Genomic DNA, 57,671 nt, shown 5'->3' on the forward strand with positions numbered 1-57,671 from the left:
GCTGGCCGAACGCAGCCAGGTGGCGGCACAAGAGATTGGCCAGCTGGCCAGCAACTCGGTGGGCATGGCCGAACGGGCGGGCAAGCTGCTCGACGAGATCGTGCCCGCCACCCGCCGCACGGCTGAGTTGGTGCAGGAGATCACCGCGGCCTCACAGGAGCAAAGCGCCGGGGTGGGCCAGGTCAATGCGGCCATGGGCCAGTTGAACCAGATCACCCAGCAAAACGCCAGCGCCTCGGAAGAGCTGGCCGCCACCGCCGAGGAAATGAGCAGCCAGGCCGACAACCTGCAGCAGCTCATGGCCTTCTTCAATTTGGGGCATGGGACCCAACGGGGCATCAGCAACACCAACCAACGCCCTGCCCCGGTACAGCGCACCGCCAAGGCCCTGGCCATCGCCAGCAAACCCGTCAACCGCAAGCTGCTGACCGCAGGCCCGGTGGACGAAAGCAGCTTTGCCCGGTTCTGACCTTCCTGACTCTAAAAACAGGAGCACAAACCCATGACAGAAAAAGCGCTAGAGGCCAAAAAAGCTTCAAACCCGGGTGCCACCCTATCCCAGGCGGATGCCGACCAACAGCAGCAGTACCTCACCTTCAGCCTGGGTGAGGAGATGTTTGCCATCGGCATCCTGGCCATCCGGGAGATTCTGGAATACGGCCAGTTGACCGAGGTGCCCATGACGCCGCCCTTCATCCGCGGCGTCATCAACCTGCGCGGTGCGGTGGTACCGGTCATTGACCTGTCGGTGCGCTTTGGGCGCCAGGCCCGGGCGGTGAGCAAGCGCACCTGCATCGTGATCATCGAAACCGAGGTGATGGGCAGCCACGACGCCGACGGCCCCCGCCAGACCCAGCAAATGGGGGTGGTGGTGGATGCGGTGTCGGAGGTGCTGGAAATCCCGACCGCCGAGATCGAACCGCCACCGGCCTTTGGCGCGCGCATCCGCACGGACTTCATCCGCGGCATGGGCAAGGTGGCGGGCAAGTTTGTCGTCATTCTGGATGTGGCTCGTGTCTTGTCGCTCGACGAGGTCGCCGTGCTCGCCGCTGTGCAGGCCGAAGCGGCCTGAGCGATTTCCGTTTCCCCGTTGTTCAACCCATTGTCGATCCCAGGACCTTCACCATGACCCTCACGATGAAACCGCCCACCACCTTGGCTGACGGTGGACCGCGGCAGGCCAGCATGAAGCTCAAACTCACCTACGCCTTTGGTGCGGTGCTGGCCATGTTCAGCGTGGGGCTGGTGTTGCTGGGCTGGAGCGTGCAACAGGTGGTGGGCAGTGCCCAGCAGGTTCACGACGTGACCTTGCCCCAGGTGCTGCGCGTGGACGACATGAACGTGCAACGGGTGGACGTGCAGCAGTACCTGACCGATGTGGCTGCCACACGGGAACGCGATGGTTACGAAGGAGCTCGGCGCGCCACCGACGGTTTCTTGGCCAACGTGGCCGAGTTCCGCAAGAGCCTGGAGGCCGGTGGCCAATCGGGCGCGTTGGAGCGGTTGGCCTTGCTGGACAACGACTTCCGGCGCTTTGAAGCCGCGGGCCGCGACATGGCCGAAACCTACATCCTGGAGGGGACGGAAGCGGGCAATGCCAAGATGCGCCAGTTCGATGCCGCCAGCACCGCCCTCGCCCGCAGCCTGGACCACTTTCGCTCCGACCAACTGAGCGAGGCCCAAACCCACACCCAGCAGACCCTGGCAAAAGCCCATTCAACCATGGTGTTGTTGCTGGTGTGCGCTGTGTGCTCCATGGTGTTGGGCGTGGTTGCCGCGTGGAAACTGTGTGGCTCGCTGCTGAAACAGTTGGGCGACGACCCCCATGTGGCCCATGGCGTGGCCCATGCCATGGCCAACGGCAATTTGTCGATCAACATCCCCACCAAGGACAACGACCACTGGAGCCTGTTGGCCGCTCTCAAACGCATGGCGGAGACACTGTCGGCCAGCGAGCGTGCAGCCCAGGAGGCGTTGCGCATCAAGACGGCACTGGATTGCACCCCGGTCAACCTGATGATGGCCGACAACGACGGGCGCATTTTTTACGCCAACCAGGCCACCCTGGCACTGTTGACCCGGGCCACCCCGAACCTGCGCCGGGTGATCCCCGACTTCGACGCCACCCGGGTGGTGGGCGAAAACATCGACCGTTTTCACCGCAATCCAGCCCACCAGCGGGCCTTGCTGCGCGACTTGAACACCGTGCTTCAGTCCAACGTGCCCCTGGGTGACATGACCTTGCAGATCACGGCCAACCCCATTCACGATGCCCAGCACCGCCGCATGGGCATTGTGGTGGAGTGGGTGGACCGCACCGCCGAGGTGGCGGCCGAGCGTGAACTGGCCGCCATGGTGGCCGCAGCCGCCGATGGGGATTTTTCCAAGCGCGTAGACCCCGCGGGCAAAAAAGGCTTCTTCCTGCAGGTGGCTGAAGGATTGAACCGCATTGCATCCACCAGCGACCAGGGCCTGAAAGACACCCTGGTGGTGTTGCGCCAGATGGAACGCGGCGACATGACGGCCCAGATGCGAGGCGAGTACCACGGCGCTTTCGCCGCCTTGAGCGACACGGTGAACAACACGGTGTTCAAGCTGGCCCAGACCGTCGCGGAAGTGAGCAACACCGCACACACCATTGCCAGCGCCACCCAACAGGTGTCCACCACCGCCCAGAACCTGTCGCAGACCTCCAGCGAACAGGCGGCCAGTGTGGAGCAGACCTCGGCATCGGTGGAGGAAATGGGCATGGCCATCATCCGCAACACCGACAACGCCAAGGTGGCCGAGCGCATGAGCGCCAACGGTTCGCAAATGGCCACCGAAGGTGGGCAGGCTGTCAATGCCACGGTGCGGGCCATGAAGCAGATCGCCCAGAAGATCAGCATCATCGACGACATCGCCTACCAGACCAACCTGCTGGCCCTCAACGCCACCATCGAGGCGGCACGGGCCGGCGAACACGGCAAGGGTTTTGCCGTGGTGGCCGCCGAGGTGCGCAAGCTGGCCGAACGCAGTCAGGTGGCCGCGCATGACATCGGGGAGCTGGCCCTGGAAAGCGTGGGACTGGCCGAGCGCGCAGGCCAACTGTTGGACGACATTGTTCCCGCCACGCAGAAAACCGCCCAGCTGGTGCAAGAAATCGCCACGGCCTCTGGCCGCCAGAGCGCTGGCGTGGGCCAGATCAACGTGGTCATGACCCAGCTCAATGAGATCACCCAGCAAAACGCCAGCGCATCGGAAGAGCTGGCGGCCACGGCTGAAGAGATGTCGTCCCAGGCACACAGCCTTCAGGAGTTGACGGCGTTTTTCAAAATCCGCACCGGAGAACGCACATGATGGCCAACCTCCAAACCCCAAGGGTTGACGCACCTCGTCCCCTGATCTCCCTGGAGTCGATGCAGCACGAGTTGGCGGCCACAACCTCTGAAGTGTGGTCGATGGTGGCGATGGCTTCCCTTCGGGGCGAGGCCTCCCTCATCATCGCCCCCTGGGAGCACACCCCATCGGGTCATCCATTGCATGCCCGGTTCGAGCGCCTGTCCCAAACGGTGGAAGCCGCATTCAACAGTGCAGTGCCCTCCCTGACGCACGCCGCTTGCGACGACCCGTGTTACGACGAAGTGCGCCTGCTGGTCAACACCACGGCCGACGCCTTGACGGCATTGCTGAGGGAAATCCGTGTCATGGCACAAGCGGCCCGCAGCGGGGAACTGCGCATCTCGTCCAGCGACACGGTGTCCGACTTGCTGGAACACCTGATGAGTTTGGTGGACCGGGCATTTCAGAGCACCGTGGAGGTGGCTGATGCACTGGAACGCAGCAGCGTTGCGTTGAACTGAACCTGCTCATGCGCATGATGACCTGCATGCCCATGGCACTTGCGTTGGTTCCTTCACACATGACCGACGCGTTTTGTGCCTTGGCGGCGCGTGCCCGCGATGTGGTGGCGCGGTTCGATGCACAAGGCCAAAAGACCTACGCCAATGCAGCCTACGAGCGGGTGTTTGGAGCCGTGGCTCCCGACTTTACCGAGATGCGGCAACGGGCCATGACCGAGGATGGAACCTCGTCGGTGCCCTGGCTGTGGAAGGATTTGCAGGGCAATCAGCGCCAATTGGGCCTCCAGTTCCCCCCCGAGTTGCAGGACGATGGCGTGGTGACCGGATGGTGGATGGTGGGCCGAGACACCACGGACGAACTCCGATTGCGCCAGCGCTTGGAACAACTCCAGGAAGATCGGGACGAACAGGCGCGCACGTTTCAAACGTTGATGGCCCACTTCCCCGACACCGTGGTGCGCTACGACCTGACGGGCTGCTGCACCTACGCCAACCCGACGTTCCTGCGTCTGTGGGGTTTGAGCCCCAAGGCCATTCTGGGTCGGCGTCTGACCGAGTTCTGGACATGCGGCAACGCCGAGCGACTGGAGCAAGCCATTCAAGGCGTCGTCCAAAGCGGTGAGGCACGGGACGTGGAGTACGTCTGGGCCCCGGACAATGGGCAGAGAAAGTACATCCACATCCGCTTGATCCCCGAACAGGACAACCGGGGTCAGTTGGTCAGCGTGTTGACCATCGGACGAGACATCACCGAGCACAAGGAAAACCAGCGGGTCCTGGCCCGAGCCGAAAGCATGGCCCGCATTGGCCATTGGGAATGGGATTTTGTGCATCAGCGGTCTTTGGTGTCGGAAGAGTTGTGTCGGCTCTTTGGGCAACCCCTGGGCTGGCATCCAACCCCTGAACAAGCCTTGGAGCGCTCGCCCAAGGAGGACCGGAAGCGCATTTGGACCCTGTTCCAGAATGCCTATGCGCAGCGGCTGCCGGAAGTGGCGTACACCTACCGAATCACCAGTGCGTTGGGCGAAGTCCTGAGCATGTACACCCATGTACAGATCGATTACGGACCCAAGGGGCCGGTGCGGCTGAGGGGCACCACGCGCGACATCACTGAAATCAAGCAGTACGAAACACGCCTGACCGAGATGACCTTGCAGGACCCGTTGACGGGCCTGCCCAACCGAACCCTGTTGAACGACCGGTTGCAGACCGCCATGGCCAACGCAGTGGATGGCGGGCACATTGGTGGCTTGCTGTTGCTCAACCTTGATCGTTTCAAAGAGGTGAACGACATCCTGGGCCACGGCCACGGCGATCACCTCCTGATGCACTGTGGTCAACGCCTGCAGCAGCTGGTGCGGGCATATGACACGGTGGCCCGGCTGGGGGCTGACGAGTTTGCGGTGCTGCTGCCCAAGATTCGGGACGTGGCTGACTTGGTGGCCATTGCCAAGAAGATCAATGTCGCCATGGCTCAGCCCTTCCAGATTGGGGACCAGCCGTTGTTTGTCACGTGCAGCATTGGCATGGCGTTGTTTCCATCGGATGGCGTGCGTGCCCATGAACTGTTGCATCATGCCGACTCCGCATTGACCGAAGCCAAGACACAGGGGCCTTCGGGTTATCACCTGTACTCGGCCGAGCTGACCGAACGGGCACGCGAGCGCGCCCAACTGGGCATTGCCCTTCGACGCGCCGAGCCCGACGGGCAGCTGGAGGTCCACTACCAACCCAAGGTGAATCTGGTCAATGGGGCCTGGGTGGGGGCCGAGGCGCTGCTGCGCTGGAACCACCCCACGCAGGGCCTCCTGTCGCCGGATCGTTTCATCGGCTTGGCCGAGGAGAACGGCCTGATTGTGGGCATGGGCACATGGGTGCTGACCAAAGCCTGCCTGGCAGCACACGAATGGAATGCGGGCCTGTCTGAGCCATTCAAGGTGGCGGTCAACCTTTCCCCCGTCCAGTTTCGCCAAGACGACTTGGTGAGCACGGTGCACAGCGTGTTGTTGACCACGGGCTGCGAGCCCGGGTGGCTGGAGCTTGAAATCACCGAGAACCTGCTGCTGGACGCCAACGAACGGGTGCGCGACACGCTGTGCGCCCTCCGTGCCATGGGCATCACCGTGGCCATTGACGACTTTGGAACGGGGTATTCCTCGCTGGCCTACCTCAAGCGATTCCCCATTGATGTGCTCAAGATCGATCGCACGTTTGTCCGCGACATTGATGTCGAAAGCAACAGCACGGAATTGACCAAGGCCATTGTGAGCATGGGGCGCAGCTTGAACATGCAATTGGTGGCCGAAGGTGTGGAGTCCGAAGCTCAGGCCCGATTCCTGGCAGACCAAGGCTGTCTCCTGGCCCAGGGATTTTTATACGGCAAGCCCATGGCCAAAGGCGTATTCGAATCGAATCTGCAAAAGAACAGCAGCCCAAAGGCCTCGTTGACCGCATGAGTTTTGATGCCATCTACAACCAGGGCAGTGCGTCCATCACCGCGAAGGAATTTGCACAGTTTCGCGCCCTGATTCACCAAGTGGCAGGCATACACCTGTCGGATGCCAAGCGGGTCTTGCTGGTGGGACGGCTGTCCAAGCGGCTGAAAGAACTGAACCTGCAGAGCTTTGGCCAGTACTTTCAGTACGTGACCAGCCCGGGGGCGGCAGAAGAACTTCAGGTGATGGTTGACTTGCTGACCACCAACGAAACCTACTTTTTCAGAGAGCCCAAACACTTTGAATTTCTCCACAAGGAGGCGTTGCAACACCGCACCCATGCGGAGGGCAGTTTTCGCGTGTGGAGCGCGGCATCATCCACGGGCGAGGAGGCTTACTCCATCGCCATGGTGCTGGCCGACACCCTGGGCAGTGCCCCATGGGAAGTGGTAGGCACCGACATCAGCACCCAAGTCCTGGCCAAGGCGGAGCGAGGCCACTACACCACGGACCGAATTTCAGGCATTCCTCAGCCACACCTGAAAAAATACTGCCTCAAAGGTTTGCGGGAGCAAAGTGGCACCATGCTGATTTGCAGGGAACTGCGGGAGCGTGTGCGGTTTTTGCAGAGCAACTTGCTCAGCCCGGAACAGGGCATTGGCCAGTTCGATGTGATCTTCCTGCGCAATGTGATGATTTACTTTGACAACCCAACGAAATCGAAGGTGGTGTCCAACTTGCTCCCCTTCCTGAAGCAGCATGGGCATTTCATTGTGGGGCATTCGGAAACCCTCAGCGGCCTGACCCAAGCCTTGACCGCCATCCAACCGACGGTCTACCGCCGAATCCATCGATAGCAACTGAACCATGCCCCATTCAGCCCCTCGGTCAGCAGAACGACCTTCTTCCACGGGGGTTTTCATTCACCCGGGTGAGCATCACTTTGGTCAGGCCCCGGGCTACATCAAGACCTTGTTGGGCTCCTGTGTGTCGGTGACCGTGTGGGACCCTGCCAAGCGCGTGGGCGGCATGTGCCATGCACTGCTGCCCAAACGCCAACGCCCCTGCGGTGCTCCGCTGGATGGGCGATTCACCGACGAGGCCATTGAAATCCTCTGGGGCCATTTGAAAACCCGCGGCATCGCCGCCCAGTCCTGTCAGGTGCAACTGTTTGGGGGGGGGAGAATGTTTTCCCTGCCCGAACTGGCCGGTCTGGACGTCGGACAGCGCAACATCGAGGTTGCTCACCACATGCTGGCGCAACTGGGCTTGCCATTGCGGCATGTGGATGTGGGCGGTGTCCTGCCCCGACGGCTCCATTTCGACCTGGCCTCCGGGCTGGTCAGCTGCACCCAAGGGCCTCAATCCACCAAGGAACGTTTGTGAAGGAAAAAATCAAGGTGATGATCGTGGATGACTCGGCGGTTGTCCGCCAAGTCGTGGCCCACGCCATCCAGCGAGAACCTGGCATTGAAGTGATGGCCACGGCGCAAGACCCGGTGTTTGCCATGGAAAAGATGAAAACCCATTGGCCCGACGTGCTGATCGTGGACATCGAAATGCCTCGCATGGACGGCCTGACCTTTCTGAAAAAGGTCATGGCCGATCGCCCCACCCCCACCATCATCTGCTCCACGTTGGCCGAACGCGGTGCGCAGGTCACCATGGATGCCCTCGCTTCGGGCGCGGTGAGCATCATCACCAAACCCAAAGCCGGCTTGAAATCGTTTCTGGAAGACTCCGCCAACGACATCATCCACGCCATCAAGGCTGCGGCCTGTGCCAACGTGGGCCGCCTGCGCCCCGCCCTGCCCCGCGCGGTGACGGCCATGCCCTCCCCCATCCATACCCCGCCTCCAGCGGCGTCACTCGCGTACGCAACCACCGACAAGTTGGTGGCCTTTGGCACGTCCACGGGAGGAACGTTGGCATTGGAATCGGTGCTGACCCAGCTGCCCCCCCATTGCTCCGGCATGGTCATCGTTCAGCACATGCCAGAAAAGTTCACCGCGCTGTTTGCGCAGCGCCTGGACAGCCTGTGCCAGATTGAGGTTCGAGAGGCTCGGGATGGTGACCGCGTTCGCACGGGACTGGCGCTGATTGCCCCCGGGGGACGGCACATGACCGTCAAGCGCAGCGGTGCCCAGTATCTGGTGGAGGTGCGAGATGGGCCGCTGGTGAACCGGCACAAACCGTCGGTGGACGTGCTGTTCCGCTCGGTAGCCCATGCCGCAGGCAAAAATGCCATGGGCATCATCATGACGGGCATGGGTGACGACGGTGCACGCGGCTTGAAGGACATGCACGACGCCGGCGCACGAACGGTGGCTGAAGATGAATCCACCTGCGTGGTCTTTGGCATGCCCAAGGAAGCCATCAAGCATGGCGGGGTCAACAAGACGGTGCCGCTGGATCGAATACCCTATGAGGTCATGAACTACGTGGGCTGACGCCCATTGCCATGCAGGCCATCACCGACCCGTCGTTTTACCTCGTTGCCGTTCCCGCGGTGGTCTTGCTCGGCTTGAGCAAAAGTGGTTTCGGTGCTGGCTTTGGTTCCTTGGCCGTGCCCATGATGGCCTTGGCGGTGCCCGTTCCGCAAGCCGCCGCCATCCTCATGCCACTGCTGTTTGTCATGGATGTGCTGACCCTCAAGGCGTTCCACCGGGACTTGGACCGCCGACTGTTGCTGTTCATGCTGCCCTGGGGTTTGTTGGGCATTGGTGTGGGGACTGTGCTGTTCCGGTGGCTGGATGCACACACGGTCGCCGGGATCGTGGGCATTTTTGCCTGGGTGTTCCTGGCCCAGCGAAAGCTGTTTCCGCCACATGCCGACGCACCGCCCCCCGGACGGCTGTGGGGCGCGTTGATGACCACCACATCGGGCTTCACCAGCTTTGTGTCCCATTCGGGCGGCCCGCCCATCAACGCCTATGTGATCCCGTTGAAGCTGGCCCCCACTGTGTTCACGGGTACTTTGGCGGCGTTCTTTTTCATCATCAACCTCAGCAAATGGCTGCCGTATGCCTGGCTGGGCCTGCTGGACTGGAACAATCTGGGCACCTCGCTGGTGCTGATGCCGCTGGCACCGTTGGGGGTGTGGACGGGCGTGAAAATCGCCCGCCGCATCAGCCCCCTGTGGTTTTACCGGCTGGTGGAATGGGGCATGTTCCTCACCGGGGCCAAGTTGATCTGGGACGGATTCCTGGCCTGACGGGAACTCACTCCCACTCGATTGTTTCAGAGGCCTTAAAACCCGCACGGGGACTAGCTTTCGTTGTTCTTGCCATCACACTTTACCGTCACTTATACCGTCAAAAAATAAGCGCTTTTGCTGGCGCGGGAGATGGACTCCGTTTGCGCGACTGCTATTCCACCAGCCCATCAATCGTCAACTATCACTACCACCTGCGAAGGCGTTTGCTTTGAAAAAACTCATCGAATCGTAGCCCAACTACGACGAACTGAATCAAATTCAAGCCAGACCATACGCACGCGCGATACGAGCAGCCAAGTCTGCAACAGTAACATCCCCAAGCTTGAGCGTCCTTGGGTCGATGGAGTCATCGGCCCTGAGTGCTTCGAGAAAACGCGAGAGGTCATCGGCGATCCGAGCGGTCACTTCGATGCGCGTATCTTGCGCAAGCAGTTGCGACAGGCGAAGCACATCGTTGAGGTGCTTCCGCACGTCTTTCGAGTCCACGGCCTCCCCCTCCTCTTTCCTTGCGGAAAGCTCCAGCCAGGCGACGGCTTTCAACGGGATCAGGCGATCCTCTCCAACCCATGGCAAACCGGCCACGATGCGCCGCCCTGCCATGATGAAGTCGTAGTAATCGGTATCCAACAGGATCGCGGACAGACTGGACACCGCCTCATCCAGAGGGATGGGCGTCAACTGGCTACCCTCGGCGATTTCCAGTCCATCAGGTGTTCGCGCAAACAGTTCCACCATAAAAGGAAAGCTCGGGTCAGCCGGCTTCTGGAATCGATAGAAAACTGGCTTGCCTGTATCGCTCGCCTGACGGATGCCGTACCCACCCGCCTCAACAAAGCGCCAGAAAGTCTGCCCAAACTGAGGTGTCAGCGCCTCCACGTGCAACACAATGTCGAGATCCTTGGTCGCGCGAAAATCCAGCCCCGCGTCCTCCATGGTGAGACTCGCCGCGGTCCCTCCGATCAGCACGTACTGATCAGCGTGGTCCGCGAACCAGTTCTGGAACACGTCCAGTCCCTTCACCATGGCAATGTCTCCATCAATTCATCGAGCGCTGACTGAACCCGTTCATCGCTCGTGGTTTGCAAACTGAGCCATAGCGACAACGGGTCGACATAGGGGCTGCTTTCCAGAATGCCTGGGTTGTACGCCCATATTTGTACCTCACTTGCGCCAGTATCAGGCCCCGGGAGCTCCTTCCATCCGCCGTGAAGCGCGGCTTTCCACCCTGCTAGGTCTAAGGCGTAGCTGGTGGTTCGAGGTGCAGTTAACATAGATTGTGCGGCCAACGCGCTCAGCCCCGCCTGCCTGGCCAAGGGAGTTTGCCCAGGCGCAGGGGGCAACGCCCATACCGTCCGCTTGACCGGCGACCGGAGCCTGGGACGAATGCGCTCCCAAGTTTCCCGTGGTCCTTGAACGAACTTCAATTGCCGCGAACGACCCGCGACCTGAACATCTGCAATACCAGTTCCGGCGATCTCTCTGGTGGCTCGCGACCAAGTCATCGCGGTGTAGCCCAGCGGCTCCGCCGACTCGATTGCTCCGAATCCATCACGCCACGAGCGCTGCACCAAGGCAGCTATCACGATGGCCTGCGCCGAAGGACTTAGGGCCTCTTCATCCGCCAGGTGCGGTTTTCGGAAGTGCTCCCGGAGATCAAGACCCAAGTCCGGCAAATAGAGCTGGTTACCCGGAACAAGAAAAGGCACGTGATGCTCGATCAAGCGTTTGCGCTCATATGAAGCCATCGCGAGAGCAACGTAGACCACTGGCAATCCAGTGATCGCCTCCATTTTTTGAAGCTGAGTTCGCACGTTCGCCAAAGAAGGCTTCTCACCAGCACGCTGAATTGCCATCACCAGGCGTGTGCCTCGCAGGCTGAGCTCTCGGACATCGTAGGCATCTCTGAGAAAGTAAGGCAGCGACTCCACTCCCGCGTAGGGGCGAATCTCAACCTCCCGGATGGGTAGGACCTCAGTCAGATACTCCTTAACGGCAATGTCGAGCGGTTCCATGTTTCCTTTATAACATACTTATGCACGATAACAAACGTAAAGTTATCGTGCGATGTAGAGTTACATATAGCAACGACGATCAAGTGCCGCATCTGATTCCGTTATTTTGGAACTTGACTTCACAATTCCGTTATTAGAGAATTTTACCAAGAAGAAACGGAGCAACCGAAATGGCACGACTAAGCATCCAGAGCGAACGGGTCAAACATTTGGTGGACACCCAAGTCCTGCCGTTGTTTTTGGCTGCCGGCAACGTCGCGGCACTGACCAAACTCCTGAATGACACCCTTCAGGGCTCGGGCACTGAAGGAAGGCTCCACCCTAACCGACTGCACGCCCTGCTATCGAACGACGTAACCAGATCGCTAAACGAAGCGACCGTGGACCTTACTGAACAGGCTGCCCGCGCGGCGCTCGAAGCCGATCGAACTGTTGCTGATCGGGCTTCTGTAGCACTGAAAACACTCCAAGCTGAAGCCATCAAGCTGCGCGCGTTCTCAGCCGACTCCTTGGACGAAATAGCAGAACGCCTATCCATTCCTCCAGCGCTTGCAGCTCGACTGCTTGACGAAGCGCCTGGCACTACTGGCACTGGAACGACTGGAGCATCGCGCCCCACTGGCGCGATCACCGTTCGGCATGAGCCACCCGACTGGAGCTACCAAGACACCGCCGTCGCAAGGTGCGTAGACGCCTTTAGTAGACGACCTGCTGGCCGAGTCGGTCTCGTATTGCCAACCGGCGCGGGCAAGACTCGTACGGCCTTGCGCATTGTCCTGACCATGCTAGGCAAGAGTCTCGACACCAAGGCGCCAGCGTATTGGGTGACACATCGACGCAATCTCCGCGAACAAGCTTACAGAGAACTGCAAAAGCTCATCGCTATGCAAGATGATCGCCAGGAAGGCGAGAAACTGGCTGAGCTTGCCAACCGAATCAAGTTCGTCATGGTCAGCGACCTAACACCGCTGCTCGAAGGCGCTGCAACCCGGCCGGCACTGATCATCGTCGATGAAGCGCACCACGCTGCCGCACCTTCATACCAGCCCGTTTTCGCCAACCCCTGGGCCGCCCCGGTGCTGCTGCTCACCGCCACACCTAACCGAAGCGACCGTCTGCCTATCGGCATCGATGAGATTGCCTTCACGATCACGTACCGTGAGCTTGCTGAACGCCGGGCCGTTCTCACACCGAAGTTCCTGGACTTCCCTGTCGAAAACTTCGACTGGTCCCCCGAGGCCATAGACGATCTAGCGGACTACATCGTCGATAGAACCTCAACGGATTTCACCAAGGTATTAGTGCTCGCGCCCCGTATCGATCGGGTCGAAGAGTTTTACATGGCGCTGCTTGACCGGTTGCCTGACGATCATCCGCTAGAGGTCGAAGATATCGGTTTTGTCCACGGGGCAGCCAACTCTCTTGGCATCGATAACGAGGACTTCCTTGCCCGCTTCGGCAACAAGCCACGCGCCGTACTGATTTCGGCTCAGTTGCTACTGGAGGGTTTTGACGATCCGAGCATCAACGCGGTCGTACTCACCTATCCGTCAACCAGTGTTATCCGCTTGATGCAAGCCGCAGGCCGATGCGTGCGATACGCTCCCGACAAGCGCGCGGCTTATGTGGTTCAAGCCAGAAACGACTCTATCGCCTATCACTTCGACCAGAGGTGGCTCTATCAGGAGATCGACGACTTCTTGCGGCCACAACTCGTCGATATTGAGTATGTGAGTCACGGCGATCTTTATGAGAAGGCCAAGCTCTTGCTAGAGCAGCACCGCGTCGAGGAAAAGCAAGCACAGCGTTCGCTCGCCCGCATCAAGACATTGATGCCAGGCGAAACCTGCCGGCTCTTCCTTTATGGACTCCCCTACTTCGGCTCCGCCGATCAGTTTGAGACGGAATCGAGTTGGGGCGTTTCTCTGGAAACCGCAGATACATCAGCGATGCTGCGCGGCGTATTCAACGCCTTCTGTTCGCTGGGCGCAGATCTGTCGGACCCCTCTGATTTCCTTCTACGAGACGGCACCGCTTACGGTCTAGCAAAAGACCTTAGTGCCGGCAGTCGCTGGTTGGAACTGACTGGGTTGCTGACTGCATCGTACTTTGCCAAGCGCGAAGTACACGGCCCCTCCCCGATCGACACCATGGGAAGCCGGCCCTTTAAGCCCCACGGAGCAACAACCTGGCTCAGGTATGTTTCCTTTACCTTCCGACCTGCCGTTCCTCCCGCCCTCAGCGAATTCCTTCGTGATTGCCACAACGCCGCACAAATCGAAGCCATCTATCTCGAAACGCCGCTGCAATATGCAACAGCGGTCAAGGTACCGTTGCCCCTGGCAGGATCGGAAGCATTTCTGCTCAACGCGAGCGCGACGAGCGAACTAACTGTCGGGCTAAACAACCTCAGGCAACAACTTGCCCAAGCCGCTCCAGCAGAACAGTTCGGCGCACTTGCTTCATACCTGGCCAGCTCAAGCCAACTGCAAATCCCGGCCCGACTGCTGCACCGAAGTGAATTTTTGGTCGACCCAACAGCGCGCGCAGCACGCGTCTTGGCGCTTACCGACAACCCCAATCTTGATACTACAAAGGAGCACAACAATGAATAACCATCACACCCCCATCAACGACTTGCAAGATGCCAAGTTGGTTCCCTTCGATAAGATTCACCTCGACCCCAATAATCCCCGCATCGCTCCCGAGAACCCTCCCGGCTATCTTGATGACAACGCCCTGTTCGCCGAAGACCTCCAGCAGACGCTCGAAGAGCGGGTTCGCGCTGTTTACGACGTCGCGAATCTGGAGGACTCAATCCTTGCGCATGGCTGGGTTCCCATCGACTCGATCATCGTATGGGAGCATTCGCATCGCCCAGGGCATTACATCGTAGTTGAAGGGAACACACGGACAGTGGCACTACGCACACTGCGTGGCAGCCGCCTAGAACGTGAGCGGAAGAAGCTAGAGAAGCTGAAGAAAACTCCAAGCCGCTTCGAAGAGGAATTGCGTGTTCAGCAGGACCTGGTTGATCGACTGGAGAACATTGCCAGCCAAACCGACCAGCTACGCGTCTTCCCAGTGGCCGCAAAATCCGTTGACGAACTCCAAGCAATTCTGCCTCGTTTGCTCGGCGTACGACACATCAGCCATGCTCGCGAATGGAAACCCTATGCGACGAACCTCTACATCCTGTCCTTGTATGAACGCCTGTTCCGCGCCCGGCATGGAGACAAGGTTGCATTGCGCCTTGAAGACGATTTGGTAAACGAGGTCGCATCCATGGTGTCGCTTGGTGGCACCAAGGCCAGGCGGAACATCCAAGCCGCCTCTGCGTTCACCCACTTCAAACGCGACTATGAAGATCGGTTGCCTGAGGGCGAAGCGCTGTCCGATGAGGATCACTATTTCTTCGAGCTGATTCTTCAGAATGCATACCCGAAGGAACAGTTCAACGTGAACAAAGATTCCCTGCGGCTCCCCAAGGAATCGGAAGAGGTTCTATTTCAGTGGGCATTTTCGAAGCCGCGTTCCGGCAAGGAAGAGGACAACGAGAACATCTTCTACAAGGCCGAAAGCGTGCGCCTCTGGAACCAGATGGCAACCTACGATGGCAAGTGCGGAACGAACTTCGCCAAGCAGCTCGACGTCAACTCGCCCGACGAAGCAAGACCCATCGGAGTGATCGAGGCTGAATTCCTCCAACACAAGACGCAGAGAACACCAATTGACGCCCTCACTTCTTTGCTGAAGGCCCTTCAAGACCTAAAGGTGGATACCCTTCTCTCGCAACAGGAACATCTCACTCCCATTCTTGATCGCATTGCGCATCAAGTCGCGCGGTATCAGAAAATGATGAAAGCCGTCGCAGACTAAGCACAGCGCAATTCGATCACAGGGAGGAGGAATTAGATGACCATCGTCGAAGCAATCAAAGCTGTCATGCAGGGTGCGAATCAGCCGCTGAGTGCTCGTGAAGCCTACTCGAAGATTATCGAACAAGGGCTTTATGTATTTCAGGCAAAAGACCCGCAGCATGTCGTGCTCATGCAGATTAGGCGGCACTGTTTGGACCTGGATTTTCCAAGCGCCGCCTCGACGAAACATTTCCGGATGGTCAGCGACAATCAGTACGAACCTATCGAGACTTCACCACCATCGGGGACGCAACGAACACGAAAGGCCAGGAAAAACTCCGCCTCGCAGACCAAATCAAGCCAGCCAGCCAAGGAAGCGCCCCTTCCGACAGTAGAAAAGCAACTCTGGCAACTGCACAAGCGCTATCTCGACATCTTCAAGAAGCACATGCTTCAAGAGCTCAAGCGGCTTCCTCCGTCAGGTTTTGAAGCATTTGCCAAGGAATTACTTGAAGCGTACGGTTTCGAGGATATGAAGGTAACGAGTGTTTCTCGTGACGGTGGCATAGACGGGCATGGAAAACTCAAGGTTGGACTTGCCTACCTAAATGTCGCATTCCAATGCAAACGCTGGACAAAGACTCACATCCACAGACCAGAAATAGATCGATTTCGTGGAGCGGCCCAGGGCAAATATGAACAAGGTATTTTTCTCACAACATCATCATTTTCACAAGGCGCAATTGATGTCACAACACAGCCAGGCGCCATCCCTATTGTGATGCTCGACGGTCAGGCGATCGTAAAGCTCATGATCGAACGAAAACTAAGAGTCGAATCAAGTCTTATGGAAATCCCGACTTTTGCCCTTTGAAGCGGCTGTGGAAAAATGGAAATAACCAGCTTTACCCCATCAACATCGGGTGAGCATCTATTTCATTTGCTCGTAAATGAAGTAATCGGTATTCGCTCGCCACACTCGCTTAAGAACTTACCAATCCTCGAATTTGGCGGTCGGTCAGATGACTTTTCGAGCTATTTTTTAGGTGTAACCGCCTTAAATATTTTAGCTCGTCTAGTTAAAAAGGCTGAACGCATCTCAAATGTAGACGACGCGAGTCTCCATCATGGCTTATTTGTGCACTATCTTCAGGAAACAATAGAGATGGCCAAACAAGGTGATGACCTGGTTGATCGTGTAGCTCGCTTATCGCTCGATGCGGCACGAAATTCCAAGCGCCCAATAAAAGATTCAATAAAGAAGAAAGTCAGGGCAAACAGAACAGAAGTTCCTTGTTATCTGTGCGGGACAATGTGCTCTCATCAATCCGATGATCCGCGTAGTGCAATCAAGTATGAGCATATCTGGCCGTCCAGCTACGGCGGAGATAGCATTGCTGAAAATCTACTGCCAGCCTGCTGGGGATGTAATGAGAAGAAAGACGATATGCTTCTATGGCATACCGGTGCCATATTCTCCGTCGTTCTCAAGCCCGAACCATCCGACGAGGAGATAAAGTCGATTGGCAGGAGAGAGAAAATCGCGCGACGAATTCAAGACATCATACGATTTGCCAATGAGAAAACACTTAGTTTAAAAGATGCGGCACTTGCACTGGGACCGGCGAATTTTTCGTCGATTAGTCCCATTAATTCGGCAGATTCCGTTGACTATTTCAACTTTTCATTTTCCTAAGGGCCGCCATGAGATATCCCTGCATTATTTTTCGTCAAAAGCCAGAGGAGCCCAATGCACCGAGCTTCTGCATGTTCAGGGCACCTGCTGGCGAAATCGAATCTTGGTCAACCGTACCAAGACTATCTCCAGACGACGTTAGTGGAATTCAGCGCGCGCGAAACGATTTCAAGGTAAAGTCGATTAGCAAATTTCTCCAAGAAGATTCGCGCAACACCATTCCTACCGCGATTGTCATTACTCTTGGAAAAGACGCATATAACCTTGAGAAAATGCCGGATAGCGAAGAGATGGGCTTTATCGAGCTGGACGAAAAAGACAAAGAAAGCATCTTTGTCGTTGATGGACAGCATCGATTGTACGGTCTTGGATTGTTTGACGAGAAAGCAGCCGTTCCAATTGTTGCGATTCTCGACGCAACAAACGAGGAGAAAGCCTTTCAATTCATTGTGATCAACAATAAGGTGTCAAAGGTCACTACGGATCACATTCGCGCGCTCTCGATCAACTTTACCGATCAGGCGGAAAATCAAGATCTTGAGCAAAGACTCCGAACCGCTCGCCTTTCCCTACATAGGCACGTTGGCTACGTGGGACTGGCTGACGAGCTTCAAGACAGTCCCTTCTGTGGCCTCGTGAATTTACCGGGCAAAGCTAATCCAGAACAACGAATGGTAGTGCCTGCGGCAATTGAAGCAAGCATCGCATTCATTCAGTCGAAGAAATTTAAGCAGTTATCGGATGATGATTCGGCTTTCGAGTTCTTCATTACGATGTGGGCATCAATCAAGAATTTATGGCCAGGAGCATTCTCCAAAGAGAGCAAACTATTGAATAAGGTGGGCTTAGTAACGATGACAAAATATGTCACTGAGGCCATTGACTCCTTAGCTACGTACAGCGGACAGCTAGTTAACTTTGGGAATGCAGAGGACGTTCACTCTGCAATCACAAGAATACTTTCATTCCAGACAATAGAATTCTGGCTGACCGACTGGACTATTTCTGTCTCCGATACGAAGGCGGTGCGCGATCAGGTGGAAGGCGCGCTAAAAGCAGTTCAACAGAATTTGCGCGATAAGGAGCCGTGGAGTTTGGATATTCCGCTCATCAAGACTACAACGGCCGCCTAGAAAGGGGGGGCGATCACTGCCCCTCAAGTGCGACAGCCAGCTCAGTAAGCAGATCTTCTTCACGCCGGGCGACAAGATAGGAGAGCCCACGATGCACGTGAAGGAGAAAAGCCTGCCGAATTGCGTCTTCAGAGATTCTCTTTCCCTCGGAGAGCAATCGAACGATCAGCAGATTGGTGTAGAGGTCTTCCTGGCCACCAGTTAGCGTGCGCCAGTCGATCTCCAATCCACCGGAAAATGAAAAGTTCTCGTTAGGTGGCACGGATGGGTTTGCCAACGAAATACATAGCGCATGTCGGCAAATGGCGTTGTTGTGTTCAATTCCGGTGCGGCGCTTAATCGTGGCAAGTTGGTTACGTGCGGCCGAGGTAAGTTTAACGCGCTCCATCAATGCGCCTCCGTGGCCAGAAAATTGACTGTTGTTCGCCCCTCGCCATCGTCGAAGTCCAGCGAGTACTCGGCATTAGTGAAAGGTTTGAGGGCATCGTAGGCGGAACCATCAACCTCTTGGTCAGTAGACAGCACAACGACCTGGTGCGAGACGGTTGCGAAGAATCGCTTGATCATTGCCGAGCGGTGCTGCTGATCCAACCTGGCCAGCGGTGTATCCACTACCACCGGGAAGCGTCCTTTGCGTTCCTTGATCAATGCGCTGAGGACCGAGATCGCCAACAGCTGCCGCTCTCCGGCCGACAAGCGATCCATGGGCAGCTCTTGTTTCTTGCTGTCCTTGATTGACACTTGATAACTCGTGGGGTCGACGACAACGCTCGCGATCAGATTCTTTTTCCGCATCAGATTCCGAAACTCACCGGTAATCACGTCGGAAAGCCACTGGGCCTTCGATGCCAACAGTCGATCTTTGAAGACGGTAAGCACCTTGCGAGTCCTGGCCGACGCTTCCAAGCTTTTCGCCTCCATGGATCGATCGCGGAACTCGGTACCCAAGCGCGCCTGAGCAGCATTCAGCCGTGTACGAACATGAGCGAGGTTGCTCTGTGCCTCCTCCAACTGCTGGGTCAATGCGATAAGTTGGGCTTCCGCTGCCGCAGTCACTTTGCTTCGCTCGCTGAGTGCAGACAGGATATCGCTAATTTGCTCCTCTGCTGGAATCTCCCCAATACGCTGCTCGGCCCTGTCCAACTGGACTTGCGCAGCCTTCAGAGCGTCCAACTCACGCCGAACCTGACTTCGACTCATCGTCAACTGACGTTCTACGTCTTTCGGGGGCGCATCGTGCAAACGCGCTCCGCCCTTGTCACGAGCCGCCGAGTACGCCTTGAGGTCCTGCGCCAGAGCATTCCTGAGCGCGTCGATAGCAGACTTGGAAAGATTGGCCGGCAACGCAGACAGCACCCGCTCATCGCGCTTCTTGAACTCCTGCCCAAGTAATTTTGAGTGTCGTGCGTGCTGATCCCGCTCCCAAGCATCAACGTAACTCGGCCAGAGATGCGTCAGCCAAGCGAGCGGCAATATCGGATCTGACATTGCGTCAGCCAGATTGGAACGCGCTGCGCCGACGGTCTTGCGGGCCACCTCGACGGAGTTCCGGATCGCCGCAGCTTGCTCATACGCTACAAGCCCCTTGCGCTGCGCCTCAAGCGTATAGCGATCCAACGCATTTTGAGCCTGGTCTGCTGTGTTTCGAGCAGAGGCCAGCTCCTGTGTCAGACGCTGAATACGCGCCTCCAAATCAATCGCCTGGCTGTGCCAGGTGCCCACATTGGCGCGAGCCGCTTCAAATTCCTCTGAGGTATTCTTGTTCTTTAAGGTCGCACGTCGCTCAAATGCCTTCAGATCGTTACCGAGCGCTTCGATTCCGCCGATGCCAAGAAACACCTCAGTGGCTCGCTTGAGCAAATCAGGCAGGCGTTCGGGATTGGCTAACGCCTCGATCTTCTCGCCATCGAACAAGAACAGTTGCACGAGTTCGGCGGGCAAGATGGAGCCGATAAATTCATCCCAAGTCTGAGAGAAGTCAATGTCGAGGCTGTTATCCTCGAACACGGAAATACTCTCTTGCAATCCATCTGCCTTTGCAGGCCACTCGCGCCTTACGTTTAACTGGCGGCGCGCGCCACTGACTTCGACCACGACGCCAATTTCCACAACGCTATGGCCTTGTGCGTCACGGCGCTGCAAGCCAAGTAGTAGTTGCTCGTACTCAGATCGTTTTAGCCCCGGTAACGCCTTCTGACCGTAGAGTCCGATCTGCAAAGCAGTTAGCAGCGTCGTTTTGCCACTGCCATTGAGTGCTTTGACGAGAATAACGGGCTTGCCAGTACCAACGCCGAGGTCAATGGTTTGTCGTTCGCGAAATGGCCCCAGGTTTTCGATGGAGACGTTTGTAATTGTTATCTTTGCCATGGATTACGCTATCAATACCGTTGCATCTGATGCCTCCCCATCCGAGTCATCGGTGGCGCTGGACAATGCAAACTCAAGGGCTTCGTTTTCATTACGGAAGGCATAGTGCCTGAGCACTCCCTCCAGCCGATCCAAATGCTTGGATCGCTTATGAGCCTCAATCGACTGGAACTGCACCGCCAAAAGGCTGCGCGTCAGCTTGTAGAGTTCATGCGCGGCTTCGGGCTCTGAATCCACTTCGGATGCCACCTGCTCCAACATTGCCAAATCGGCACGATCCAGCGGCGCCTGCTCAAGCTCTCGGCCAGGGTATGCAGTCTCGAAGACCTCCGTGTAGATCTTGGGCACAAGGTCTTCAATCTCTCCCTTGCCCTCGACCCAAATACGCCGAATCTCATCCAGCTCGTCGATCGAGATCAATTCGATCAGTTGGGTACCCTGCTTCTGATCTGCATTTCGGACCAGTCGCTGGGCAGTGAGAAGCTCTTTTAGCAGCTTCGCGCGATGCGCCTGGGTATAAGGGCCATGAACAAGCTCATCACGGAAGACGGTGAGACGACCGTTCATGCGTCGGAAATCACGATTTGACCTATCTTCTACCGCCAGATGCTTGTCGCGGAAATCCAGGATGGGTTGCATCCATTGTTTTTGTTCGTCGTTCTGAATCATGGCTTGCATGGATTTGTCCTGCGAGACCATGGTGCACACGTAACAACCGAAACGGCTATCGCCACAACTGGGCGTCGAGGTATCCACAACAATCGGGCACTCGGCGTCCGGCGTTGCTCCCCGATAAATTCCGAACAGCTCCTGATTATCGATGCCCCACGGGTTGGGATTGGTAATCAGGAATTCCCAGACCGTGTCACTCGTCCAGCTTTCGATGGGGGGGTAGACCCAGACGCGCGACAAGCGGGGGTCTTTGTTCTTGCTCAGACGATCACGGGTACTGCCCTTGTACTGATCCATGACCTTGTCGCGTGCTTGGCTCTCGCCTCGCCGCTGTCCAAGAACCAGGATCGCCTCGCCATTCGACTCGGAGAGTTCTTGGATAAATTTGGTTGAGGCACTGATCTTGAGCCGGTCCGTGCACCAGCGGAATTTGGGCCGAGGCGCGGGGTAGCCTTTGCCAATCAGATTGACCCAGAAACGGTTCTCCATCGCTGGCGTCAGGCGGTGGGGATAAATTTCGAGCCCTTGTTGCTTGGCTGCGGTACCAATTCGAAGAAGCGAGGTCTCCACCCAAGCTGCAATAACCGGGTTCTCCACCAGCGTATCGGTACTGATGACATGAATGGGCTTGGTTCGTTGCTCGGCAGGCAAGCGGGTGATCGCAGTCCAAATCAACTGCAAGCAAGCCGTAGAGTCCTTGCCCCCGCTATAGCCTACGATCCAGGGCATGGGATCGGAGCAGTAGATCGCCTGGATCTCCTCGATGATCTGATCGGCGTCAATACTCATTTCGTTCTCCTTCCAGCCTGTCGTTGGGGCATACGCGATGCGGCCCAGGCTGCCTCCGCGCTTGATTCTTCGGGTGTAAGTTTCAGGCCAAGCACGCGCTTGATCTCGTTACACGTGAGGGTAATGTTCTGTCCGGACTTCGCCATGGCGCCGCCAACCATGGCGCGGCCTTCCCAGGTCTTGGCGTTCTGGCGCGACCAGTCCACCGTGCGAAGCCGCTTAATACGTTTGGCCCGTTCTGCCGCGGGCAGTTGATACAGTGCGCGTCCCGCTCGCCCAAGCGCCTGAAGCACGATGGCATGCGAATGGATGAAATCTCGACGCACATCGCCGGACGTCATTTTCGATTCGCGCACATAAGTCCATTCAGGAATCTGCTCGCCAACCAATTCCCAAAACTCCAGACACATCTGACTGGCCGACTGGAAATCTTCCAGTTCTTTCTCCGACAGGAATTCGGTGGTCGCGAAATGCACCGCGCTCAAGGTGAACAAACTTCTCGACCTCGGCGATAACGAGGAACGCTCGGCTTCGATCAGTCCCTTGAAAACGTTTGAGGTCAAACTTAGGTGTCGCGCGAGATTAGCCGCAGCGCTGCGATGGTCGTACAAAATGCCGAGCGATGCCGACGGCTTCACGGCGTGGCGATTGAGGTCTGCAAACATCTGTTGGCAGCGCTCAAGCCCGCGATCGACGAAAAACACCACGGCAATGGTTTCTTCGCCAAGCTCCGGAGCTGCATCGAGTGCCTGCAAGATTGCAGCGCGCCGGTGTTGCCCATCATTGACGATGAACTTGGCGTGCATGGAGACGGTGAGCGATCCCATACGGAAATTGGTTGGACCCTCCGCATCAATAGGATCAAATTTCACTTCGCCGTCGACCGATACCGTGATGGCGGAGAAGGTGTAGCTGTCGGGATTCTCGACGATATAGCGCGCTATCTCCGGTACACGTGCTTTGTTCAGCGTTCGTTGAGCCCGGAGTTCCGGCACGAGCTCTTCGTCGTCGAAGATAAAAAACCGGCGCAATAGCTGTAGTGGGCACATCGAGACGTAGTATTCGCGCCCCGCTTGCACCCCACGTATCGCCGGAAAGACATAGGTAAAAGCATTCGCCATAATGGTGGAAATTTTACCATGTTTGTATGCAAATACACAAACGTACGTCACCCTCCCCGCTGTGACGAAAACGGGCAATGCCCCTCACCCGAAGAGCGGACGTCCGGCGTACCGCCGCCGGGCTCGCGGGCTGCGCCCCGCGCTTCGTGACGAATCGCGGCCATTCGGCTTTGATCCCTGACGCCTCCGGCCTTCTCTGCGTTCGGGCCTGCGCGCTCCGCTTGCCACCCCATCTGCTGTCGGTGTGTGAGAGGTGGTCTTGCTGTTCCCTTCAACGTACCACGACGTTCTCGCCGTCAAGGGCAGCGCGCCCTGCCCTGCGGTTGGCCGCTTGCGTCCTGGCGGCCGTCTTCAACCCCTGACCGCTGCCCTGCGTCGTGTTTCGCCGGTTCCGGGCAATCCCGCCCGATTCGAACCGGAGCACGATCATGTCGCAACTTTCCTCTTCATTCGATTCCTCCCTTCTCGTTCGCGATGTCGCTGGCGACTACCGTCCAGCCAAGGCTGACGAGGTGCTGCAGGCAGCGCTGCGCGTGCTGGCCGGACAGATGTACGGCAGTGAGGCGCTGACCTCGCCGCAAGTGGTGCGCGACTTCCTGCGGATCAAACTCGGGACACTGGAGCATGAGGTATTCGCGATCATCCATCTGGATGCGCAGAACCGCGTCATCGACTACGTCGAGATGTTCCGCGGCACAGTGAGTCAGACATCGGTCTATCCGCGCGAGGTGGTCAAGGAGTCGCTGGCACGCAACTCGGCGGCACTGATCCTGGTGCACAACCACCCATCCGGCGTTGCCGAGCCGTCGCGGGCAGACGAGATGCTGACCCAAACGCTCAAGTCAGCGTTGGCCTTGGTGGATGTACGGGTGCTGGATCACTTGGTAGTTGCTGGTGCCAACATCCTGTCGTTCGCCGAACGCGGGCTTCTCTAAATCCGGGGGCCTTGCGCCCCTTTTTTTGCTGCGCTCGTCGATACATGCCGTGACGACTCCAGGGGTCGGCTCCGCCCACCCCGCCGCGCAAGCTTGGCGCCCCAAGATCACCGAACAGGCTGCGCCTGATCGGTTTGCCCACTGATTCCGCGCTTCTGTTGCCTCACAGGGCGGAGATTCTGATCCTTCTCAGAATTAAGTTCGCACTTCCCCCGGCAATTTCGGAGCGTACTGGGGGCTGGCTTGCTGTTCCCTTCACCTTATCACGGCGTTCTCGCCGTCAAGGTCTGCGCGTGCCTTGCACGCTAGCGTCCTGCGGCCGTCTTCGAACCCTGACTGCTGCGCTGCGCCGTGCTTGTCGCGGTCTCGGGCAATCCCGCCCGGAATCCTTTCAAGGAGAAGACCATGACGAAGCTGATCACCGACGAACAATGCGCGGAACTACTGGCCAACGGCCGGCAGTCGATTGACAACGAGGACTTCGACCCACAGCCTGTGGTCAAGCTGTTCACCCCGGATGCCGGCGCCACCTGGCTGCTGACGGAGATCGACCCGGAAGAGCACGACCACGCGTTCGGCCTGTGCGACTTGGGTCTGGGGTGCCCGGAGTTGGGCTGGGTAAGCCTGGCAGAGTTGGCAGAGATCCGGGGGCAACTCGGACTCCCGGTGGAACGCGACCAAAACTTCACTGCGACGAAGTCGATTAGCGCCTATGCCCGCGAAGCTCGTCTTGCGGGACGCATCTTGACTTAGCCGTCGCAGCCGGGCGTCGTCGGTTTCCGGCGGCGCCCTTTTCTTGTTGGCAGCATCAGAGCAAACGCCCCACAAACACTGAAGCAACTGCGCGCTTCGCTTGCATGGGGTCTGCGCCAACTGCGGCCGCTTGCCTGTCGAGCCATCTTCCTTCGCTCATCACCTTGTCCGCGACTGTAGCCCGCGGCCGTGTGCCGTCAAGGCGCGCCGGGCCGTGTCCTCGCTGCGCTGCGGGCCGCACCCACCCGGCGCCTTCCTCCTTGACGGCCCCCGTCCGCGCGCTCCTGACCGTCGCGGGCGATGAACTCAGGAAAGACGGTGGCAACGAGGCCGGCCCAGGTCTCCGCGCCGACCCCACCGGAAAGCCGAAAGGCGGGCTCCGAATCTAGGAATCCGGTGTGCGGTTTCAACAGCAACCCTTTTTGTCAGGAGAAAGATCATGCAAATCGCATCCCGTTTCGCTTCCCGTTCCCCGTCGCTGCGCAGCGATTACCCGCTGTCGGATGACCAAATCCGCCGCGTGGCCCCGTCCATCTTCGCGGACGCCCCGCATGAGAGCCGTTCCGAGCGATACAGCTACATCCCCACCGCCGCCGTGCTGACCGAACTGAGGAAAGAAGGCTTTCAGCCCTTCATGGTGACGCAGACCCGTGTGCGCGACGAAGGCAAGCGCGAGCACACCAAGCACATGATCCGGCTGCGCCATGCCAGCCAGATCAACGGCGCGGAAGCCAATGAAATCGTACTACTGAACTCGCACGACGGCACCAGCAGCTATCAGATGCTAGCGGGGATGTTCCGTTTCGTTTGCAGCAATGGCCTTGTCTGCGGCGACACCGTGGCGGACGTGCGCGTGCCTCATAAAGGCGACGTGGCCGGACACGTCATCGAAGGCGCTTATCAAGTGTTGGGCGGCTTCGAGCAGGTGAAGGAGTCCCGCGACCTGATGCGCGGCATCACGCTGGACGATGGCGAGGCCGAAGTGTTCGCCCGCGCCGCGCTTTCCCTCAAGTACGACGACCCGGACAAGCCCGCACCCATCACGGAATCGCAAATCCTGATGCCGCGCCGGTTCGACGACCGCCACCCCGACCTGTGGAGCGTGTTCAACCGCACGCAGGAGAACTTGACCAAGGGCGGATTGCAAGGCCGCGCCACAAATGGCCGCAGGCAGAGCACGCGCCCGGTGCAGGGCATTGACCAGAACATCCGCCTGAACCGCGCCCTGTGGCTACTGGCCGATGGCATGCGCCAGCTCAAAGCCTGAACCGTTCCCCCGCCGGAGGGACGGTTTGCCATGTGCCGTGTGGTGGCTCATCGAGACGAAGGCATAACCGCGATCAGTACCGCGCCCAATCTGTTCCAACCTGGGCGCGGCGGACGCAAAAATCCGGGTGCGGCGGTGGCCGCGCCCGGTTTCAACACCCGCAGCAAAATGCCATGCCTGTACTGGCGGCCTTGCGGTATGATGAAAACTACAGCCGCGTCACGCTGAACCTGCTGCCGGGTTAAACGACGTTTCCACGCTTCTCCTTCGCTGACCGTGCCTATTCCCCGGTCGATGCGTAATCGGCAGACATCGGCCAGTCACTGAGGAATTTGGCATGACTGTCTCAACGTTTTTCGTTTCCGAAGCTGCCTTGCGCACCCTCAAGCAGAGGGCACAGCGCGGCGTGAAAGGTGTTTCTTCGTCCCACCTGAGCGAAGCGGTTGCCGCAGCCTTGGGATTCAAGACCCATGCGGCGCTGCGTGCAGCCCTTACCGGTCGCGCGACCGCAGAGGCGCAGAAGCCGAGCAATGCCCGGCTGGTGCAGCGCCTGCGGCAATTCGGCTACGCCGCACCCGACGACCTGCGACTGCTACCGGAGTTCGAGCACTCCTATTCGCCGTTCAAGACCTTCCCGCTGCGAACGCAGCGCAGCGCGCGCTGGTGGGTCTGGCGAAATCTGATGGTGGCGGCTGTCAACGCTGGCCTCGAACAGCGCCTGTTCGGGCTGTCGGAAGGCGAGAACTGGTGGCCCGGTGGTGCCGAAGACAGTCATCACTGCGAGCGCAGCACCTATCGCTTCGTGTTCGATGGAGATCTGGCGGCGGTCGCCAGTGTGGATGCGATCAGCGGCGGCGAGCTTTCCATCAATGTTGTTCTCAAGCCTCGGAAAGCTGACATCCAGCCGGAGTGGTATTGCGATTTGAGCAGTGGGGACGCGGTGGCTTCTGGTTGGGTGGAGCGGCGCTTGGGGGCTTGGCTTCAGGATGGTGGCGAAGATGTCCACTGCAAGCGTGCTTTGCAGTCGCGCATTGCGGATGTTGGGATCGAGCCTGCGGGTTACTCCGATCAGGGCAGCTTCTTCATGTAGCTGACCTACGGCGTAATAGCAGTCTCGGAGCCTGGGCGTGTCGGCGAGATGCGCCGCCGGGCTTTCGGGCTGCGCCCCGTGCCGTCCTTGCCGTCACGGCCATTCGGCTTCAGTCCCTCACGCCTTCGCGCCTGCGGCACTGCGCGCTTCGCTTGCCTCCAGGGGATCGGCCGTAAGGCCCATTCCCGCCGCGCTCAGCTTGGCGCCCCTCGAATACCGTCGAACCGGCTTGCGCCGGATCGACCAAGCCAGCGCCCCGCCGCAATAGGCAGGGCATGGCGGATACGCCATGGCTTGCTGCGGCAGGTTGTGCGCAGTCGTGCCTTCATCAACGCTGGCGGTTCTTGCCCATCACGTCACGAAGAACGGTTCACGAACACGCTCCCCAGCCTCGCCATGGAGTTTCCACACCACGCCTCAAGACCGGCACCGCTGAGTGAAGTGGTGACGGTATCGCCTGTCGTCGGGAGATTGACCTGGCCCGCGTCTGGATGCACACCGCTGAAGCCTCCGTGCGGGGATACCGAGCTGTCCATGTCTCCTTTCGTAGGGAGGTTCGGCCCAAGGCGTCCTTGGCTTGTCGTGAATCCTGGCGGGGGCACGGCTGCGCCTCGGGCTTCATGGCTGCAACCGTCCGGCGCAAACAATTTCCCCGCCGCTACGCGGCTTCCTCGCGGGACAAATTCTTTTCGCCTTCCGGTTCTCCACTGCGTTGCGACCGCAAGCGGTGCAGCCCGCCCGTCCCCCGCCGGCCGGATCACAACAAGGACGCGATGGGCGCGAACCTTGTTCAACCGAAAGGAAAAATCATCATGGCCAACATCGGCATCTTCACCGCAGACAAAGATGGCTTCACCGGCACGCTTCGCACCCTGACGCTCAACGTCAAGGTCAAGCTGGTTCCCAACGACAAGGGCAGCAGCGAGAACGCTCCCGACTTCCGCCTGCAGGCAGCCAGTCACGACATCGGCGCGGCGTGGAAGAAGACCAGCGAGGCCGGGCGGGAGTACCTGTCCGTGATCCTCGACGATCCTTCGTTCCCGGCAACGGTCTATGCCCGCCTGATCGAAGGCGAGGACGGCACGCACGACCTGATCTGGTCGCGCAGCAAGCCGCAGGCGGCCTGACGGCCGCAGCGCCCCGCCCACTGTGGCGGGGCGCAGGGTTCTTACTACATCACGTCAGCGTGCCCAGGTACGCATCGCTGTCGTCGATGCCCAACTCGATCCACATGGGCAAATGGTCGCTCATGCGGTAGGTACGCCAGTCCTTGAAACTGCGACCGGGCTTCTCGGCCCGCTCGTTGGCGTAGGTCTCTTCGTCTTTGAGCCGGTAGACGTGTTCGAAGAAGTCGAACACACCGGCCTGGCCAGTCAGTTTCAAGCGGGCCAAGTGCTTGTAATAGGCAATCTGGTCGTAGTGCTTGTCCTTGGCAACGTTCGATCCGGGAATGGTCTGCAACACTTCTGGGACGATGAAACCAGCCTGTTCGATGGCCTCCATCGTCACATCCTTGCGGTTGAAGATGTTGAAGTCGCCCAGCATGATGAGGTTGTCGGGCTGCGGTGGCGTGCCTGGTTCGTACTGGGGCGCCCCGGAGAGTTTGACTGCGTTTTTGGCGATTGTCTGACCGAATGCAGTGATCTCGGCCAGCCGGCGCGGGTCAACGGCCACGCCCTTCCCGTAGTAAATGTGAACCGTGGCCAGCGTCAGGTAAGCCCAACCAGCACGGAATCCCGCCACATAGGGTGAGCGCGCCAACTGCATCGGCTCTTCCTTCGCGCCTTTTTCCTTGGGCAGCACCAATTCGGCCGCCAAGCCAGTGAAGCTAACCTTGCGGCGATCGTACAGGTAGGCCATTCGCTCGGCATTGCCAGACGTACCCAACGTCACGTCGGTGACGAGAAAGTCCCAGTCGTCTCCCAGTATGCGCCGCAGACGCTGCAAGGGGTATAGACCGTCACGCACTTCCTGAATGGCGATCAGGTCAAAACGACTCAGAACCTCGGCGATGTAGTAGTACGGCTCTTCGCTCCTATAGCCGTACTTGCCGGAGTCGAACTCTCGGATGTTCCACGTCGCCAGCAACAGAGTGTCGGTAGCGGTGCGCTTCGGGATGGCTTCGGCCAACACCGGTCGCAGGCGCTGCAGGCCCTCAATGGTGCGGCGGCGAACCGTAGCGTCCTTGATCCTCTTCAACCCGGCGTAGTAAGGCATGTTTCCCCTCCAATGTTTGGTTGCATCTATCCGGTCTTGCCCGCGACTTCTTCCAGTTCTCTGCGCACCTGCGCAAACAGTTGATCTGTCTTGGCCATTTCGTTGCCAGCATAGGCCAGCGTTAGCAGTGTGAGCGGGTGTACGTCCATCACCTCGCACAACTCGGCCAGCTTGTTGAGCGTTGGGCTCTTCAGGTCGCGCTCCAGCGAACTCAGGTAGGTCCGGCTGGACACGTCAGAGAACGCTTCCTGGCTCAGTCCGCGCGCCTTCCTGACCGTTTTCAATGCCTTCGCCAATGAGCTTTTCGCCGCCATCCAGTGGTTTCCTTAAAAACCAAGATGACAGTCGATTGCGCTCTATAGGGCTACAATCTATAGTATTCATTTGACGGTGAATAATACGACTTTGCGCCTTTACAGAAATCCGCATCTGCGGATTTCAACAGAACCGGAGAGCCGCACCCGTGTCTTTCCTGACCTCCATAAATCCGCTTCTCCGTTTCCGTGCATGCACGGATTCGACGGTTTGCGCTTCCGTGTTTCCACACAAAAGCACCATTCAGGTTCGGTGGTTCCACGCTTTCGCGGAAATGTGGGTTCGTGCATCCTCGGTTCCGTGGGGGTCCTGACCATGACCCAGCCGCTCACCACCGCCGACGAGCGCGCGCAACTGCTCGCCAACGGCGCAGCACGCGCCGCTGACCAGAGCATCGACCCGCTGCCCGTGGTACGGCTGTTTACGCCGGATGCGCACGCGACCTGGTTGCTCGCAGCGCTCGAACCGGCCGATGGCGATACGGCCTGGGGCCTCATCGACCTCGGTATCGGGATGCCGGAATTGGGGACGGTCAAGCTGTCCGACTTGGCAACCATCGTCGGGCCGCGCCAGCGGCCCATCCTGCGTGACCGGTATTTCCGCGCATCGCGGCCGTTATCGGAATATGTCCGGCTGGCACAAATTGATGGTTCGATCCCCGACTGATCGACCCGCATGACTCTGCCACGGCAGGCCGTCTAGACACAGGCCGTTGCGGCGCATTGTGTCTATTTCGGTCTGGCGTATGACGGTGGCAATCTGAATCGCCACTCTTGCGCCAAGGCAGTGCAGTTCTGACCGAAAGGGGCATGATGCACTGCGCGGTTTGCGGCAGGGTATCCGGCGCTGCGCCCCATTTTTGGGCGCAGCCGTCGCAGTCGGACGATCCTTGCAAGACTTCGGAGCCCATCTGTCTTGACACCGCTAGTTACAGCTTGAGTTTATTCCTTTGGTGGTAGGGAGTGGAAGTTTTGATGGCGTAGCTCCAGCGTGCCGACGTGGCGACGATCCCTGACAACAGGAGGTTGCCTCATGGCTGATCGAAGCGCCGAATCTTGGTATCCCACTGCCGCGTATCTCTACGTGCTGCACCTGGATGATCTTGCTCTGGCCTGGGAGTATTTGCGTCGCCATCCCGACTACCGCCGCGACTGGTTACGCCATCGCCGCCAACCGGCCGCCGCCCACTGTTGGGGGCTGCGCATGCTGGAAGATCCGGCCTTGGATGCGCGTGACGCGCATCCGGTCTGGCTTCCCGGCCATCCCTGCGTAGCGCAGCTTCACCCAGATATCGACCCGCCACCGGATGCCGTCGCGTTCGAGTTGTGGCGCATTCCCGGACACAAGCACCTGGTCCACGATGGACGGCGCCTGATGCTTACTGCGCGTTGGCCCGACTGCTGCCTGCGCCTGGCGCTGGCCCCAAGCTTGGAGGACGGCATGGCCTACGTCTGTGCCATCCGCGCGTGTGACATGCCTTGCGCGCGCCACTGCATGCTTCGGGCCGAATTGGACAAGCTGGCCGGTGCGGCCAAAGGCGCGCCCGCAGCAGCGGCCCGGCCACGGCCCTCGCTGACCGCGCTGCAGGAGTTGCGCACCTTGCAGGCACTCGACGCCAACTTGGCAGGTGCGTCCTTGCGTGAAACCGCCGAGGGACTGTTCGGCGCCGACGCCGTGGCCAATGGCTGGTACGCCGATGGTGGCCTGCGGTCGCGCGTGCGTCGCCTGGTCCGACGCGGGCTGACGTTGATGTGCGGCGGATACCGGCGTCTGGCCCACCTCAAATAGTTTGGGGAGGGTCGTTTGCATTCCATGCAAAACGACCCTCAACGGGGCGCATCGCTTTCCTGAGACTGCCTCCATCTGGCCGCGCTGTGCGGCCGGGCTGTCCTGACCGATGGAGGCTTACCCGATGCGACCCGCTCCCTTGCGCCCTGCCGCCGCGCCCGCTACATCGCTGCAGTCCGCTGCTGCTGCACAACCCCAACGCTACCTCACCAACGACGAAGCCGCCGAATACCTCCGCTTGTCGCCGCGCACGCTGGAGAAACAGCGCGTGATCGGTGGTGGCCCGCGCTTTCGCAAGTTCGGCCGTCGCGTCATGTACGCGGTGGCCGACCTCGATGCCTGGGCCGACCAGCGCAGCTTCGAGGCCACGTCCGATCCCGAATACGCCGAGCACCACTCGGCCGACAGCCGTGCGCGCTGATCGGCGCTTCGCCGGTGGCCATCGCCATGCCCAGCCCCTCGCTGCCGTCCCGACCATCGGGACAGCGACCAGCGCAGGAGCGGGAACAGCTCGACCTGTTCCGCGCGCTGCCGGGCGACATGGCGCCGCGCGACAGCCAGGATTTGATGGCCTTTCCGTTCTTCTCGCTGGCGAAGTCGAGGCGCGTCCAGCCGATCGACTTCCGCGCCGGCGGTGTGACGATCCGCGTGGAGGGAACGCAGGAGCATGGCATCGCCACGATCTGGGATGCCGACATCCTGATCTGGGCGGCCAGCCAGATCGTGGAAGCGCGCGACGCGGGCATCCGCCCGTCGCGCCTCATGCGCGCTACGCCCTACGAGATCCTTCGCTTCATCGGGCGCGGTACGTCGCTGCGCGACTACCAGCGCCTCAAGGCAGCCTTAGATCGCCTGCAATCGACCACGGTGGCCACCTCCATCCGCGAGACGACCGGGCGGCGCCTGCATCGCTTCTCGTGGATCAACGAATGGAAGGAACTGGCCGACGCCCGCGGCACCCCGCTGGGCATCGAGCTGATCCTGCCGGACTGGTTCTATGCGGGCGTGTTGGATGCGGCGCTGGTGCTGACCATCGACCCGGCCTATTTCAAGCTCACGGGCGGCATCGAGCGCTGGCTGTACCGCCTGGTGCGCAAGCATGGCGGCAGGCAGCCAGGCGGCTGGCAGTTCGACTTCAAACACCTGCACCGCAAGTCAGGCAGCACGGCGAAACCCTACGACTTCGCCTGCGACCTGCGCGCACTGGTGGCCCGGCAGTCGATGCCGGGCTACGTCCTGGGTATCGAACGGATGCCGGACGACGGGGCCGAACTGCTGACCTTCCGGCCCGTGCTGCGGACGGCACGGGGATAACTCGGGGAAAACCTGTGAATGGCCTCGTGCTATCAGGCGTGGCGGCTATCGTGCTATCGGGCGTGTCCCTATCGTGCTATCAGGCGTGCGAACTCGCCGAAAACCCAATAACGGCGCGGGTTCCCGGTCTCTCTAACTTCCCTAACTTAAATTCTTTAACTAATAAATACAACGCGCCGTTTCGGTGGAAAACCGCCAAACGGCACGACGCTCAGCGTTTGGCGCGACCAAGAAAACCCGGCTTTCCAGCAAGGAGGGCCGTGCCATGATCGTCGCTTTGCTGAACCAGAAAGGCGGCGTGGGCAAGACCACGCTTGCCACCCACATCGCCGGCGAGCTGGCCATGCGCGGCCAGCAAGTCGTTCTGCTGGATGCCGACCCGCAAGGCTCGGCGCTGGACTGGACGCAGCGGCGCGCCCAACAGGGCTTGCCGCGCTTGTTCAGCGCCGTGGGCCTCGCACGCGAGACGTTGCACCAGGAAGCGCCCGAGCTGGCACGCCGGGTCGATCACGTCGTCATCGACGGCCCGCCGCGCATCGCCGCCCTGGCGCGCTCGGCGCTGCTGGCGGCCGAGCGCGTGCTGATCCCGGTACAACCCAGTCCCTACGACTTGTGGGCGTCTGCCGAGATGGTGGCGCTGATCCGCGAGGCGCAGGTGTTCCGGCCAGCACTGCGCGCAGCCTTCGCCATCAATCGGCGCGTCAGCACGACCATCATCGGCCGTGAAGCGCGCCAGGCGCTGGCCGACCAGCCGCTGCCTGCGCTGCGCTCGGAAGTGCACCAGCGCATCGTCTTCGCCGATAGCGTGGCTGCTGGTCGGCTCGCCCGCGAGACGGCACCCGACAGCGCCGCCGCGCGCGAGATCGCCGCCCTGGTCGATGAACTGCTGCGGTGGCCGACATGACTGGAGCACGCAGCAAGCGCGTTGGCATCGGTACACGTCCGCCAGCGAACCCGCACGCCGAAGCGTGGGTTCGCCAAGGCGAAGCCGACGCCTTGCAGAAAGGCGACCTCTACACCGCGCGCCTGACCCTAGACATCACGCCATCGATGCGGGCGCGCATCAAGGTGTCGGCGTTCACACAAGGCGTGACGGTGGCCGAGCTGCTGCGCAGACTGCTGGAACATGAGTTCCCGGAGAAGACTCCATGAACACGCAACTCTCGACAGCCACGGCTGCCACCTCATCTGCGATAGCGCCATCGCTCGCGGCTCCCGCCGGCCAGGCCGGAACCGCGCCGCTGACCCGCGTATCGCTCGCCTATGTCGAGCAGCGCATCGACCTCTATCTGCGCTTTGGCGAGCCGGCGCGTACCGTCCGGCTCGACCGTTGGTGGGGCGTCGCTGTGTTCCTGCCCGGCTCGGTGTTCTGCCGCATCCGCTGGCATGCCAACGACTACGGGACGATCCGTTGGCAGCTCATGGTGATGCAGGCGTGCACACCACTGGACGCGGCGCAGCGCATCCCCGGCGTGCTGCCCGGTGCGCGGTTGCTGCTGCACGCCGAGGGCGAGCCAGTCGTGCGCGCCGTGATGACGCGGATCGACGCCATCGAGGCGCTGGGCATCGCCGCCATCGACGTGTCGCCCGCGTACTGGCGCACGCTGTGCAACCGCCTGTCGGCGCGCCTGGCGCTGCCCGAATACACCGCCGAGCGACACGCTGCCTGGCTGGCCGGCAGAGCGCTGCCATGACGATGGTTTCCACGTTCGGCACCGTGCCGCGTCCTCGCTCGCGCCTGCGCGCTCGCATTGCACTGGCGGGTCTGTCCGCCTGCGGCCTCGCTGCGCTGGCCTGGGCGTCCTTCGTGTCGCCGCTGCCGCGCCTGATCTACAACCCGTCCGACAGCGTGGCAGTTGGCTGGTATCGCGTCGAACCGATCGACCACCGGGCCGACTCGCTGCCCCGTCCATTGGCCGTTGACAGCATCGTGCTTGTCCCGCTTCCGGGCGCCGCCGCCGCGCTGGCCGCACAGCGCGGCTACCTGCCGGCGCACGTCCCGCTGCTCAAGCGCGTGGGCGCGGTGGCGCCGCAGCGAGTGTGCATCGTCGGCCACAGCGTGCGCATCGACGACATACCGGTGGCCGCCGTCTTGCCTGCTGATCGCATGGGCCGGCCGCTGCCATCCTGGCAGCAGTGCCGGCAGCTTCACCCCGGCGAGTTGTTCATGCTGAGCACGACCAGTCCGGCGTCGTTCGACAGCCGGTACTTCGGGCCAATTGCTGCATCCACCGTGATCGGTGTTGCGTATCCGGTCTGGCTGGAAACGCGCCCATGATGGCTACCGATTCACTGCGCTTCATCGTGCCATCCGGCGTGTCGTTCCGCTGGCTGCCGCCGTGTCATCGCGCATGCCGTGCGCGTGCATTCGCACCGCACTTCGCTCAGCATCCGGAGCCCTCTTCCCACGCGCAGGCGTCTTGCCTCGAACGCGCCAGGCCGGTCGCCGTGGCAGCGTTCGTCGGCGGGCTGACTGCAAACAGCACAGCGCCGCCGGGCCGCCGACGCCCGGAGCGAAAGCGAGGGACAAAGCCGGAAGGCAAGATAAAAGGTCGCGGCACCCGGCCGCTTGAAAACCCTGTCTGCACATGGGGGTGGCGCGGCACGCGCCAAGGGGCAGCGGCGTGCCGCGAGAGTGCGCAATGTCGTACCGGCATTGGCGAAGGCGCGTGCCTCCCTCGCTGGACTGCGCCGATCTTGGATGGAGACACCACATGAGCAATCAAGACGACAACCATTTCCGGGCGCGGCCTGGTGCGCGGAAACGGTGCGGCGATGCCTTCATCAACAAGGTGCTGCGGCAGACCAGCAAGGCTGGCGCCAAGCTCGGCAAGACGGTCGGCAAAGTCGGCCATCGGCCTGGTTCCCGGCTGGGGCGCGGCCATGTTGCGGCCCGCTTCGCCGGGGCCTCGCTCACGCCAAACGCCCGTCGCGTGATGATCAAGGCGCGGCTGGTCAATCTGGCCAAGGCTGGGCCGCGTTCGACCGCCGCACACCTGCGCTACATCGAGCGCGAAGGGGTTGATCGCCAGGGTGGGCCGGGCCATGCCTACGGCCCGACAACCGACGCAGCGGATACCACCGCTTTCGAGGAACGCGAGCGCGAGGATCGGCACCATTTCCGCTTCATCGTCTCGCCGGAAGACGCCGAACAGCTCGACGACCTGCGCACCTACACCCGGCACCTGATGGCACGCATGGAGACCGACCTGGGCACACGGCTGGACTGGGTGGCGGTGGATCACTGGAACACCGACAACCCGCACACTCACGTCGTCCTGCGCGGCAAGGACGACACCGGCAAAGACCTCATCATCTCCCGCGACTACATCGCCGAGGGGATGCGCCGCCGTGCCGCCGAACTGGCAACCGAATGGCTGGGGCCGCGTACCGAGCTGGAAATCCAGCGCGCCGTGCAGCGCGAAGTCGATCAGGAGCGGTGGACAGGGTTGGATCGCACCTTGCAGCGTGTGGCCGTGGACGGTCTTGTGCGTCCGGAGACGCTGGCCGAGCCCCGGCTGCAACGCCAGCGGCAAATGCTGATCGGCCGTCTACAGCGCTTGCAGCGCATGGGCCTGGCAACCGAGCAGCAGCCCGGTGTCTGGGCCATCCATGCCGAGGCCGAGCCGACCCTGCGAGCCATGGGCGAGCGTGGCGACATCATCCGCACCATGCAGCGCGCCATGGGCGGAAAGCAGCGTGATCTGGTCGTGTTCCAGCCCGGCGAGGAGGGTCGCGCCATCGTTGGCCGGGTGGTCGGCAAGGGGCTGGCCGACGAGTTGCATGACAAGGGCTATCTGGTCATCGACGGGATCGATGGTAAGGCGCACTACGTTGCGTTGCCGCCACGATCGGAACTGGAGCAATACCCGACCGGTGCCGTGGTGGAGGTGAAAGGCTCAACCGACTTGCGCGTGGCCGACCGGAACATCACCGCGCTGGCCGTCGATGGCGTGTACCGCACCGATCATCATTTGGCCGTCGCGCGAGGTCGGGCCACGCCCGACCGTGATCCGCGCGAGGTGGTGGCGGCGCATGTGCGGCGGCTCGAAGCCCTGCGTCGCGCCGGCATCGTGGAGCGCAATGCCGAAGGCGTCTGGCGCGTGCCCGATGATCTTGCTGAACGAGGCCGTCAGTACGACGCGCAGCGCCTGGGCGGCGGCGTGGCGGTGGAACTGAAATCGCACCTGCCGATTGAGCGGCAGGCCCGCATCATCGGCGCGACCTGGCTGGATCAGCAGTTGATCGGCGGTGGCAAGGGGCTGGGTGACCTGGGCTTTGGCAGCGAGGTCAAGGACGCGCTGCAGCAGCGTGCCGATTTTCTGACCGATCAGGGACTGGCCGAGCGGCGCGGGCAGCGCCTGATCCTTGCACGCAACCTGCTGGCGACGTTGCGCGGGCGCGAACTGGCGCAGGCCGCACAGGACATTGCCACCGAAACCGGCCTGGAGCATCGACCGCTGGGTGATGGCCAGCGCATCACCGGCTTCTACCGACGCAGCATCATGCTTGCCAGTGGTCGCTATGCGATGCTCGATGACGGCATAGGCTTCAGCCTGGTACCGTGGAGACCGGTGATCGAGCAACGGCTGGGGCAGCAGATTGCCGCGACTGTGCGCGGCGGTGGCGTATCGTGGGAGATTGGTCGGCACCGAGGGGCATCACTCGGATAACCCGGACAACTTCGCGCGGACTATGCATATCTGTCTGCCTGAACTCCTGGCTTAATTCATACGGAAATACGTCTATCGGTGTTGTATCCGGTGCTGGAACCTTGTCCCCTACGCTTTCTCCACGCGTTCTCCATGATGGCTACACCGTGGCTCAATCGGCGGTTGGCAAAATCATGGCTTCGAGCGATTCCGGTTCGGGATGTCCGCCTCGGTGGTCATGGGCTAGTTCCATCTGGGTCGAAGATTCACGTGTCTTGGCGCAAGTGCGCGACAGCCTGCTGACCGGGCGATTCACACCTGTATCACGCGTAGCCTATTCACACAGGAGGACATTCCCGATGCAATGGCGCAATAACAAAACCCGATTTGGTGCCTTGGCAAAGCTCTTCCACTGGACGAGCGCGGCGGCCTTCATCGGCGCTTATATCGTCGTCTATTACGTCATCTGGTTTATGGACTACGACACCCAGCCCGAATCCCTGCTCGTGCTCAACATCCATTGGGTACTTGGCTTGCTGGTCGGCTTTCTGGTGTTGCCCCGGTTGCTTTGGCGTCTGCTGGATGTGCAACCCGAAGAGCCTCCGGGATCGAAGCTGGAGCACTGGCTTGCCCATGTCGCGCACGTGGGACTGTACGGCCTCTTGATTGTGATGCCGCTGACGGGCTACTTGGGCACGCACGCTTCGACCGACTTCGGGCTGTTCTCTGTTACAGGATTCAATGAAACCGCACTGTTTGCCTGGATCAGCCGAACCTTCGACGTTACCTGGGAAGCATTCGAGATGCCCATCGACGTGGTGCATCACTTCCTGGGCAAGTGGGTGGCCTGGGGCGTCGTCGCACTGCACGTGGCCGCTGCCTTGTTTCATCACCGGGTGCGCCGCGACGATGTGTTGACCCGGATGTTGCCCTGTTCAAAAGCAGCGTGAAAAGGGCGGCCCCGGGGCCATCCGACCTTGACCATCGGTTCCACCGCGTCATTTCATGATGCCCTGTCGTCTCCACGCAATCTCCATGGCGCCTGCAGCGTGTGTGCATCGGTGGGCGCCAGAATGATGGGTTCAGACGACCATACTGGCCACACCTTCGCGAGCCGGATCGCCGTCTTTGGATGATAGAGAGAGATGCAGATACCAGCAGAACAGTCCGCAAACTCGCGGCAGGACTACGAGGAACTCGCCGCCGCACACGTTTCCATGAGGCGTGTGTTCGCCTTGTTCATGCCTTACCGGCTGAAAATTCTAGCGGTCGTGGTGCTGTTGATATTCGGCTCCATGATCGGCATGGCCGCGCCCTTTTTGCTGCGGGCCATCATCGACGATGCACTGCCTGGCGACAATTTTTCCCTGCTGCTCTGGCTGGTCGGCGGGCTGGTTGCGGTGGCCATGCTGGGGGCGACGATCAGTACGGTGCAGACCATTCTGTCGGCCCGGATCGGCCAGGCGATCCTGCACGACTTGCGGGTGCGTGTGTACGCGCACCTGCAGTCGCTGTCGCTGCGATTCTTCGCGGGCAACCGTACCGGCGAGATCCAGTCGCGCATCGCCAATGACATCGGCGGCCTGCAATCGCTGGTGACCGATGCCGGCAACGAGCTGGCGCGCAGCCTCAGCACGGTGCTGATGACGGCCCTCGCCATGTGCCTGCTCGATTGGCGGCTGGCGCTGTTTTCGCTGCTGGTCGTTCCGCTGACGGTCGTGATCAGCCAATGGGTCGCCAAGTTGCGCGAGGCCATTACTTACGAGCAGCAGGCCAGGCAGGCGGATCTGTCCGCGGCGGTTCAGGAGTCGTTGTCGCTTTCCGGCATCATCCTCGCCCGCACCATGGGCCGCAGTGGCTTCCTGGTTCGCCGGTTCTCGCGGACTTCGCGGGAGGTCGCGGCACTGGAGGTGCGCTCGCGTACCGCCGGCGAATGGCAGTGGGCGCTGATCGGTTTGGCGCTCTCGATCCTGCCTGCGCTGACGCTGCTGCTCGGCGGCTGGTTGATGGGCGGCAGCACACCACTAACCATCGGCACGCTGGTGGCCATGATCGCCCTGCAGGAGCAGTTGCTCTGGCCTTTCGAGCAGTTGCTTCAGTTGGGGCGTGACATGCGTACCACGCGCGCGCTGTTCGCGCGCATCTTCGAGTACCTGGATACTCCCGTCGAAATCACCGAGCGCGCCGCTGCGGTGACCCTGGAGCGCGCGCAGATGCGCGGCCAGGTGACGGTCGATGGCGTCAGCTTCCGCTATGACCCGCACAGTGCGCCGGTACTGGAGGACATCAGTATCGACATTGCGGCAGGCACCCACGTCGCCATCGTCGGCGCCACCGGATCGGGCAAGACCACGCTCGGCCACTTGCTGGCCCGGCTGTACGACGTGGATAGCGGCTCGATCCGCTACGACGGCGTCGATGTGCGCGATCTCAGCTTCCAGTCATTGACCGACATGCTCGGCGTGGTTTCCCAGGAGCCGTACCTGTTGCATGCCTCGGTGGCTGACAACCTGCGTTTCGCCAAGCCGGATGCGACCGATGACGAACTGTTGGCCGCCGCCAGGGCCGCGCAACTCGATGCTGTCATCGGTGCGCTGCCCGACGGGTACGAGACGCTGGTCGGTGAGCGCGGCCAGCGTTTCTCCGGCGGAGAGAAACAGCGCCTGGCGCTGGCTCGCACCATCCTGCGCAATCCACCGGTGCTGTTGCTCGATGAAGCCACCAGTGCGCTCGATGTCCGCACCGAGCAAGCCTTGACCAAGGCGCTGGAGGCCCTGTCGAAAAACCGCACGACCGTCACTATCGCGCATCGACTGTCCACCATCCGCCGCGCCGATCTTATCGTCGTGCTGCAGTGGGGGCGGATCGTTGAGCGCGGTACGCATGACGAACTGCTGGCGAAGGGTGGCGTCTACGCCGGACTAGTCCGGTCTTTTTCGTAACAGACGCAGACTCGGCCGATCAGGATCACGATATAAGATAGGGATAGCGCAGGTTTTACGGCGATGCCGTGCCGCCCAGTGCTCGGATCAGCGCGACATGGTTATGCAGCAGCGCCAGATGCAGCCCCGCGAAGGCCAATTCCGCGGAACGGGGCCGCTCCTGCGCGGCCAGCCACGCCCGCACGGGAATCTATCCGGCCCGGTAGCGCGCCTCGTAGAGTCTTTCAATCTCGCGGATGGTGAAGCATTGGCGCTTGCGTGGAGGTTGGATGCAGACGGCCGTGTGCGGCGCACATGACGCCCTGGGTGCCCCCCCCACCAGTCAGGTCTGGCGATCAGCCGATTTCGCTAGACTCGGCTGGCCATCGAATCTCAAACACCGAACCGCCGCGCGGAGACGGCCGGCAACTCGCTTGGCCGCCGTGGGCCTGGGCGATGGCGCGCACCACCGCCAGTCCGAGGCCGCTACCGCCTCTCTCCCGCGAGCGTGAGTGTTCACCGCGCTGGAACGCATCGAACAGGCGTTCGGCAAGCTCCGGCGCGATGCCCGGCCCGCCATCCTCGACGCGCAACAGGCACTCGCCTTGCGACAGACGCGATTCGATGCGAAGGATGCCGGGCTCGGCGTGGCGGCGGGCGTTTTCCAGCAGGGCCAGCAGCGCTTGGCGGATGCGCTGCGGATCACAGCCCACGCGCCCGACGTGTAGATCGACCTCCATGGTGAATCCCGCTTCCTGCAGCGCAGACGCGAGCAGTTGCACCACTGCCTCGATTTCCGCCGACAGTTCCACTTCGCGCCAGTGCAGGTCCAAGTGGCCGCTGTCGGCCAAGCCGATCACGCGCAGGTCCTCAATCAATCGGCCCAGTCCTTCGACCTGGGCCAGCAAGCTGCGGAATTGCGTAGCATCGGGCACGAACACACCCTCGGCCAGACCCTGCAGGCGTCCGCGCAGGATAGTGACGGGCGTGCGCAGCTCATGGGCGATGGCCGCGTTCCAGAACAATTGTTCCTGGGCCATCCGCTGCAACCGTTCGGCCATGGTGTTGAAGTCATCGACCAGCAGTGCGGCCTCGCCGAGCGAACGGTCCTCACTGACTGCGCGTGCGTCTAGCTCGCCCTGAGCAACACGCCGCAGGCTTTCGGCGACTGAGGTCAGCGGCAGCAGGATGCGGCGCGCCAGATTGACCGCGACCAGTACCGCTAGCGCGAGCGCGACGAAAGTGGTCAGCGCCATCCAGGCCCACTCAGGTGCTGTCGGTATCCAGTCGCCAGACTCCGGGATGCTCGCTGGCGCATAGGCGAACCACAGTGCGTAGAACGCATACGAGCCCAGCAGGCTAAGCAGGATGACGACCAGCACCACGGCGCTCATCGACAGCACTATCTGCCGGCTCAGCCCGCTTGGCAGCCTCATATCGCACTCCTGAATTTGTAGCCCACCCCGCGAACCCCGTGGGGCACGCCCTCGACCCCCAGGTTTTCCAGCTTCTTGCGCAGCTTGCTGATGTGACTATCGACCGTGCGCTCCAGCGTGTCGCCTTCTGGCAGGCAGGCATGCAACAGCTCGTCACGCGTGAATACCCGCCGCGGTGCGCGTGCCAGGTACGCCAGCAGCTTGAACTCGGTCAGCGTCAATGCAAGGGCGTGCTGCCGCCTGCCGATGCGCACCGATGCTTCGTGGTGCTCCAGGTCGATCTCGAAGCCATCCACGCGCAGTACGCTGGGCATTTCATGCTCGGCATGCGACGCGCGCCGCAGTACGGCCTGCGTGCGAGCCACGACTTCGGCGGGATTGAACGGCTTGACCACATAGTCGTCAGCGCCGATGCGCAAACCCATCAGCTTATCGAAATCCTGGTCGAGCGCGGTCAGCATGATCACCGGCGTGCTGCCGCGGTGACGAATTTCGGACAGCACCTGCCAGCCATCCATGCGCGGCATCTGCACATCCAGCAGCACCAGATCGGGCTTGTGCGTGCGATGCAGCTCCAGGGCCCGCCGGCCATCGGCGGCGTGCAGCGTCTTGAAGCCGCCGCGCGCGAGATAGGCGATCAGGATATCGGCGATTTCGGGCTCGTCCTCGGCAATCAGGATCAGTGCCTGCCGTCCGTTCGAGCGCTCTGCGGGCGCGGCCAGCGCATCGAGAAATTCGTTCATGAATGTCGCGTCGATCAAGTTTTCGATGATCTCCATATTACCTCCACACAAGCCCAACGCAAAGCCAACTCTCTGTATTCACACTCCCTCATTTCCCGGTAGCCCTTGGCTACCGCAACAGACGGCGAGGTTGTGGTATGAGGATCAAACCGATGCGGCGCGGCGGCTGGGCGCTCATGCTGGCAGCACTAGTGCTGACCGGATGTGACCGTAGCGCGCAAGAGGCCGCGCCGGTGCCGGCCCGGGTGTCGGTGCTCACGTTGACCGACCGGCAGGTCACGCTCGAAGACGAACTGCCCGGCCGCGTGGCCGCAGTGCGCACTGCGGAGATCCGGCCGCAGGTTAGCGGCATCGTCCAGCGAAGGCTGTTCGAGCAGGGCGCGGAAATCCGCGCTGGGCAGCCGCTGTTCCAGATCAACCCTGCGCCATTCAGGGCGGATGCCGACATGGCCGCCGCCGCCTTGCAGCACGCCCAAGCGGCGCTGGTGCGCGCGCGTGTCCAGGCGGCGCGCCTGCAGCCACTGGTCGAGGCCGACGCAGTGAGCCAGCAGGTCTATGACGATGCGGTGTCGCAGCGCGACCAGGCAGCGGCGGACGTGGCACAGGCCCATGCCACCTTGGCGCGCCGCCAACTGGATCTGAAGTTCGCCACCGTGGATGCGCCGATCAGCGGCCGCATCGACCAGGCCCTAGTCACCGAAGGCGCACTGGTTGGAATCAATGACAGCAATCCGCTGGCGCGCATCCAGCAGATCGACCAAGTCTACGTGGACGTGCGCCAGCCTGCCGCGGCACTGGAAGCACTGCGCGTGGCGCTGGCGCCGCGGCACGCCGCTGACAACGGCTCGGGCAGCGAAGGCCTGCCGGCCAGCATCCTGCGCAGCAACGGAACGCCCTACCCGCAGGCCGGGCGCATCCTGTTCTCGGGCATCAATGTCGATGCCGGCACCGGCGATGTGTTGCTGCGCATCCTGGTGGACAACCCCGACCGGTTGCTGTTGCCGGGCATGTTCGTGCGCGCCCGGGTGCCGCGCGGCCAGCCAGCCGAAGCGCTGCTGGTGCCGCAACAGGCGATATCGCGGACAGGCGGCAAGGCTGGGGTGTGGGTGGTGGATGCACAAGACCACGCGCAGCGGATGCCGGTGGACCTGGGCGAACTGGTCGGACGCGACTACCTGATCCGCAGTGGGCTTCAGGCAGGGCAGCGCGTAGTGGTCGAAGGCGGCGAACGCCTGACCGACGGCGCTCCCGTCGCACCCAAAGCCTGGCAGGCCGCAGGCGCCCGCGCGCCTGCGCGCTGAGAGGGGAGACATCACCATGCCGCAGTTCTTCATCCACCGACCGGTGTTCGCCTGGGTCGTCGCCGCCTTCATCGTGCTGCTGGGTTTGATCGCCATCCCGCAACTGCCGGTCGCACGCTATCCGTCGGTGGCGCCGCCCACCGTCAGCATCTACGCGAGCTATCCGGGCGCCACGCCGCAGACACTCAACGATTCGGTGATCGGGCTGATCGAGCGCGAGCTGTCCAGCGTCAAGAACCTGCTGTACTTCACGTCCTCGGCTGACACCTCGGGTTCGGCGCAGATCACCGCGACCTTCAAACCCGGCACCGATCCCGACATGGCGCAGGTCGATGTGCAGAACCGGCTCAAGGCGGTGGAGCCGCGCCTGCCGCAGGTGGTACGCCAGAGCGGGTTGTCAGTCGAATCCGCCACCTCCAGCTTCCTGATGATCGTCAGCCTGACCTCGAAGGACGATGGCTACGACGAGACCGCGCTGGGCGACTACCTGGCCCGTAACCTCGTCGAGGAACTCCGGCGCATTGACGGCGTCGGCCGGGTGCAACTGTTCGGTGCCGAGCAAGCCATGCGCATCTGGGTCGATCCGGCCCAACTGGTCGCCTACGGCCTGTCGATCAACGACCTGTCCGACGCCGTCAGCCGGCAGAACGCGCAGATCGCCCCGGGCCGTGTGGGCGATGCACCGACCATACCGGGCCAGCGGGTGACCATTCCACTGACCGTCCAAGGCCAGTTGTCCACGCCCGAGCAGTTCGCTGCCATGGTGCTGCGCGCCAACCCGGATGGCTCCCGAGTGGTCATGGGCGATGTGGCGCGGGTCGAGCTGGGCGCGCAATCCTATGGATTCTCCAATCGCGAGGATGGCCGCCCTGCTGCCGGCGCGGCGGTCCAGCTTTCGCCCGGCGCCAATGCGGTGCGCACCGCCGACGCGATCCAGACCCGGCTGGCCGAGCTGAGTGCCTCCATGCCTGCCGGCATCCACTACACGACCCCGTTCAATACGGCGCCTTTCGTCAAGATCTCCATCCAGAAGGTTATCTACACCCTGCTCGAAGCCATGGTGCTGGTGTTCGCGGTGATGTACCTGTTTCTGCAGAACGTCCGCTACACGCTGATTCCGGCGATCGTCGCGCCGATCGCATTGCTGGGCACTTTCGCGGTGATGCTGGTCGCGGGCTTCTCCATCAACGTACTGACCATGTTCGGCATGGTTCTGGCGATCGGCATCATTGTCGATGACGCGATCGTCGTGGTCGAGAACGTCGAGCGCCTGATGAGAACCCAAGGTCTTGCGCCCAAGGAGGCGACCATCAAGGCGATGAAGGAGATTACTGGTGCGGTGATCGGCATCACCCTGGTGCTGACCGCCGTGTTCATTCCGATGGCCTTCTTCGGCGGCTCGGTGGGCGTGATCTACCGGCAGTTCACGCTGTCGATGGCGGTCTCCATCCTGTTCTCGGCCCTGCTAGCACTGAGCCTGACCCCGGCGCTGTGCGCGACCCTGCTGAAACCGATGGCCCCGGAGCACCACAGCCGCGGCTTCTTCGGCTGGTTCAACCGCCGTTTTGAGCGCATGACCAACGGCTACACATCACGCGTGGCCGGGCTGGTCAGGCGTGGCGGACGCGTGATGCTGGTCTATGCGGCGCTAATAGCGGTACTGGTACTAGGGTTCCGGCTGCTGCCCACGGCCTTCCTTCCGCAGGAAGACCAGGGCTACTTCATGGCGTCCTTCCAGTTGCCCGCCAATGCGACCGCCGAGCGCACGCTGGAAGCGGTGATGGCCTACGAACAGCACGTCGCCACGCGCCCCGGCATTGCCGGCAACCAAACCACCCTTGGCTTCGGCTTCTCTGGCTCCGGCCCCAATGCCGCGATGGCCTTCACCATGCTCAAGGACTGGGGCGAGCGCGGCGGCGCCACCGCAGCCGATGAGGTGGCGCGCGCGCAGCAGGCGATGGCCGGGATTGCCGAGGGCGACGTCATGGTGCTGCTGCCACCGGCAATCGAGGAACTCAGCACTTCGTCGGGATTTTCCCTGCAGTTGCAGGGCCGCGCCAACCAGGGGCCGGCCGCGCTGGCGGCGGCCGAGGCCCAGTTGCTCGATCTGGCTGCCAACAGCCGCCTGGTCGCCAATGTCTATCGCGACGGCCTACCTGTCGGGCCCAGCGTGCGCCTGGACATCGACCGCCAGAAGGCCGAGGCGCTGGGCGTTTCGTTTGCGGCTGTCAGCGATCTGCTGTCCGCCGCGATGGGCTCGCTGTACGTCAACGACTTTCCCAATGCCGGGCGCATGCAACAGGTCATCATCCAGGCCGATGCGCCGGCGCGTATGCAGATCGACGACGTGCTCCGGCTGTACGTACGTAACACCGCTGGTGGCATGGTGCCGCTGAGTGAGGTGGTCACGCCGGTCTGGACGGAAACCCCGCTGCAACTGGTGCGCTACCTTGGCTATCCGTCGGCACGCCTGTCCGGCACACCCGCACCTGGGGTCTCCAGTGGTGCGGCGATGGCGGAGATGGAACGGCTTGCCGCGCAGTTGCCCCCCGGCTTCGCCGTGGCCTGGACCGGCGAGTCGCTGCAGGAGCGGCAATCGGCCGCGCAGGCGCCACTGCTGATGGCGCTGTCGGTGCTGGTGGTATTCCTGGTGCTGGCCGCGCTTTACGAGAGCTGGTCGATTCCGCTTTCGGTGATGCTGGTGGTGCCGTTGGGCCTGCTCGGTGCCGTAGCTGCGGTGTGGCTGCGCGGCATGCCCAACGACGTGTTCTTCAAGGTCAGCATGATCACGGTGATGGGCCTGTCGGCCAAGAACGCGATCCTGATCGTCGAGTTCGCCAAGCAATTGCACGAACAGGGCAAGGGATTGCGGCAAGCGGCAGTAGAGGCTGCGCGCCTGCGCCTGCGGCCGATCCTGATGACCTCGCTGGCTTTCGGCCTGGGCGTGTTGCCGCTGATGCTGGCCATGGGCGCCAGCGCCGAGACCCAGAACGCCATCGGTACCGGCGTGTTCGGCGGCATGGTCAGCGCGACAGTGCTGGCGGGGTTCTTCGTGCCGGTGTTCTTCGTCGTCGTGATGGGAATGCAGAGGCGCTTCGGTCGCAGGCGCCAGCCGCGACGCGTCGAGCGAGACAACCGCAACGTGGTGGAGGAATGACCATGCGAATCCTGATGTTGCCGCTGGTGCTGGCCATGTCGGCCTGCTCGCTGACGCCACCGCTGGTCAAGCCGAAAGCGCCCGTGGCCGCCGTGTTTCCCGACGCAGCGCCGCCAGAAGTCGCCACCGGCCATGCAGCCGACCTCGGCTGGCGCACCATGTTCGGCGATCCCCGCCTGCAATACCTGATCGCGCTGGCGCTGGAGCACAACCGCGACCTGCGCCTGGCCGCGCTCAACGTCGAGGCGGTGCAGGCCCAGTTCCGCATCCAGCGCGCCGCGCGCCTGCCCGGCGTGGATGCCGAAGCCGGTACCACGCGCGAGCGCACGGAAGCTACCACAACCGGCGGTACGGCCAGCCCTTCCGCCGTGCAGGAACGACTCAGCGTCGGCCTGGGCCTGAGCGCCTTTGAGATCGACCTGTTCGGCCGCGTGCGCGCCCTGTCCGACGCCGCGTTTGCTCGTTACCTTGCCAGCGAACAAGGCCGCCGTGCCACGCAGATCGCGCTGGTCGGTGCGGTCGCCGATGCCTACTTCGCCGAGCAGCTGGCACAGGAACAGCAGCAACTGGCCGAACACACGCTGGACAACTGGCGCCAGTCCCTGACACTGGCGCGTCTGCTGCGACAGGCCGACCAGAGCAGCGGGCTGGACGTGGCCCAGGCCGAAGGACAGGTCGCCACCGCCGAGGCCGACCTGGAAGCCCGCCAGCGCGCCCAGGCCCGCGCCCGCAACGCGCTCGCGCTGCTGGTGGGCACCGAGCTGCCTGCCGAACTGCCCGAGCCGTTGGCGCTGGACGCCCAGCCGCTGCTGACACGGCTGCCAGCGGGACTGCCCTCCGACCTGCTGGCGCGGCGGCCCGACATCCTGCAAGCCGAGCAGGCGCTGGTAGCGGCCAACGCCGACATTGGTGCGGCGCGCGCGGCCTTCTTCCCGCGTCTGTCGCTGACCGCTTCGCTGGGTTATGCCAGCCCGTCGCTGGGTGGCCTGTTCGACGCCGACATGCGCACCTGGCGCTTCGCGCCGCAGATCACCCAGCCGTTGTTTCAGGGCGGACGCCTGCGCGCCGAACTGCGCCTAGCCGAAGTGCGCAAGTCCACCGCCATCACCGAGTACGAACGCGCCATCCAGACCGCCTTCCGCGAGGTCGCCGACGGCCTGGCCGGCTGTGCCACCTTCGGTCGCCAGGGCGACGCGCAGCAGCGGGCGGTAGCGAGCGCCGAGCGTCGCGCGGAACTGTCGAGCCTGCGCTACCGGGCCGGCCTGGAAGGACGCCTAGAGCTGCTCGACGCACAGCGCCAGCTCTATGCCGCCCGGCAGACCCTGCTGGATCTGCGCCGCGACGAAATTGGCAACGTAGTGGCGCTGTACAAGGCGCTGGGCGGCGGTCTGGCTGAGGCCTCACCGGTCGCCGCAGGTGCGGTGCCGACCGCGCCGTACCTAGACTAGAGGATTCGCCATGCAGATCCCCGGCAGTCCCGATCCGGCCACGCCCGTCGCCGACGCGCAGATGCTGGAACAGGTCATCCATGATCCCGGAGAGCGTTGGTGCTTGCGCTTCTGGATGATCTTCAGCGGCCAGGCGTTGTCGCTGGTTGGCTCGGCGCTGACGCAGTTCGTACTGCTGTGGTGGATCACCGACACCACCGGCAGCGTTGCCGCCTTGGCGACGGCGGGCATGGCCGCGATGCTGCCCCAGGCCCTGTTGAGTCCGCTGGGTGGCACCTTCGCCGACCGCTACAACAGGCGCCTGCTGATGATCGCTGCCGATGTGATCAGCGCGCTGTGCATGGCGGTGCTGATCGTGCTGTTCCTGACCGAACGCATCGAACTGTGGCACGCCTACGTGATGATGTTCATCCGCAGCGCCATGCAGGCATTTCAGGCGCCAGCGGCATCCGCCTGCGTGGCGATGCTGGTGCCGGGCGGCTTCATCGTGAGAGCAGCGGGCATGAATCAGTCTCTGCAAAGCCTCACCTTGGTGGCCGCCGCACCACTGGGCGCGCTGGCGATCAGCGTGATGCCGATCGGCTGGGCATTGTCGATCGATGTTTTCACCGCGTTGCTCGGCATCGTGCCTCTGCTGTTTTTCCGCATTCCGCAGGCGCTCGCCTCCGAAGAGCGAAGCGCAGGCCTGTGGAGCGAGTTCCGCGAAGGCATCCAACTGGTTTTGCACACGCCGGGCCTACGCCAGCTTTATCTGCTGCTTGGTGTGGTGGCGCTGGCGGTCATGCCGATCTTCACGATGGTGCCCTTGCTGGTCAAAGAGCACTTCAGAGGCGGAGCTGCCCAGGTGGCCCTGCTTGAGGGGCTCGCCGGCGGAGGCATGCTGCTGGGCGGCCTGCTGATGGCCGCACTGGCGCCGCGCAGATTGATGTTCTGGATACTGGCTGGCTTCGCCGTCTCCTGCGCGTCGATCGCGCTCACCGCCATGGTGCCGAGCAGTTTGTTCGGTGTGGCCGTGGCCTGGTGGGTAATGAGCGGCATCGCCTTCGCACTTGGGAATACACCCTTAACTGCGTTGCTACAGACCGCGATTCCGAATCATCTGCAGGGGCGGGGGCTGTCGTTGATGACGACCATCATGGCGTTCGCGGCACCGATAGGACTTGCGCTGGCCGGACCACTGGGGGAGTGGATAGGTATACGTGGGGTCTTCATCATCGCCGGCTTGCTCGGCACAGCGGCCAGCCTCGCGGGGTTCTTTTCCTCGTCGCTGGTTGAGCTAAATCAGCACGGAAGGCTGGATAGTGGCAGGGCGCCATGAAGCCCGCGCACGGAGATCTACAGTTAAGGGACAGGATCGCACGGCGGCGGCGAATCAAAGATTAATGTTGCTGCGATTGACGATCGCAGACGGAGACGATTAGCACGTTAAAGCGGAGGCCAGCAAACAGATGGAACTACGACATTTGCGGTGCTTCCTCGCAGTCGCCGAGGAATTGCACTTCGCGCGCGCCGCAGAACGTCTGCACATTGAGCAGTCGCCCCTTTCGCGCGCCATCAAAGAACTGGAAGAAGACCTGGGCGTTCAGCTATTCGCCCGTACCACGCGCAGTACCCGACTGACGCGCGCTGGCCGGATGTTCTTGGAGCACGTGCCTCGCGTCTTTGCTTCCTTGCAGCAGGCCCGGGACAGTGTGAAGGCCGCTGCCAACGGCTTCCATGGCCAACTACGCATCGCCTTGTCTGACGGCATCACTCCGACTTGCTTCTCTGCTCTCTTGGCACTTTGCCGAGAGGAAGAGCCTGAGATCGAGATTCGCTTGGTCGAAATTCCCTTGTCGCATCAGATAAAAGGGTTACACGAAGATCTCTACGACGTGGGCTTCGCTCAGTTAGACGAAGCTGGTGATGGGCTTCTTGCAGAGCCGATTTGGCACGATCCGTTGATGGTGGCAGTGCCCGCACGTCATCCCTTGCTCGCCTACAAGCGTGTACCGTTGGACGAGGTGTTGCGCTATCCCTTGGCGCTCGGCGATGCGCATGCATGTGAAGGACACGCTCGCCAAATTAATCGCGCGTTGCGCCAATCGAGCCTGGAGCCGTTGATCGCCGAACGAGTCGCGTCCTTCGATCTGATGATGACTCTGGTGTCGGCAGGTTTTGCGCTCGGGCTGGCGGGCGCATCGCAGATTGCCGCCAGCCGTGAGCCCAGCGTGGTGGCCCGGCCGCTAGCTGGCCGTTCGCACATGCTCACAACTTACCTGTTACGCGTGGATAGCGAACCGTCAGATGCTTTGGCTCGTTTCATCGAACGAGTCCATGCCATTGATCCCCCAAGAGGAAAGACCTCTGCTGCACTTGAACGAACTGATCCGCCGGAGGAAATCGAGCTATGAAGAAGATAATCCCGTTCTTGCTTGCTACAACGCTGATGGCTTGCAGCAAATCCGAGCCGACTCAGCCGAGCAGCAGCTCTGAGCCAACCGAAACAGTGGAATCGCTTGCAGCCAATCCCGAACGGTTGAAGGCACTGCGTCAGCAGTGCAAGACGGACCGTGCAAAGTTCGGCGACGAACTCTGCAACCGAGTGGCCGAAGCAACGAACCAACGTTTTCTCGGCGACGGTAAAACGCCCTACACACCGCCGAAGGAGCAACCCAAGTTCTGATCGTGGGCGACACACCACGAAACGGCATTTATTTTCTCGATACGCCGCAATGCTCCCTGGCTTGCGGCGTTTTTATTGGCTTTCCCCCTACTTGAATTAATGCTTTTTGAAGCGCATTTGTCCCGATAACGGTCTTTGACCGGCCTTGTTCCACCTCTGATCCTGATGACAACGGCACGTCTTCGTGCCACTCGCCATATGGGAGAAATCGGAGGCCAGAATGCAAGGTCAAGGTGTGCTGTTCGGGCAGATCGCCGTTGTTTTCAGCATCGTGATCGCCGGCGTGTGGGGTGCCACACAATGGACAGCCGCCGCCCTGGGCTATCAAGTACGCCTGGGTTCGCCCTGGTTCGATTTCTTCAGTACGCCGGTCTATCACCCCTGGCGGCTGTTCGAGTGGTGGTTCTTCTTTGATGCCTATGCGCCGCATGTCTTCGACATTGGTGGCGCGATTGCGGGCGGCAGCGGGCTGATCGCCGTCGTGGTCGCCATCGCCATGTCGGTATGGCGTTCGCGGCAATCGAAACTGGTTACGACCTATGGTTCGGCGCACTGGGCCGCTGCAGCCGACATTCGCAAAGCCGGGCTGAATCAGCCAGCCGGCGTTTTTCTCGGGTTGTATGACGATCAGTACCTACGGCACGAAGGACCGGAACACGTCCTGACCTTCGCACCGACACGCTCGGGCAAGGGCGTGGGCCTGGTGGTGCCCACGTTACTCTCCTGGCCAGCGTCCGCCGTCATCCACGACATCAAGGGCGAGAACTGGTCCATCACCGCCGGCTGGCGATCGCGCTTCTCACACTGCCTGCTGTTCAATCCCACCGATGCCAAGTCAGCGGCCTACAACCCGCTGCTGGAAGTCCGACGCGGCGCGCATGAGGTGCGCGACGTACAGAACATCGCCGACATCCTGGTCGATCCCGAAGGGGCGCTGGAGCGGCGCAACCATTGGGAAAAGACTTCGCACGCGCTGCTGGTCGGCGCCATCCTGCATGTGCTCTATGCCGGCGAAGACAAGACGCTGCGTGGCGTCGCCAACTTCTTGTCCGATCCCGCGTGCCCGTTCGAGTTGACGCTGCACCGGATGATGACGACGCGGCACCTGGGCGACGCGCCGCATCCTGTCGTCGCATCTGCCGCACGCGAAGTGCTCAACAAGAGCGACAACGAGCGTTCGGGTGTGCTGTCCACGGCCATGTCCTTCCTCGGCCTGTACCGCGATCCCACCGTGGCCGAAGTCACCTCGCGCTGCGACTGGCGCATTGCCGACCTGATTTCAGCAGAACATCCGGTATCGCTGTACATGGTCGTGCCACCGTCCGACATCAGCCGCACCAAGCCGCTGGTGCGCTTGATCCTCAACCAGATCGGCCGGCGCCTGACCGAGTCGCTCGATGGCAGCGACGGTATCGCGCGCCGCCACAAGCTGCTGTTGATGCTCGACGAGTTTTCCGCGCTGGGCCGACTCGACTTCTTCGAAACGGCGCTGGCTTTCATGGCCGGCTACGGCATTCGCAGCTTCCTGATCGCGCAGTCGCTCAACCAGATCGACAAAGCCTACGGCCAGAACCATTCTATCCTCGACAACTGCCACGTCCGAGTGACGTTCGCCACCAACGACGAACGTACCGCCAAGCGCATCTCCGAGACGCTGGGCACGGCCACCGAGTTGCGCGCGCAGCGCAACTACGCAGGACACCGGCTTGCACCGTGGCTGGGGCACCTGATGGTGTCGCGGCAGGAAACGGCGCGCCCGCTGTTGACGCCTGGCGAGGTGATGCAGCTTCCGCCGGACGAGGCCGTCGTGATGGTGTCCAGCGTGGCACCGATCAAGGCCAAGAAGCTGCGCTACTACGCCGACGTGAATTTCAAGCGGCGCGTACTGCCGCCACCGACGCTCGCAGCCAGTCGCTACGCCGACGCACCACCTCGGCAGCCCGACGACTGGAGTGGTCTGGCGATCCCCTCCGTGCCAACCGCACCCGCTGCCGTGGACCTGACCGGCAGCGAAGCCAGCACCGCCGATGACGGCGGGCAACGCCGTCAGCCGGAGCTGTCCGAAGTCGCCGAGTACCACCCCGAACAGGAACCTGCCAGCAATGACCTGGCGCTGCTCGATGACGACGATTTGCCGCTGCCGCTTCCCCGCCAGCTCGACCCGGCCATGCAGCGCACGGCCCGGCTGGCATCCCTCGACCCCGACGACGGAATCCAGCTATGAGCCAATACCGCCTCAACCTGTTCATTCCGCCCGAGCACGCCAAGCGCCTGGACGAGCTAGCCGCCAAGAAAGGCGTGTCCAAGTCGTCCATCGTCGCGGCAGCACTGGCCTCGTGGCTGTCGCCGGATGCGGGCGATCAGCGCGAGGCGGCCATCGCCAAGCGACTGGATCGGCTGTCGCGCCAGTTCGAACGGCTGGAGCGCGACCAGAACATCGAGATCGAGACGCTGGCGCTATTCGTTCGCTACTTCCTGACAGTCAGCACACCGGTTCCCGAGGCACACCAAGAAGCGGCCCGCGCCCAAGGCAAGGCGCGTTTCGAGCAGTTCGTCGAACAGCTCGGCCGCCACCTTTTGCGTGGGCGCAGTCTTGTGCGCGACGTGGTGGAGGAGCTTCAACCCGACTCTGCGCGGCTGGACGAAGCGGCGGCGTTGGCCGAAGCCCAGGAACGTGCCTCATGAGTGCGCAATCCGAGTCCTTCGCCGCCACGTCGCTCGACCGACGCATTCGCATGCTGCGCACGGCTATGGGGCCAGTGATCGCCGCGGCACTGGAAGACCCGGACGTGGTGGAAATCATGCTCAACCCCGACCGGTCACTGTGGGTGGACCGCCTGTCCTCCGGCCGCGCACCGCTGGGCGTGGAGCTGTCTGAAGAAGACGGCGAACGCATCATCCGGCTGATCGCAGCGCACGTCGGCGCGGAAGTCCATCGTGGCCAACCGCTCCTGACCGCCGAGTTGCCCGAGACGGGCGAACGCTTCGAGGGCATTCTGCCACCCGCCGCACCGGGGCCCGCTTTCGCGCTGCGCAAGCGAGCCGTGAACATCATCGGCCTGGATCGCTACGTCGCCGACGGCATTCTGTCTGCTCGACAGGCCGAGTTCCTGCGCCATGCGGTGCGCGAGCGGCAGAACATCCTGATCGCTGGCGGGACCAGCACCGGCAAGACGACGCTGGCGAACGCTTTGCTCGCCGAGATCGCCGTCACCGGCGACCGCGTGCTGGTGCTCGAAGACACAATCGAACTGCAATGCGCCGCGCGCGACCACGTGCCGCTACGCACGCGCGCGGGCGTCGTGTCCATGACCGAACTGGTGCGCGCCACGATGCGGCTGCGCCCCGACCGAGTGGTGGTCGGCGAAGTGCGCGGCGGCGAGGCGCTGGATCTCATCAAGGTCTGGGGCACCGGCCATCCCGGTGGCATTGCCACCATTCATGCCGGTTCCGCGCTGGGCGCGCTGCTGCGCCTGGAGCAGTTGGTTCTCGAAGTCGCGGTCAATCCGCCGCGCGCATTGATCGCCGAGGCGGTGAACGTTGTCGTGTTTATTGTCGGCCGTGGCCGCAAGCGCCGCATCGAAACCATCGCCCGTGTCGCCGGCTTCGACGGCATGGGCTATCGCCTGGCGGACGTGCTGGAAACGCCGTTTCCAGAGTTGCTGCCGCCTTCTTCCATCGTTCCTTCCCTGTCCCTCAACCACTCTGGAGAACTGCCATGACGCACGCCCATGCTTTCCGCTTTTCCGTAAATCCGGCTTCGATCCTCGCTCGCCTGCGCCGTCTGGCCGAGCCCGCCCATCACGGCCTGCTGCTGGCCGCCGCGATGCTGACGATGGCCGGCACCGCGAAGGCTGCCGGCTCTTCAATGCCCTGGGAAGGGCCGCTGCAATCCATCCTCGACTCCATCCAAGGGCCGGTGGCCCGGATCATCGCGGTCATCATCATTATTTCCACTGGCCTGGCGCTGGCCTTCGGCGACACTTCAGGAGGCTTTCGTAAGCTGATCCAGATCGTGTTCGGTCTGTCCATCGCGTTCGCCGCGTCCTCGTTCTTCCTGTCGTTCTTCAGCTTCTCCGGCGGGGCCGTCGTATGAGCACGGCTCATGACCTGCCGGGCTTCGAGATTCCGCTGCATCGCTCGCTGACCGAGCCGATCCTGCTGGGCGGCGCACCGCGCACGGTGGCGATTGCCAACGGCACGCTGGCCGCCGCCGTGGGCCTGGGCCTGCAACTGTGGATTCCGGGCTTGGTGCTCTGGATCGTCGGCCACTCGCTGGCGATGTGGGGGGCGCGCATCGATGCGCAGTTCATGCAGGTGTTTGCCACCCACCTGAAGCACAAGCCGCTGCTGGATGTGTGAGGACCATGCCATGCTGAACCTCGCCGAATACCGCCAGCGCCCGGCCTTGCTTGCCGACTGGCTACCCTGGGCCGGTCTGGTCGCGCCGGGTGTCGTGCTCAACAAGGATGGCAGTTTCCAGCGCACGGCGCGCTTTCGTGGGCCGGACCTGGACAGTGCGACGCAGGGCGAGCTGATCGCCACCACGGCACGGCTGAACAACGCGCTGCGTCGGCTTGGTTCCGGCTGGGCACTGTTCGTCGAAGCCGAACGCCGGTCTGCAGCGGACTATCCGCACTCGAATTTCCCGGAGCCCTTGTCCTGGCTGGTGGATGAGGAGCGGCGCGCGACCTTCGAGGAATCGGGGAACCACTTCGAGAGCGGCTATCACCTCACGCTCCAATACCTGCCGCCCGAGGAATCCCGCGCTCGTGCAGCCAAGATGCTCTACGAGAACACGCCCACGCAAGACGTGGACTGGCGCGAACGCCTGTTGGCTTTCGTCGCGGAGACCGACCGCATCTACGACCTGCTCGACGGCGTGATGCCGGAGATCGCTTGGCTTGACGACAGCCAGACGCTGACCTACTTGCATGCCACTGTCTCGACACACCGTTACCGCGTCGGCGCGCCGGAAGTGCCGTTTCATCTTGATGCGCTACTGGCCGATGCGCCCCTGGTCGGCGGCCTCGCGCCCATGTTGGGCGACCAGCACCTGCGCGTGGTGACAGTGCGTGGCTTCCCGACCTCGACCTGGCCGGGGATTCTGGATGACCTCAACCGTCTCGGTTTCGCCTACCGCTGGAGCACGCGCTTCCTGTGCATGGACAAGGCCGAGGCCGAGAAGGAGCTGGGCCGCCTGCGCCGGCAATGGTTCGCCAAGCGCAAGAACGTCCTGGCGTTGCTGCGCGAAACCATCTTCCAACAGGAAAGCCCGTTGGTTGATACCGATGCCAGCAACAAGTCTGCCGACGCGGACGCGGCCTTGCAGGAGCTGGGCAGCGATCAGGTCGCCTTCGGTTACGTCACTGCGACCGTGACCGTGCTGGATGCCGACGCCAACGTCGCCGACGAGAAGCTGCGGATGGTGGAGTGCGTCATTCAGGGCCGTGGCTTCGTGACAATCCCGGAGACGCTGAACGCCGTGGAGGCCTGGCTATCGTCGGTGCCGGGCAATGCCTATGCCAATGTCCGCCAGCCCATCGTCTCGACGCTGAACCTCGCACACCTGATGCCGGTATCGGCGGTGTGGGCCGGGCCTGAGAAGAACGGCCACCTCGACGGCCCGCCGCTGATCGTCACGCGCACTGAGGGCGCCACGCCGTTCCGGCTGGTGACGCACATCGGCGATGTGGGGCATACGCTGGTGGCCGGCCCGACCGGCATGGGCAAGTCGGTTCTGCTCGCCATGCTGGCGATGCAGTTCCGCCGCTATCCCGGCTCGCGCATCTTCGCCTTCGACATGGGGCGTTCGATGCGCGCCACCATTCTCGGCTTGGGCGGCGAGCACTACGACCTGGGGGCCGACGGCGCGATTGCGTTCCAGCCACTCGCCCGTATTGACCGCGAAGGCTATCGCACCTGGGCCGCCGAGTGGGTCGAAGGGCGCCTGCGGCACGAAGGCATTGCGATCGGTCCGGACGAGAAGGCGGCCATCTGGTCGGCGCTCGTCAGTCTTGCGGGCGCGCCCGTGGAGCAGCGCACGCTCACCGGCCTGTCGGTGCTGCTGCAATCCAACGTGCTGCGCCAGGCGCTCGCACCTTACGTGCTCGGCGGCGCCCACGGCAAGCTGCTCGATGCCGACAGCGACCGGCTGGGCGTGGGCGACGTTCAGGGCTTCGAGATGGAGGAACTGATGCACAGCAAGGCCGCGGTCCTGGCTGTGTTGGGCTATCTGTTCGCGCGCTTCGATGAGCGTTTCGACGGCGCGCCGACGCTGCTGATCCTCGATGAAGCCTGGCTGTTCCTGGATGACCCGGTATTCGCGGCGCGCATTCGTCAGTGGCTCAAGACGCTGCGCAAGAAGAACGTCAGCGTCATTTTTGCCACGCAGTCGCTCGCCGACATCAAGGACTCGACCATCGCGCCAGCGATCATCGAAAGCTGCGCGAGCCGCATCTTCCTGCCCAACCCACAGGCTACAGAGCCGCAGATCCGCACGATCTACGAGGGCTTCGGGCTGAA

Annotated in this window: 52 protein-coding genes (1 of these 52 running past the window's edge); 42 read left to right on the top strand and 10 right to left on the bottom strand. The window is 61.8% G+C overall.

The annotated features are described in order from the left end of the window. The 9 genes from ACYVB7_RS13155 to ACYVB7_RS13195 all read left to right on the top strand — a co-directional run. Positions 1–469, top strand: a 469-nt coding sequence (locus tag ACYVB7_RS13155) for a methyl-accepting chemotaxis protein (protein ID WP_460508376.1), incomplete at its 5' end; no start/stop codon positions are given. 33 nt (positions 470–502) lie between these two features. Then, on the top strand, positions 503–1,072 hold the full coding sequence (locus ACYVB7_RS13160; protein WP_460508378.1) for a chemotaxis protein CheW: 570 nt from the start codon (positions 503–505) through the stop codon (positions 1,070–1,072). Positions 1,073–1,125: 53 nt separating this feature from the next. After that, on the top strand, positions 1,126–3,339 hold the full coding sequence (locus tag ACYVB7_RS13165) for a methyl-accepting chemotaxis protein (protein ID WP_460508380.1): 2,214 nt from the start codon (positions 1,126–1,128) through the stop codon (positions 3,337–3,339). After that, positions 3,336–3,842 carry a hypothetical protein gene (locus ACYVB7_RS13170; protein WP_460508383.1) on the top strand — a complete coding sequence of 169 codons (507 nt, stop codon included), beginning with the start codon at positions 3,336–3,338 and terminating at the stop codon, positions 3,840–3,842. The genes ACYVB7_RS13165 and ACYVB7_RS13170 overlap by 4 nt, the downstream gene beginning before the upstream one ends. A gap of 32 nt (positions 3,843–3,874) precedes the next feature. Further along, positions 3,875–6,298, top strand: a complete 2,424-nt coding sequence (locus ACYVB7_RS13175; RefSeq protein ID WP_460508386.1) for a putative bifunctional diguanylate cyclase/phosphodiesterase — start codon at positions 3,875–3,877, stop codon at positions 6,296–6,298. Beyond that, entirely contained in the window at positions 6,295–7,134 is an 840-nt protein-coding gene (locus ACYVB7_RS13180) for a CheR family methyltransferase (protein ID WP_460508388.1), read from the top strand. The genes ACYVB7_RS13175 and ACYVB7_RS13180 overlap by 4 nt, the downstream gene beginning before the upstream one ends. Before the next feature lie 10 nt (positions 7,135–7,144). Next, positions 7,145–7,663: a chemotaxis protein CheD gene (locus tag ACYVB7_RS13185; RefSeq protein WP_460508390.1), complete on the top strand. Its 519-nt coding sequence runs from the start codon at positions 7,145–7,147 to the stop codon at positions 7,661–7,663. Next, on the top strand, positions 7,660–8,727 hold the full coding sequence (locus ACYVB7_RS13190; RefSeq protein WP_460508393.1) for a protein-glutamate methylesterase/protein-glutamine glutaminase: 1,068 nt from the start codon (positions 7,660–7,662) through the stop codon (positions 8,725–8,727). Before ACYVB7_RS13185 ends, ACYVB7_RS13190 begins: the two co-directional genes overlap by 4 nt. 11 nt (positions 8,728–8,738) lie before the next feature. Further along, complete coding sequence (locus tag ACYVB7_RS13195; RefSeq protein WP_460508395.1) at positions 8,739–9,491, top strand: sulfite exporter TauE/SafE family protein; 753 nt, start codon at positions 8,739–8,741, stop codon at positions 9,489–9,491. Between the two features lie 261 nt (positions 9,492–9,752). Here ACYVB7_RS13195 and ACYVB7_RS13200 read toward each other — a convergent pair whose 3' ends face one another. Beyond that, positions 9,753–10,517, bottom strand: coding sequence for a hypothetical protein (locus ACYVB7_RS13200; protein ID WP_460508398.1), 765 nt, complete (start codon positions 10,515–10,517; stop codon positions 9,753–9,755). Continuing rightward, the gene (locus tag ACYVB7_RS13205) at positions 10,511–11,506 is read right to left on the bottom strand and encodes a hypothetical protein (RefSeq protein WP_460508400.1); all 996 of its coding nucleotides are present in this window, start codon (positions 11,504–11,506) and stop codon (positions 10,511–10,513) included. Before ACYVB7_RS13205 ends, ACYVB7_RS13200 begins: the two co-directional genes overlap by 7 nt. 170 nt (positions 11,507–11,676) lie before the next feature. Here ACYVB7_RS13205 and ACYVB7_RS13210 point away from each other — a divergent pair, with 170 nt between their 5' ends. Genes ACYVB7_RS13210 through ACYVB7_RS13230 form a run of 5 tightly spaced genes read left to right on the top strand, consistent with a single transcriptional unit; the run spans position 11,677 to position 18,195 of the window. After that, positions 11,677–14,121, top strand: a complete 2,445-nt coding sequence (locus ACYVB7_RS13210) for a DEAD/DEAH box helicase (protein ID WP_460508403.1) — start codon at positions 11,677–11,679, stop codon at positions 14,119–14,121. Further along, positions 14,114–15,385 (top strand): hypothetical protein, encoded by a 1,272-nt coding sequence (locus tag ACYVB7_RS13215; protein WP_460508405.1) that lies wholly within the window; start codon positions 14,114–14,116, stop codon positions 15,383–15,385. Before ACYVB7_RS13210 ends, ACYVB7_RS13215 begins: the two co-directional genes overlap by 8 nt. A 36-nt stretch (positions 15,386–15,421) precedes the next feature. Further along, positions 15,422–16,240 (top strand): restriction endonuclease, encoded by an 819-nt coding sequence (locus ACYVB7_RS13220; RefSeq protein ID WP_460508407.1) that lies wholly within the window; start codon positions 15,422–15,424, stop codon positions 16,238–16,240. A 15-nt stretch (positions 16,241–16,255) separates the two neighbouring features. Further along, positions 16,256–17,062: an HNH endonuclease gene (locus ACYVB7_RS13225; RefSeq protein ID WP_460508410.1), complete on the top strand. Its 807-nt coding sequence runs from the start codon at positions 16,256–16,258 to the stop codon at positions 17,060–17,062. An 8-nt stretch (positions 17,063–17,070) separates the two neighbouring features. After that, positions 17,071–18,195 carry a DGQHR domain-containing protein gene (locus ACYVB7_RS13230; protein WP_460508412.1) on the top strand — a complete coding sequence of 375 codons (1,125 nt, stop codon included), beginning with the start codon at positions 17,071–17,073 and terminating at the stop codon, positions 18,193–18,195. A gap of 13 nt (positions 18,196–18,208) precedes the next feature. On the opposite strand, the gene dndE is transcribed toward ACYVB7_RS13230, so the two are convergent. From dndE to dndB, 4 genes are read right to left on the bottom strand one after another with little or no spacing between them, the layout of a single operon-like run. After that, positions 18,209–18,583: a DndE family protein gene (dndE, locus tag ACYVB7_RS13235; RefSeq protein ID WP_460508414.1), complete on the bottom strand. Its 375-nt coding sequence runs from the start codon at positions 18,581–18,583 to the stop codon at positions 18,209–18,211. Then, complete coding sequence (dndD, locus tag ACYVB7_RS13240; RefSeq protein ID WP_460508416.1) at positions 18,583–20,562, bottom strand: DNA sulfur modification protein DndD; 1,980 nt, start codon at positions 20,560–20,562, stop codon at positions 18,583–18,585. Before dndD ends, dndE begins: the two co-directional genes overlap by 1 nt. Before the next feature lie 3 nt (positions 20,563–20,565). Further along, on the bottom strand, positions 20,566–22,023 hold the full coding sequence (gene dndC, locus ACYVB7_RS13245) for a DNA phosphorothioation system sulfurtransferase DndC (protein ID WP_460508418.1): 1,458 nt from the start codon (positions 22,021–22,023) through the stop codon (positions 20,566–20,568). Beyond that, positions 22,020–23,222: a DNA sulfur modification protein DndB gene (gene dndB / locus ACYVB7_RS13250; protein ID WP_460508420.1), complete on the bottom strand. Its 1,203-nt coding sequence runs from the start codon at positions 23,220–23,222 to the stop codon at positions 22,020–22,022. The genes dndC and dndB overlap by 4 nt, the downstream gene beginning before the upstream one ends. A gap of 350 nt (positions 23,223–23,572) precedes the next feature. Between dndB and radC the strand changes: the two genes are divergently transcribed. From radC to ACYVB7_RS13275, 5 genes are all read left to right on the top strand, one after another. Continuing rightward, the gene (gene radC / locus ACYVB7_RS13255) at positions 23,573–24,079 is read left to right on the top strand and encodes a Mov34/MPN/PAD-1 family protein (protein ID WP_460508422.1); all 507 of its coding nucleotides are present in this window, start codon (positions 23,573–23,575) and stop codon (positions 24,077–24,079) included. 405 nt (positions 24,080–24,484) lie between these two features. Next, positions 24,485–24,832 (top strand): DUF2958 domain-containing protein, encoded by a 348-nt coding sequence (locus ACYVB7_RS13260; RefSeq protein ID WP_460508424.1) that lies wholly within the window; start codon positions 24,485–24,487, stop codon positions 24,830–24,832. A 439-nt stretch (positions 24,833–25,271) separates the two neighbouring features. Then, the gene (locus tag ACYVB7_RS13265; protein WP_460508426.1) at positions 25,272–26,099 is read left to right on the top strand and encodes a DUF932 domain-containing protein; all 828 of its coding nucleotides are present in this window, start codon (positions 25,272–25,274) and stop codon (positions 26,097–26,099) included. A 337-nt stretch (positions 26,100–26,436) separates the two neighbouring features. Next, entirely contained in the window at positions 26,437–27,189 is a 753-nt protein-coding gene (locus tag ACYVB7_RS13270; RefSeq protein WP_460508428.1) for a hypothetical protein, read from the top strand. Positions 27,190–28,001: 812 nt separating this feature from the next. After that, entirely contained in the window at positions 28,002–28,316 is a 315-nt protein-coding gene (locus ACYVB7_RS13275; protein ID WP_460508857.1) for a DUF736 domain-containing protein, read from the top strand. Between the two features lie 49 nt (positions 28,317–28,365). Here the strand turns inward: ACYVB7_RS13275 and ACYVB7_RS13280 are convergent, their stop codons facing one another. Then, complete coding sequence (locus tag ACYVB7_RS13280) at positions 28,366–29,406, bottom strand: endonuclease/exonuclease/phosphatase family protein (protein ID WP_460508430.1); 1,041 nt, start codon at positions 29,404–29,406, stop codon at positions 28,366–28,368. Between the two features lie 26 nt (positions 29,407–29,432). Beyond that, positions 29,433–29,720: a helix-turn-helix domain-containing protein gene (locus tag ACYVB7_RS13285; RefSeq protein WP_460508432.1), complete on the bottom strand. Its 288-nt coding sequence runs from the start codon at positions 29,718–29,720 to the stop codon at positions 29,433–29,435. Between the two features lie 316 nt (positions 29,721–30,036). Here ACYVB7_RS13285 and ACYVB7_RS13290 point away from each other — a divergent pair, with 316 nt between their 5' ends. From ACYVB7_RS13290 to ACYVB7_RS13340, 11 genes are all read left to right on the top strand, one after another. Continuing rightward, positions 30,037–30,387, top strand: a complete 351-nt coding sequence (locus tag ACYVB7_RS13290; RefSeq protein WP_460508435.1) for a DUF2958 domain-containing protein — start codon at positions 30,037–30,039, stop codon at positions 30,385–30,387. A 366-nt stretch (positions 30,388–30,753) separates the two neighbouring features. Next, complete coding sequence (locus tag ACYVB7_RS13295; protein ID WP_460508437.1) at positions 30,754–31,509, top strand: DUF7011 domain-containing protein; 756 nt, start codon at positions 30,754–30,756, stop codon at positions 31,507–31,509. Between the two features lie 124 nt (positions 31,510–31,633). Next, positions 31,634–31,930, top strand: a complete 297-nt coding sequence (locus tag ACYVB7_RS13300; protein ID WP_460508439.1) for a helix-turn-helix transcriptional regulator — start codon at positions 31,634–31,636, stop codon at positions 31,928–31,930. Positions 31,931–31,956: 26 nt separating this feature from the next. After that, positions 31,957–32,823: a replication initiator protein A gene (locus ACYVB7_RS13305; protein ID WP_460508859.1), complete on the top strand. Its 867-nt coding sequence runs from the start codon at positions 31,957–31,959 to the stop codon at positions 32,821–32,823. Positions 32,824–33,088: 265 nt separating this feature from the next. Further along, positions 33,089–33,727, top strand: a complete 639-nt coding sequence (parA, locus tag ACYVB7_RS13310) for a ParA family partition ATPase (protein ID WP_460508441.1) — start codon at positions 33,089–33,091, stop codon at positions 33,725–33,727. Further along, the gene (locus ACYVB7_RS13315) at positions 33,724–33,975 is read left to right on the top strand and encodes a chromosome partitioning protein ParB (RefSeq protein WP_460508443.1); all 252 of its coding nucleotides are present in this window, start codon (positions 33,724–33,726) and stop codon (positions 33,973–33,975) included. Before parA ends, ACYVB7_RS13315 begins: the two co-directional genes overlap by 4 nt. After that, on the top strand, positions 33,972–34,517 hold the full coding sequence (locus ACYVB7_RS13320) for a DUF2840 domain-containing protein (protein ID WP_460508445.1): 546 nt from the start codon (positions 33,972–33,974) through the stop codon (positions 34,515–34,517). Before ACYVB7_RS13315 ends, ACYVB7_RS13320 begins: the two co-directional genes overlap by 4 nt. Then, the gene (locus ACYVB7_RS13325; RefSeq protein ID WP_460508447.1) at positions 34,514–35,101 is read left to right on the top strand and encodes a S26 family signal peptidase; all 588 of its coding nucleotides are present in this window, start codon (positions 34,514–34,516) and stop codon (positions 35,099–35,101) included. The genes ACYVB7_RS13320 and ACYVB7_RS13325 overlap by 4 nt, the downstream gene beginning before the upstream one ends. A 436-nt stretch (positions 35,102–35,537) precedes the next feature. Further along, positions 35,538–37,496: a DUF3363 domain-containing protein gene (locus ACYVB7_RS13330; RefSeq protein WP_460508449.1), complete on the top strand. Its 1,959-nt coding sequence runs from the start codon at positions 35,538–35,540 to the stop codon at positions 37,494–37,496. A 338-nt stretch (positions 37,497–37,834) separates the two neighbouring features. Then, positions 37,835–38,425 carry a cytochrome b gene (locus ACYVB7_RS13335; RefSeq protein WP_460508451.1) on the top strand — a complete coding sequence of 197 codons (591 nt, stop codon included), beginning with the start codon at positions 37,835–37,837 and terminating at the stop codon, positions 38,423–38,425. 195 nt (positions 38,426–38,620) lie between these two features. Continuing rightward, entirely contained in the window at positions 38,621–40,417 is a 1,797-nt protein-coding gene (locus ACYVB7_RS13340) for an ABC transporter ATP-binding protein (protein WP_460508454.1), read from the top strand. Positions 40,418–40,752: 335 nt separating this feature from the next. Here the strand turns inward: ACYVB7_RS13340 and ACYVB7_RS13345 are convergent, their stop codons facing one another. Both ACYVB7_RS13345 and ACYVB7_RS13350 read right to left on the bottom strand, forming a co-directional pair. Next, positions 40,753–41,832, bottom strand: a complete 1,080-nt coding sequence (locus ACYVB7_RS13345) for an ATP-binding protein (protein WP_460508457.1) — start codon at positions 41,830–41,832, stop codon at positions 40,753–40,755. Further along, complete coding sequence (locus ACYVB7_RS13350; protein ID WP_460508862.1) at positions 41,829–42,575, bottom strand: response regulator; 747 nt, start codon at positions 42,573–42,575, stop codon at positions 41,829–41,831. The genes ACYVB7_RS13345 and ACYVB7_RS13350 overlap by 4 nt, the downstream gene beginning before the upstream one ends. 137 nt (positions 42,576–42,712) lie before the next feature. Between ACYVB7_RS13350 and ACYVB7_RS13355 the strand changes: the two genes are divergently transcribed. The 12 genes from ACYVB7_RS13355 to trbE all read left to right on the top strand — a co-directional run. Further along, complete coding sequence (locus ACYVB7_RS13355) at positions 42,713–43,876, top strand: efflux RND transporter periplasmic adaptor subunit (protein ID WP_460508460.1); 1,164 nt, start codon at positions 42,713–42,715, stop codon at positions 43,874–43,876. Between the two features lie 16 nt (positions 43,877–43,892). Further along, positions 43,893–47,033 (top strand): multidrug efflux RND transporter permease subunit, encoded by a 3,141-nt coding sequence (locus ACYVB7_RS13360; protein WP_460508462.1) that lies wholly within the window; start codon positions 43,893–43,895, stop codon positions 47,031–47,033. A gap of 2 nt (positions 47,034–47,035) precedes the next feature. Beyond that, positions 47,036–48,481, top strand: a complete 1,446-nt coding sequence (locus ACYVB7_RS13365) for an efflux transporter outer membrane subunit (RefSeq protein WP_460508464.1) — start codon at positions 47,036–47,038, stop codon at positions 48,479–48,481. Positions 48,482–48,491: 10 nt separating this feature from the next. Then, positions 48,492–49,799 carry an MFS transporter gene (locus tag ACYVB7_RS13370; RefSeq protein ID WP_460508467.1) on the top strand — a complete coding sequence of 436 codons (1,308 nt, stop codon included), beginning with the start codon at positions 48,492–48,494 and terminating at the stop codon, positions 49,797–49,799. A 130-nt stretch (positions 49,800–49,929) separates the two neighbouring features. Beyond that, complete coding sequence (locus ACYVB7_RS13375; protein ID WP_460508469.1) at positions 49,930–50,874, top strand: LysR family transcriptional regulator; 945 nt, start codon at positions 49,930–49,932, stop codon at positions 50,872–50,874. Further along, the gene (locus ACYVB7_RS13380) at positions 50,871–51,146 is read left to right on the top strand and encodes an EexN family lipoprotein (protein ID WP_460508471.1); all 276 of its coding nucleotides are present in this window, start codon (positions 50,871–50,873) and stop codon (positions 51,144–51,146) included. Before ACYVB7_RS13375 ends, ACYVB7_RS13380 begins: the two co-directional genes overlap by 4 nt. Positions 51,147–51,366: 220 nt before the next feature. Further along, positions 51,367–53,370, top strand: a complete 2,004-nt coding sequence (locus ACYVB7_RS13385) for a conjugal transfer protein TraG (RefSeq protein WP_460508473.1) — start codon at positions 51,367–51,369, stop codon at positions 53,368–53,370. Further along, entirely contained in the window at positions 53,367–53,831 is a 465-nt protein-coding gene (locus tag ACYVB7_RS13390) for a ribbon-helix-helix protein, CopG family (protein WP_138928444.1), read from the top strand. Before ACYVB7_RS13385 ends, ACYVB7_RS13390 begins: the two co-directional genes overlap by 4 nt. Continuing rightward, positions 53,828–54,868: a P-loop NTPase family protein gene (gene trbB, locus ACYVB7_RS13395; RefSeq protein WP_460508476.1), complete on the top strand. Its 1,041-nt coding sequence runs from the start codon at positions 53,828–53,830 to the stop codon at positions 54,866–54,868. The genes ACYVB7_RS13390 and trbB overlap by 4 nt, the downstream gene beginning before the upstream one ends. Beyond that, positions 54,865–55,242, top strand: coding sequence for a TrbC/VirB2 family type IV secretion system protein (locus ACYVB7_RS13400; protein WP_290898168.1), 378 nt, complete (start codon positions 54,865–54,867; stop codon positions 55,240–55,242). Before trbB ends, ACYVB7_RS13400 begins: the two co-directional genes overlap by 4 nt. Further along, complete coding sequence (locus ACYVB7_RS13405; RefSeq protein WP_460508478.1) at positions 55,239–55,508, top strand: VirB3 family type IV secretion system protein; 270 nt, start codon at positions 55,239–55,241, stop codon at positions 55,506–55,508. Before ACYVB7_RS13400 ends, ACYVB7_RS13405 begins: the two co-directional genes overlap by 4 nt. A 10-nt stretch (positions 55,509–55,518) precedes the next feature. Continuing rightward, positions 55,519–57,671 carry the 5' portion of a conjugal transfer protein TrbE gene (gene trbE, locus ACYVB7_RS13410; RefSeq protein WP_460508481.1) on the top strand. Its footprint extends 298 nt past the window's final position, so only the first 2,153 of its 2,451 coding nucleotides appear in the window; the start codon lies at positions 55,519–55,521; its stop codon lies off the right edge, out of view.

Source organism: Hydrogenophaga soli, from assembly GCF_054777695.1.

Coding starts and splice junctions, on each gene's coding strand:
- ACYVB7_RS13160 (WP_460508378.1), top strand. CDS start 503: ATGACAGAAAAAGCGCTAGAGGCCAAAAAAGCTTCAAACCCGGGTGCC.
- ACYVB7_RS13165 (WP_460508380.1), top strand. CDS start 1,126: ATGACCCTCACGATGAAACCGCCCACCACCTTGGCTGACGGTGGACCG.
- ACYVB7_RS13170 (WP_460508383.1), top strand. CDS start 3,336: ATGATGGCCAACCTCCAAACCCCAAGGGTTGACGCACCTCGTCCCCTG.
- ACYVB7_RS13175 (WP_460508386.1), top strand. CDS start 3,875: ATGGCACTTGCGTTGGTTCCTTCACACATGACCGACGCGTTTTGTGCC.
- ACYVB7_RS13180 (WP_460508388.1), top strand. CDS start 6,295: ATGAGTTTTGATGCCATCTACAACCAGGGCAGTGCGTCCATCACCGCG.
- ACYVB7_RS13185 (WP_460508390.1), top strand. CDS start 7,145: ATGCCCCATTCAGCCCCTCGGTCAGCAGAACGACCTTCTTCCACGGGG.
- ACYVB7_RS13195 (WP_460508395.1), top strand. CDS start 8,739: ATGCAGGCCATCACCGACCCGTCGTTTTACCTCGTTGCCGTTCCCGCG.
- ACYVB7_RS13200 (WP_460508398.1), bottom strand. CDS start 10,517: ATGGTGAAGGGACTGGACGTGTTCCAGAACTGGTTCGCGGACCACGCT.
- ACYVB7_RS13205 (WP_460508400.1), bottom strand. CDS start 11,506: ATGGAACCGCTCGACATTGCCGTTAAGGAGTATCTGACTGAGGTCCTA.
- ACYVB7_RS13210 (WP_460508403.1), top strand. CDS start 11,677: ATGGCACGACTAAGCATCCAGAGCGAACGGGTCAAACATTTGGTGGAC.
- ACYVB7_RS13215 (WP_460508405.1), top strand. CDS start 14,114: ATGAATAACCATCACACCCCCATCAACGACTTGCAAGATGCCAAGTTG.
- ACYVB7_RS13220 (WP_460508407.1), top strand. CDS start 15,422: ATGACCATCGTCGAAGCAATCAAAGCTGTCATGCAGGGTGCGAATCAG.
- ACYVB7_RS13225 (WP_460508410.1), top strand. CDS start 16,256: ATGGAAATAACCAGCTTTACCCCATCAACATCGGGTGAGCATCTATTT.
- ACYVB7_RS13230 (WP_460508412.1), top strand. CDS start 17,071: ATGAGATATCCCTGCATTATTTTTCGTCAAAAGCCAGAGGAGCCCAAT.
- dndE (WP_460508414.1), bottom strand. CDS start 18,583: ATGGAGCGCGTTAAACTTACCTCGGCCGCACGTAACCAACTTGCCACG.
- dndD (WP_460508416.1), bottom strand. CDS start 20,562: ATGGCAAAGATAACAATTACAAACGTCTCCATCGAAAACCTGGGGCCA.
- dndC (WP_460508418.1), bottom strand. CDS start 22,023: ATGAGTATTGACGCCGATCAGATCATCGAGGAGATCCAGGCGATCTAC.
- radC (WP_460508422.1), top strand. CDS start 23,573: ATGTCGCAACTTTCCTCTTCATTCGATTCCTCCCTTCTCGTTCGCGAT.
- ACYVB7_RS13260 (WP_460508424.1), top strand. CDS start 24,485: ATGACGAAGCTGATCACCGACGAACAATGCGCGGAACTACTGGCCAAC.
- ACYVB7_RS13265 (WP_460508426.1), top strand. CDS start 25,272: ATGCAAATCGCATCCCGTTTCGCTTCCCGTTCCCCGTCGCTGCGCAGC.
- ACYVB7_RS13270 (WP_460508428.1), top strand. CDS start 26,437: ATGACTGTCTCAACGTTTTTCGTTTCCGAAGCTGCCTTGCGCACCCTC.
- ACYVB7_RS13275 (WP_460508857.1), top strand. CDS start 28,002: ATGGCCAACATCGGCATCTTCACCGCAGACAAAGATGGCTTCACCGGC.
- ACYVB7_RS13280 (WP_460508430.1), bottom strand. CDS start 29,406: ATGCCTTACTACGCCGGGTTGAAGAGGATCAAGGACGCTACGGTTCGC.
- ACYVB7_RS13285 (WP_460508432.1), bottom strand. CDS start 29,720: ATGGCGGCGAAAAGCTCATTGGCGAAGGCATTGAAAACGGTCAGGAAG.
- ACYVB7_RS13290 (WP_460508435.1), top strand. CDS start 30,037: ATGACCCAGCCGCTCACCACCGCCGACGAGCGCGCGCAACTGCTCGCC.
- ACYVB7_RS13295 (WP_460508437.1), top strand. CDS start 30,754: ATGGCTGATCGAAGCGCCGAATCTTGGTATCCCACTGCCGCGTATCTC.
- ACYVB7_RS13300 (WP_460508439.1), top strand. CDS start 31,634: ATGCGACCCGCTCCCTTGCGCCCTGCCGCCGCGCCCGCTACATCGCTG.
- ACYVB7_RS13305 (WP_460508859.1), top strand. CDS start 31,957: ATGCCCAGCCCCTCGCTGCCGTCCCGACCATCGGGACAGCGACCAGCG.
- parA (WP_460508441.1), top strand. CDS start 33,089: ATGATCGTCGCTTTGCTGAACCAGAAAGGCGGCGTGGGCAAGACCACG.
- ACYVB7_RS13315 (WP_460508443.1), top strand. CDS start 33,724: ATGACTGGAGCACGCAGCAAGCGCGTTGGCATCGGTACACGTCCGCCA.
- ACYVB7_RS13320 (WP_460508445.1), top strand. CDS start 33,972: ATGAACACGCAACTCTCGACAGCCACGGCTGCCACCTCATCTGCGATA.
- ACYVB7_RS13325 (WP_460508447.1), top strand. CDS start 34,514: ATGACGATGGTTTCCACGTTCGGCACCGTGCCGCGTCCTCGCTCGCGC.
- ACYVB7_RS13330 (WP_460508449.1), top strand. CDS start 35,538: ATGAGCAATCAAGACGACAACCATTTCCGGGCGCGGCCTGGTGCGCGG.
- ACYVB7_RS13335 (WP_460508451.1), top strand. CDS start 37,835: ATGCAATGGCGCAATAACAAAACCCGATTTGGTGCCTTGGCAAAGCTC.
- ACYVB7_RS13340 (WP_460508454.1), top strand. CDS start 38,621: ATGCAGATACCAGCAGAACAGTCCGCAAACTCGCGGCAGGACTACGAG.
- ACYVB7_RS13345 (WP_460508457.1), bottom strand. CDS start 41,832: ATGAGGCTGCCAAGCGGGCTGAGCCGGCAGATAGTGCTGTCGATGAGC.
- ACYVB7_RS13350 (WP_460508862.1), bottom strand. CDS start 42,575: ATGAACGAATTTCTCGATGCGCTGGCCGCGCCCGCAGAGCGCTCGAAC.
- ACYVB7_RS13355 (WP_460508460.1), top strand. CDS start 42,713: ATGAGGATCAAACCGATGCGGCGCGGCGGCTGGGCGCTCATGCTGGCA.
- ACYVB7_RS13360 (WP_460508462.1), top strand. CDS start 43,893: ATGCCGCAGTTCTTCATCCACCGACCGGTGTTCGCCTGGGTCGTCGCC.
- ACYVB7_RS13365 (WP_460508464.1), top strand. CDS start 47,036: ATGCGAATCCTGATGTTGCCGCTGGTGCTGGCCATGTCGGCCTGCTCG.
- ACYVB7_RS13370 (WP_460508467.1), top strand. CDS start 48,492: ATGCAGATCCCCGGCAGTCCCGATCCGGCCACGCCCGTCGCCGACGCG.
- ACYVB7_RS13375 (WP_460508469.1), top strand. CDS start 49,930: ATGGAACTACGACATTTGCGGTGCTTCCTCGCAGTCGCCGAGGAATTG.
- ACYVB7_RS13380 (WP_460508471.1), top strand. CDS start 50,871: ATGAAGAAGATAATCCCGTTCTTGCTTGCTACAACGCTGATGGCTTGC.
- ACYVB7_RS13385 (WP_460508473.1), top strand. CDS start 51,367: ATGCAAGGTCAAGGTGTGCTGTTCGGGCAGATCGCCGTTGTTTTCAGC.
- ACYVB7_RS13390 (WP_138928444.1), top strand. CDS start 53,367: ATGAGCCAATACCGCCTCAACCTGTTCATTCCGCCCGAGCACGCCAAG.
- trbB (WP_460508476.1), top strand. CDS start 53,828: ATGAGTGCGCAATCCGAGTCCTTCGCCGCCACGTCGCTCGACCGACGC.
- ACYVB7_RS13400 (WP_290898168.1), top strand. CDS start 54,865: ATGACGCACGCCCATGCTTTCCGCTTTTCCGTAAATCCGGCTTCGATC.
- ACYVB7_RS13405 (WP_460508478.1), top strand. CDS start 55,239: ATGAGCACGGCTCATGACCTGCCGGGCTTCGAGATTCCGCTGCATCGC.